The sequence below is a fragment of the Caballeronia sp. A2-2 genome (assembly GCF_057612605.2).
In genome coordinates this window covers 3,193,723-3,249,225 of sequence record NZ_CM172587.1, presented here as the reverse complement: position 1 = coordinate 3,249,225, position 55,503 = coordinate 3,193,723, and the positions used below count along the sequence as shown (strand labels likewise).

Annotated in this window: 55 protein-coding genes (2 of these 55 cut by a window edge); 31 read left to right on the top strand and 24 right to left on the bottom strand. The window is 62.0% G+C overall.

What is annotated here, in order from left to right; translation table 11 throughout:
* Positions 1 to 245: the beginning of a tRNA (adenosine(37)-N6)-threonylcarbamoyltransferase complex ATPase subunit type 1 TsaE gene (gene tsaE, locus ACZCWR_RS15380; RefSeq protein ID WP_487301582.1), read on the bottom strand. 331 nt of this gene lie to the left of the window's left edge; 245 of the gene's 576 nt are visible here — the first part of the coding sequence; the start codon lies at positions 243 to 245; its stop codon lies beyond the left edge, outside the window.
* Positions 246 to 263: 18 nt separating this feature from the next.
* On the opposite strand from tsaE, the gene queG reads away from it, so the two are divergent.
* The 4 genes from queG to plsY all read left to right on the top strand — a co-directional run bounded on the left by queG (position 264) and on the right by plsY (position 3,710).
* A complete protein-coding gene (gene queG / locus ACZCWR_RS15375; protein ID WP_487301581.1) occupies positions 264 to 1,499 on the top strand; it encodes a tRNA epoxyqueuosine(34) reductase QueG in 1,236 nt (411 codons plus the stop codon).
* Positions 1,500 to 1,553: 54 nt separating this feature from the next.
* Entirely contained in the window at positions 1,554 to 2,480 is a 927-nt protein-coding gene (gene xerD / locus ACZCWR_RS15370) for a site-specific tyrosine recombinase XerD (RefSeq protein ID WP_487303344.1), read from the top strand.
* Positions 2,481 to 2,549: 69 nt separating this feature from the next.
* Positions 2,550 to 3,041, top strand: coding sequence for a Cys-tRNA(Pro) deacylase (gene ybaK, locus ACZCWR_RS15365; RefSeq protein ID WP_487301580.1), 492 nt, complete (start codon positions 2,550 to 2,552; stop codon positions 3,039 to 3,041).
* A 39-nt stretch (positions 3,042 to 3,080) separates the two neighbouring features.
* A complete protein-coding gene (plsY, locus tag ACZCWR_RS15360; protein ID WP_487301579.1) occupies positions 3,081 to 3,710 on the top strand; it encodes a glycerol-3-phosphate 1-O-acyltransferase PlsY in 630 nt (209 codons plus the stop codon).
* 59 nt (positions 3,711 to 3,769) lie between these two features.
* Here plsY and ACZCWR_RS15355 read toward each other — a convergent pair whose 3' ends face one another.
* A complete protein-coding gene (locus tag ACZCWR_RS15355; RefSeq protein WP_487301578.1) occupies positions 3,770 to 4,255 on the bottom strand; it encodes a YajQ family cyclic di-GMP-binding protein in 486 nt (161 codons plus the stop codon).
* A gap of 127 nt (positions 4,256 to 4,382) precedes the next feature.
* Here ACZCWR_RS15355 and murB point away from each other — a divergent pair, with 127 nt between their 5' ends.
* Positions 4,383 to 5,405 carry a UDP-N-acetylmuramate dehydrogenase gene (gene murB, locus ACZCWR_RS15350; RefSeq protein WP_487301577.1) on the top strand — a complete coding sequence of 341 codons (1,023 nt, stop codon included), beginning with the start codon at positions 4,383 to 4,385 and terminating at the stop codon, positions 5,403 to 5,405.
* A 10-nt stretch (positions 5,406 to 5,415) separates the two neighbouring features.
* Here murB and argF read toward each other — a convergent pair whose 3' ends face one another.
* A complete protein-coding gene (gene argF / locus ACZCWR_RS15345) occupies positions 5,416 to 6,345 on the bottom strand; it encodes an ornithine carbamoyltransferase (protein WP_487301576.1) in 930 nt (309 codons plus the stop codon).
* Positions 6,346 to 6,746: 401 nt separating this feature from the next.
* On the opposite strand from argF, the gene ACZCWR_RS15340 reads away from it, so the two are divergent.
* Entirely contained in the window at positions 6,747 to 7,082 is a 336-nt protein-coding gene (locus ACZCWR_RS15340; RefSeq protein ID WP_487301575.1) for a DUF3579 domain-containing protein, read from the top strand.
* Positions 7,083 to 7,210: 128 nt separating this feature from the next.
* On the opposite strand, the gene rpsT is transcribed toward ACZCWR_RS15340, so the two are convergent.
* Complete coding sequence (rpsT, locus tag ACZCWR_RS15335; protein ID WP_487301574.1) at positions 7,211 to 7,489, bottom strand: 30S ribosomal protein S20; 279 nt, start codon at positions 7,487 to 7,489, stop codon at positions 7,211 to 7,213.
* A gap of 365 nt (positions 7,490 to 7,854) precedes the next feature.
* Here rpsT and murJ point away from each other — a divergent pair, with 365 nt between their 5' ends.
* Together murJ and ACZCWR_RS15325 are read left to right on the top strand one after the other, a co-directional pair.
* Positions 7,855 to 9,405 (top strand): murein biosynthesis integral membrane protein MurJ, encoded by a 1,551-nt coding sequence (gene murJ, locus ACZCWR_RS15330; RefSeq protein WP_487301573.1) that lies wholly within the window; start codon positions 7,855 to 7,857, stop codon positions 9,403 to 9,405.
* A gap of 5 nt (positions 9,406 to 9,410) precedes the next feature.
* Entirely contained in the window at positions 9,411 to 10,256 is an 846-nt protein-coding gene (locus ACZCWR_RS15325) for a SirB1 family protein (protein WP_487301572.1), read from the top strand.
* A gap of 10 nt (positions 10,257 to 10,266) precedes the next feature.
* Here ACZCWR_RS15325 and ACZCWR_RS15320 read toward each other — a convergent pair whose 3' ends face one another.
* The 5 genes from ACZCWR_RS15320 to lpxK all read right to left on the bottom strand — a co-directional run bounded on the left by ACZCWR_RS15320 (position 10,267) and on the right by lpxK (position 14,125).
* The gene (locus tag ACZCWR_RS15320) at positions 10,267 to 11,025 is read right to left on the bottom strand and encodes a 3-hydroxyacyl-CoA dehydrogenase (RefSeq protein WP_487301571.1); all 759 of its coding nucleotides are present in this window, start codon (positions 11,023 to 11,025) and stop codon (positions 10,267 to 10,269) included.
* Between the two features lie 135 nt (positions 11,026 to 11,160).
* Positions 11,161 to 11,823, bottom strand: coding sequence for an adenylate kinase (adk, locus tag ACZCWR_RS15315; protein ID WP_487301570.1), 663 nt, complete (start codon positions 11,821 to 11,823; stop codon positions 11,161 to 11,163).
* A 289-nt stretch (positions 11,824 to 12,112) separates the two neighbouring features.
* The gene (kdsB, locus tag ACZCWR_RS15310) at positions 12,113 to 12,904 is read right to left on the bottom strand and encodes a 3-deoxy-manno-octulosonate cytidylyltransferase (RefSeq protein WP_487301569.1); all 792 of its coding nucleotides are present in this window, start codon (positions 12,902 to 12,904) and stop codon (positions 12,113 to 12,115) included.
* A 14-nt stretch (positions 12,905 to 12,918) separates the two neighbouring features.
* Positions 12,919 to 13,128, bottom strand: coding sequence for a Trm112 family protein (locus tag ACZCWR_RS15305; protein ID WP_487301568.1), 210 nt, complete (start codon positions 13,126 to 13,128; stop codon positions 12,919 to 12,921).
* Positions 13,109 to 14,125, bottom strand: coding sequence for a tetraacyldisaccharide 4'-kinase (lpxK, locus tag ACZCWR_RS15300; RefSeq protein WP_487301567.1), 1,017 nt, complete (start codon positions 14,123 to 14,125; stop codon positions 13,109 to 13,111). The genes ACZCWR_RS15305 and lpxK overlap by 20 nt, the downstream gene beginning before the upstream one ends.
* A gap of 462 nt (positions 14,126 to 14,587) precedes the next feature.
* Between lpxK and xseA the strand changes: the two genes are divergently transcribed.
* From xseA to ACZCWR_RS15280, 4 genes are all read left to right on the top strand, one after another.
* The gene (gene xseA, locus ACZCWR_RS15295; RefSeq protein ID WP_487301566.1) at positions 14,588 to 15,955 is read left to right on the top strand and encodes an exodeoxyribonuclease VII large subunit; all 1,368 of its coding nucleotides are present in this window, start codon (positions 14,588 to 14,590) and stop codon (positions 15,953 to 15,955) included.
* A gap of 199 nt (positions 15,956 to 16,154) precedes the next feature.
* Complete coding sequence (gene sodB, locus ACZCWR_RS15290; protein WP_487301565.1) at positions 16,155 to 16,736, top strand: superoxide dismutase [Fe]; 582 nt, start codon at positions 16,155 to 16,157, stop codon at positions 16,734 to 16,736.
* Between the two features lie 187 nt (positions 16,737 to 16,923).
* Positions 16,924 to 17,505 (top strand): hypothetical protein, encoded by a 582-nt coding sequence (locus tag ACZCWR_RS15285; protein ID WP_487301564.1) that lies wholly within the window; start codon positions 16,924 to 16,926, stop codon positions 17,503 to 17,505.
* 295 nt (positions 17,506 to 17,800) lie between these two features.
* Complete coding sequence (locus ACZCWR_RS15280; RefSeq protein ID WP_487301563.1) at positions 17,801 to 17,956, top strand: hypothetical protein; 156 nt, start codon at positions 17,801 to 17,803, stop codon at positions 17,954 to 17,956.
* 10 nt (positions 17,957 to 17,966) lie between these two features.
* On the opposite strand, the gene ACZCWR_RS15275 is transcribed toward ACZCWR_RS15280, so the two are convergent.
* From ACZCWR_RS15275 to ACZCWR_RS15265, 3 genes are all read right to left on the bottom strand, one after another.
* Complete coding sequence (locus ACZCWR_RS15275; protein ID WP_487301562.1) at positions 17,967 to 19,238, bottom strand: EAL domain-containing protein; 1,272 nt, start codon at positions 19,236 to 19,238, stop codon at positions 17,967 to 17,969.
* A gap of 269 nt (positions 19,239 to 19,507) precedes the next feature.
* Positions 19,508 to 20,944 (bottom strand): multidrug transporter subunit MdtD, encoded by a 1,437-nt coding sequence (mdtD, locus tag ACZCWR_RS15270; RefSeq protein ID WP_487301561.1) that lies wholly within the window; start codon positions 20,942 to 20,944, stop codon positions 19,508 to 19,510.
* The gene (locus ACZCWR_RS15265) at positions 20,941 to 21,687 is read right to left on the bottom strand and encodes a GntR family transcriptional regulator (protein WP_487301560.1); all 747 of its coding nucleotides are present in this window, start codon (positions 21,685 to 21,687) and stop codon (positions 20,941 to 20,943) included. The genes mdtD and ACZCWR_RS15265 overlap by 4 nt, the downstream gene beginning before the upstream one ends.
* Positions 21,688 to 21,853: 166 nt before the next feature.
* On the opposite strand from ACZCWR_RS15265, the gene ACZCWR_RS15260 reads away from it, so the two are divergent.
* Complete coding sequence (locus ACZCWR_RS15260) at positions 21,854 to 22,153, top strand: type II toxin-antitoxin system RelE/ParE family toxin (protein ID WP_487303343.1); 300 nt, start codon at positions 21,854 to 21,856, stop codon at positions 22,151 to 22,153.
* Positions 22,154 to 22,156: 3 nt separating this feature from the next.
* On the top strand, positions 22,157 to 22,456 hold the full coding sequence (locus ACZCWR_RS15255) for an addiction module antidote protein (RefSeq protein WP_487301559.1): 300 nt from the start codon (positions 22,157 to 22,159) through the stop codon (positions 22,454 to 22,456).
* A gap of 837 nt (positions 22,457 to 23,293) precedes the next feature.
* Here ACZCWR_RS15255 and ACZCWR_RS15250 read toward each other — a convergent pair.
* Positions 23,294 to 24,514, bottom strand: coding sequence for an MFS transporter (locus tag ACZCWR_RS15250; protein WP_487301558.1), 1,221 nt, complete (start codon positions 24,512 to 24,514; stop codon positions 23,294 to 23,296).
* A gap of 340 nt (positions 24,515 to 24,854) precedes the next feature.
* On the opposite strand from ACZCWR_RS15250, the gene xdhA reads away from it, so the two are divergent.
* From xdhA to xdhC, 3 genes are read left to right on the top strand one after another with little or no spacing between them, the layout of a single operon-like run.
* Positions 24,855 to 26,375 carry a xanthine dehydrogenase small subunit gene (xdhA, locus tag ACZCWR_RS15245; RefSeq protein ID WP_487301557.1) on the top strand — a complete coding sequence of 507 codons (1,521 nt, stop codon included), beginning with the start codon at positions 24,855 to 24,857 and terminating at the stop codon, positions 26,373 to 26,375.
* A gap of 12 nt (positions 26,376 to 26,387) precedes the next feature.
* Positions 26,388 to 28,751 (top strand): xanthine dehydrogenase molybdopterin binding subunit, encoded by a 2,364-nt coding sequence (xdhB, locus tag ACZCWR_RS15240; RefSeq protein ID WP_487301556.1) that lies wholly within the window; start codon positions 26,388 to 26,390, stop codon positions 28,749 to 28,751.
* Positions 28,748 to 29,242: a xanthine dehydrogenase accessory protein XdhC gene (xdhC, locus tag ACZCWR_RS15235; protein ID WP_487301555.1), complete on the top strand. Its 495-nt coding sequence runs from the start codon at positions 28,748 to 28,750 to the stop codon at positions 29,240 to 29,242. The genes xdhB and xdhC overlap by 4 nt, the downstream gene beginning before the upstream one ends.
* Positions 29,243 to 30,127: 885 nt before the next feature.
* On the opposite strand, the gene ACZCWR_RS15230 is transcribed toward xdhC, so the two are convergent.
* From ACZCWR_RS15230 to ACZCWR_RS15215, 4 genes are all read right to left on the bottom strand, one after another.
* A complete protein-coding gene (locus tag ACZCWR_RS15230; RefSeq protein WP_487301554.1) occupies positions 30,128 to 31,048 on the bottom strand; it encodes an AraC family transcriptional regulator in 921 nt (306 codons plus the stop codon).
* Positions 31,049 to 31,124: 76 nt separating this feature from the next.
* The gene (locus ACZCWR_RS15225; RefSeq protein ID WP_487301553.1) at positions 31,125 to 32,102 is read right to left on the bottom strand and encodes a LysR family transcriptional regulator; all 978 of its coding nucleotides are present in this window, start codon (positions 32,100 to 32,102) and stop codon (positions 31,125 to 31,127) included.
* A gap of 206 nt (positions 32,103 to 32,308) precedes the next feature.
* A complete protein-coding gene (locus ACZCWR_RS15220; RefSeq protein WP_487301552.1) occupies positions 32,309 to 32,965 on the bottom strand; it encodes a 2-hydroxychromene-2-carboxylate isomerase in 657 nt (218 codons plus the stop codon).
* Positions 32,966 to 33,097: 132 nt separating this feature from the next.
* A complete protein-coding gene (locus tag ACZCWR_RS15215; RefSeq protein ID WP_487301551.1) occupies positions 33,098 to 34,567 on the bottom strand; it encodes a TAXI family TRAP transporter solute-binding subunit in 1,470 nt (489 codons plus the stop codon).
* Positions 34,568 to 35,185: 618 nt separating this feature from the next.
* Between ACZCWR_RS15215 and ACZCWR_RS15210 the strand changes: the two genes are divergently transcribed.
* Positions 35,186 to 35,554: a BON domain-containing protein gene (locus ACZCWR_RS15210; protein WP_487301550.1), complete on the top strand. Its 369-nt coding sequence runs from the start codon at positions 35,186 to 35,188 to the stop codon at positions 35,552 to 35,554.
* Between the two features lie 343 nt (positions 35,555 to 35,897).
* Positions 35,898 to 37,940, top strand: a complete 2,043-nt coding sequence (locus ACZCWR_RS15205; protein WP_487303342.1) for a D-(-)-3-hydroxybutyrate oligomer hydrolase — start codon at positions 35,898 to 35,900, stop codon at positions 37,938 to 37,940.
* Between the two features lie 10 nt (positions 37,941 to 37,950).
* On the opposite strand, the gene ACZCWR_RS15200 is transcribed toward ACZCWR_RS15205, so the two are convergent.
* Together ACZCWR_RS15200 and ACZCWR_RS15195 are read right to left on the bottom strand one after the other, a co-directional pair.
* Positions 37,951 to 38,697, bottom strand: a complete 747-nt coding sequence (locus tag ACZCWR_RS15200) for a DUF2242 domain-containing protein (protein ID WP_487301549.1) — start codon at positions 38,695 to 38,697, stop codon at positions 37,951 to 37,953.
* Between the two features lie 193 nt (positions 38,698 to 38,890).
* Complete coding sequence (locus ACZCWR_RS15195) at positions 38,891 to 39,235, bottom strand: DUF4148 domain-containing protein (RefSeq protein ID WP_487301548.1); 345 nt, start codon at positions 39,233 to 39,235, stop codon at positions 38,891 to 38,893.
* 204 nt (positions 39,236 to 39,439) lie between these two features.
* Here ACZCWR_RS15195 and ACZCWR_RS15190 point away from each other — a divergent pair, with 204 nt between their 5' ends.
* Positions 39,440 to 40,576 (top strand): FAD-dependent monooxygenase, encoded by a 1,137-nt coding sequence (locus ACZCWR_RS15190; protein WP_487301547.1) that lies wholly within the window; start codon positions 39,440 to 39,442, stop codon positions 40,574 to 40,576.
* 24 nt (positions 40,577 to 40,600) lie between these two features.
* On the opposite strand, the gene ACZCWR_RS15185 is transcribed toward ACZCWR_RS15190, so the two are convergent.
* A complete protein-coding gene (locus tag ACZCWR_RS15185; RefSeq protein WP_487301546.1) occupies positions 40,601 to 41,437 on the bottom strand; it encodes an alpha/beta fold hydrolase in 837 nt (278 codons plus the stop codon).
* 413 nt (positions 41,438 to 41,850) lie between these two features.
* On the opposite strand from ACZCWR_RS15185, the gene ACZCWR_RS15180 reads away from it, so the two are divergent.
* The 3 genes from ACZCWR_RS15180 (at position 41,851) to groL (ending at position 45,302) form a co-directional block, all read left to right on the top strand.
* On the top strand, positions 41,851 to 43,026 hold the full coding sequence (locus ACZCWR_RS15180; protein ID WP_487301545.1) for an ATP-binding protein: 1,176 nt from the start codon (positions 41,851 to 41,853) through the stop codon (positions 43,024 to 43,026).
* A 243-nt stretch (positions 43,027 to 43,269) separates the two neighbouring features.
* The gene (locus tag ACZCWR_RS15175) at positions 43,270 to 43,560 is read left to right on the top strand and encodes a co-chaperone GroES (RefSeq protein WP_061122614.1); all 291 of its coding nucleotides are present in this window, start codon (positions 43,270 to 43,272) and stop codon (positions 43,558 to 43,560) included.
* A 101-nt stretch (positions 43,561 to 43,661) separates the two neighbouring features.
* Positions 43,662 to 45,302, top strand: coding sequence for a chaperonin GroEL (gene groL / locus ACZCWR_RS15170; protein WP_487301544.1), 1,641 nt, complete (start codon positions 43,662 to 43,664; stop codon positions 45,300 to 45,302).
* Positions 45,303 to 45,398: 96 nt separating this feature from the next.
* Here groL and ACZCWR_RS15165 read toward each other — a convergent pair whose 3' ends face one another.
* From ACZCWR_RS15165 to thiD, 3 genes are read right to left on the bottom strand one after another with little or no spacing between them, the layout of a single operon-like run.
* A complete protein-coding gene (locus tag ACZCWR_RS15165) occupies positions 45,399 to 45,827 on the bottom strand; it encodes a hypothetical protein (RefSeq protein WP_487301543.1) in 429 nt (142 codons plus the stop codon).
* A gap of 25 nt (positions 45,828 to 45,852) precedes the next feature.
* Complete coding sequence (locus ACZCWR_RS15160) at positions 45,853 to 46,638, bottom strand: DUF72 domain-containing protein (RefSeq protein WP_487301542.1); 786 nt, start codon at positions 46,636 to 46,638, stop codon at positions 45,853 to 45,855.
* A 36-nt stretch (positions 46,639 to 46,674) separates the two neighbouring features.
* A complete protein-coding gene (gene thiD, locus ACZCWR_RS15155) occupies positions 46,675 to 47,550 on the bottom strand; it encodes a bifunctional hydroxymethylpyrimidine kinase/phosphomethylpyrimidine kinase (protein WP_487303341.1) in 876 nt (291 codons plus the stop codon).
* A 293-nt stretch (positions 47,551 to 47,843) separates the two neighbouring features.
* Between thiD and ACZCWR_RS15150 the strand changes: the two genes are divergently transcribed.
* Positions 47,844 to 48,014 carry a rubredoxin gene (locus tag ACZCWR_RS15150; RefSeq protein WP_025527884.1) on the top strand — a complete coding sequence of 57 codons (171 nt, stop codon included), beginning with the start codon at positions 47,844 to 47,846 and terminating at the stop codon, positions 48,012 to 48,014.
* 288 nt (positions 48,015 to 48,302) lie between these two features.
* On the top strand, positions 48,303 to 49,700 hold the full coding sequence (locus tag ACZCWR_RS15145; protein ID WP_487301541.1) for a hypothetical protein: 1,398 nt from the start codon (positions 48,303 to 48,305) through the stop codon (positions 49,698 to 49,700).
* Here ACZCWR_RS15145 and ACZCWR_RS15140 read toward each other — a convergent pair.
* Positions 49,690 to 51,207, bottom strand: a complete 1,518-nt coding sequence (locus ACZCWR_RS15140; protein WP_487301540.1) for a cryptochrome/photolyase family protein — start codon at positions 51,205 to 51,207, stop codon at positions 49,690 to 49,692. The genes ACZCWR_RS15145 and ACZCWR_RS15140 overlap by 11 nt on opposite strands.
* 30 nt (positions 51,208 to 51,237) lie before the next feature.
* Here ACZCWR_RS15140 and ACZCWR_RS15135 point away from each other — a divergent pair, with 30 nt between their 5' ends.
* The 6 genes in view from ACZCWR_RS15135 to ACZCWR_RS15110 are tightly spaced (at most 53 nt apart) and all read left to right on the top strand, a layout consistent with a single transcriptional unit that may run on beyond the window.
* Positions 51,238 to 51,816: a YqgE/AlgH family protein gene (locus tag ACZCWR_RS15135; RefSeq protein ID WP_487301539.1), complete on the top strand. Its 579-nt coding sequence runs from the start codon at positions 51,238 to 51,240 to the stop codon at positions 51,814 to 51,816.
* Positions 51,813 to 52,259 carry a Holliday junction resolvase RuvX gene (gene ruvX / locus ACZCWR_RS15130; protein WP_487301538.1) on the top strand — a complete coding sequence of 149 codons (447 nt, stop codon included), beginning with the start codon at positions 51,813 to 51,815 and terminating at the stop codon, positions 52,257 to 52,259. Before ACZCWR_RS15135 ends, ruvX begins: the two co-directional genes overlap by 4 nt.
* On the top strand, positions 52,246 to 52,764 hold the full coding sequence (pyrR, locus tag ACZCWR_RS15125; protein WP_487301537.1) for a bifunctional pyr operon transcriptional regulator/uracil phosphoribosyltransferase PyrR: 519 nt from the start codon (positions 52,246 to 52,248) through the stop codon (positions 52,762 to 52,764). Before ruvX ends, pyrR begins: the two co-directional genes overlap by 14 nt.
* 53 nt (positions 52,765 to 52,817) lie before the next feature.
* Positions 52,818 to 53,840, top strand: a complete 1,023-nt coding sequence (locus ACZCWR_RS15120) for an aspartate carbamoyltransferase catalytic subunit (protein WP_487301536.1) — start codon at positions 52,818 to 52,820, stop codon at positions 53,838 to 53,840.
* Between the two features lie 3 nt (positions 53,841 to 53,843).
* Entirely contained in the window at positions 53,844 to 55,121 is a 1,278-nt protein-coding gene (locus ACZCWR_RS15115) for a dihydroorotase (RefSeq protein ID WP_487301535.1), read from the top strand.
* A 2-nt stretch (positions 55,122 to 55,123) separates the two neighbouring features.
* Positions 55,124 to 55,503: the 5' portion of a lysophospholipid acyltransferase family protein gene (locus ACZCWR_RS15110; protein ID WP_487301534.1), read on the top strand. It continues 373 nt past the right edge of the window; 380 of the gene's 753 nt are visible here — the first part of the coding sequence; its start codon is at positions 55,124 to 55,126; its stop codon lies off the right edge, out of view.

The window sequence follows — 55,503 nt, the reverse complement described above, 5'->3', positions numbered from 1 at the left end:
AGCGCGCGCAAGGTCGCACGCACGAGCGTGGTCTTGCCTGCACCCAGGTCCCCGATCAACTGGACTTGCAAACCGCTGAAGCGTTCAATGACGGACGATGTTTTGATCTGCCCGATGGCGCGCGCGAAGCGTTCTCCGAAGGCGAGCGTGGCGGCTTCATCGCGCAGTTCGAAGCGACGTTCGAGCAGCGCTGGGGGAAGCGCATCGGGGAAGGTGGGCTGCGTTCGTTCGGGGCTTTCGGGCATTGCTCGTAAAATGTCGTGATGAACCGATTGCCGGAACATTCCGTTGAATTCACGACCGCGTCGGGCGCCGCCGATGCGTCCGCCGGAGAGTCGCGCGCCTTGCATCATGAAGATGAGGCAGCGCTGGCGGCGCTCGCGCAGCGCATCGGAGCATGGGGGCGCGAGCTGGGATTCGGCGCGGTCGGTATAAGCGATACCGACTTGTCGGCGGCCGAGGCTGGCCTGGCTCATTGGCTCGAAGCAGGCTATCACGGCGAAATGAATTATATGGCCAACCATGGGATGAAACGCGCAAGACCCGCCGAGCTTGTGGCAGGCACGCTACGCGTCATCACCGTGAGGATGGCTTACTTGCCCGCGAAAACGCTCGAAACGAAGGGCCGTGAAAGTATCGCGACAGCGGACGGTCAGAAGAACGACTGGCGCGCGGTCGAGTGGTCGAGGCTCGCGCAACCTTCGCAAGCGGCCGTGTCCATCTATGCGCGTGGCCGCGATTATCACAAGGTCATGCGCAACCGTCTTCAACAACTGGCCGAGCGCATAGAGCGCGAGATCGGGCCGTTCGGTTATCGCGCGTTCACGGATTCCGCGCCGGTGCTCGAAGTGGAACTCGCGCAGAAAGCGGCCAACGGATGGCGCGGCAAACACACCTTGCTGCTCGACCGCGATGCCGGTTCGCTGTTCTTTCTCGGCGAAATCTACGTCGATATTCCGCTTCCTGTCGATCCGATACCCGAGCAAGATGGCGCGCATTGCGGTCAGTGCACGCGCTGCATCGATGCATGTCCGACGGGGGCGATCGTCGCGCCGTATCGCGTGGATGCGCGGCGCTGCATCTCGTATCTCACCATCGAATTGCAAGGCAGCATTCCCGAGGACATGCGTCCGCTGATCGGTAACCGCGTGTATGGCTGCGACGATTGCCAGCTCGTGTGTCCGTGGAACAAGTTCGCGCAGGCCGCGCCCGTTGCCGATTTCGATGTGCGCCACGGGTTGGATCGCGCGACGCTCGTCGAACTCTTCGCGTGGAGCGCGGCGGACTTCGACACGCGCATGCAGGGCAGCGCGATTCGCCGAATCGGCCATGAGCGATGGCTGCGCAACATCGCGGTGGCGATGGGCAACGCGTTGCGTTCTCCCTCGCTCGCCGATGCCGAACGCGCGGCTATCACCCATGCGTTGCAAGCACGCGCCGACGATCCATCCGAACTCGTGCGCGAGCATGTTCTGTGGGCACTGACGCAACAGGCGTGATACCGTGCCACCAATGTTTTATCGCAACATGACATGGATCGCATGACGAGCCTGATGACGGACGAAACCGAAGAAGCGCCCACGCCGGAACAGATCGCGAGCCTGAACGCGATCGACCTCTTTTGCGACGCGTTGTGGCTCGAAAACGGCCTCGCGAAGAACTCGCTCGAAGCGTATCGGCGCGACCTGAAGCTGTTCGCGCATTGGCTGGGCAAGACGCGTGGCGCGTCCATCGACCATGCGACCGAAGTCGATCTCACGCGCTATTCGGCGGCGCGTCGTGCCGACAAGGCGACGTCCTCGAACCGGCGGCTGTCGGTGTTTCGTCGTTACTACGCGTGGGCATTGCGAGAGCATCGGACCGCGTCCGACCCGACGCTCAAGATGCGCTCGGCCAAGCAGCCGCCGCGTTTTCCATCGACGCTCAATGAAACGCAGGTCGAGGCGTTGCTGGATGCGCCGGACATCGAGACGCCGTTGGGATTGCGCGACCGCACCATGCTCGAACTCATGTACGCGAGCGGCCTGCGCGTGACCGAACTGGTGACGCTCAAGACCGTGGAAGTGGGCCTGAACGAAGGCGTGGTGCGCGTGATGGGCAAGGGCTCGAAGGAGCGGCTCGTGCCGTTCGGCGAATCGGCGCACGAATGGATTACGCGTTATCTGCGCGAATCTCGCCCGGCGCTGCTCGGACCGCGTGCGGCGGATGCGCTGTTCGTCACCGGGCGCGGCGAAGGCATGACGCGTCAGCAGTTCTGGAACATCATCAAGCGGCACGCGCTGAACGGCGGCGTGCATGCGCCGTTGTCGCCGCACACGCTGCGGCACGCGTTCGCCACGCATCTGCTCAATCACGGCGCGGATTTGCGCGTCGTGCAAATGCTGCTCGGACATTCCGATATCACGACGACGCAGATCTACACGCACGTCGCGCGGGAGCGGTTGCAGAAGCTGCATCGGGAGCATCATCCGCGCGGGTAAGTTCAGCGGACGCGGGCGAACGATCGTGCTCAGCGACGCGGACTCCACCTGCACCGCTACAATGCGGCCATGTCGAAAACCAAACATGTCTCCGAGACACCGGCCACGCAGTTTTTGCGTCGCCACAAGGTCGAATTTGGCGAGCATCCGTATGAATATGTCGAGCATGGCGGCACGGAGGAATCCGCGCGGCAGCTCGGCGTGGACGAGCATGCCGTCGTCAAGACGCTCGTGATGGAAGACGAGCACGCCAAGCCGCTCATCGTGCTGATGCACGGCGACCGCACCGTGTCCACCAAGAATCTCGCGCGGCAGACGGGCGCGAAACGCATCGAGCCGTGCAAGCCGGAAGTGGCGAACCGGCATTCGGGCTTCCTGGTGGGCGGCACGTCGCCGTTCGGCACGAAAAAGCCGATGCCCGTGTATGTCGAATCCAGCATCCTCGAACTCGACACCATCTATCTGAACGGCGGGCGGCGCGGTTATCTCGTCAGCATCCGGCCTTCGGTGCTGACCGAACTGTTGAAGGCCACGCCCGTGCAGTGCGCGAGCGTCGATTAAAATGCATCCCGCATTTGTCACGTACAAGAAAGAGACACCATGATTTTCGTTATCGCCGTCGTGTCCTATTTGATCGGCTCGATTTCCTTCGCCGTCGTCGTGAGCCGCGTGATGGGCCTGGCCGATCCGCGCTCGTATGGCTCGGGCAATCCCGGCGCGACCAATGTGCTGCGTACCGGCAACAAGAAGGCCGCGATCCTCACGCTCATCGGCGACGCGTTCAAGGGCTGGCTGCCGGTCTGGGTCGTCACGAACTACGGCGCATCGTTCGGGCTGGACGCGAGCCAGCTTTCGACGGCCATCGCGCTGTCGGCCATCGCCGTGTTTCTCGGGCATCTTTATCCGGTGTTCTTCCGCTTTCAGGGCGGCAAGGGCGTGGCGACCGCGGCGGGCGTGCTGCTCGCCATTCATCCCGTGCTCGGGTTGGCGACGCTGCTGACGTGGGTCATCATCGCGTTCTTCTTCCGGTATTCGTCGCTGGCGGCGCTCGTCGCGGCGGTCTTCGCGCCGTTCTTTCAGGTGTTTCTGTTCGGGCCGAGCCGTATCTCGCTCGCCGTGCTGGCGATGAGCGTGCTGCTCATCTGGCGGCATCGCGCGAATATTTCGAAGTTGCTGGCGGGGAAGGAGAGCCGCATCGGCGAGAAGAAGAAGGCCGAAGCGGCCGAATGAAAAAAAGCCGTTCCGCGTGGTTCTGAAGCGGAACGGCTTTTTACTGCGACACGCGAAAATCAGTCGCGGAAGTTGTTGAAGTCCAGCGGCGTGTCCGTCACATCCTTCTTCAAGAGCGCGATGGCGCTTTGCAGATCGTCGCGCTTGGTGCCTTGCACGCGCACGGCGTCGCCCTGAATGCTGGCCTGCACCTTGATCTTGCTGTCCTTCACGATCTTGACGATCTTCTTCGCCAGATCGCCCGACACGCCTTTCTTGACCGTGACGACCTGCTTGAGCTTGTCGCCGCCGATCTTTTCCTGCTTGCCGTAGTCGAGAAAGCGCACGTCCACGCCGCGCTTGGCGAGCTTGTTGAGCAGGACGTCCTTCACCTGGCCGAGCTTGAAATCGTCGTCGGCATAGAGCGTGAGTTCGCGCTCCTTTTGCTCGACGCGTGAATCCGAACCCTTGAAGTCGAAGCGCGTCGAGATTTCCTTGTTGGATTGCTCGATGGCGTTCTTCACTTCGATCATGTTTGCTTCGCTGACCACGTCAAACGATGGCATATCAGTTTCCCCCTCATTGATGCGCGCGGATGCGGCTCCCGCACTCGCTATAATCACGGACCTGCGTCATTCTACCGACGCGCCTCGAATTTCCCCAATTCCTGCTTAATCACGCGGTTTTTTCTCAATGTCCCACGCGCTTCAGCTTCTCGCGGACTACTCGCTGCGCTCCCACAACACCTTCGGTTTCGATGCACGCGCCCGTTTTGCGCTGCGCATCGACAGCGTGGAGGCGGCGGTGGCGCTCGCGGGTGAATCGCGCATCGCCGGAATGCCGGCATTCGTGCTCGGCGGCGGCAGCAATATCGTGCTGACGCGCGATTTCGATGGCGTCGCGCTGATCGTCGGCATCGCGGGCAAGCGCGTGATCGGCGAGGATGACGAGGCGTGGCTCGTCGAAGCGGGCGCGGGCGAGAACTGGCATGCGTTCGTTTCGTGGACGCTGGATCACGGCATGCCGGGGCTGGAGAATCTCGCGCTGATTCCCGGCACGGTGGGCGCGGCGCCGATTCAGAATATCGGCGCGTACGGGCTGGAAATGGGCGAGCGGTTCGAACGGCTGCATGCGGTGGAGCTTGCAACTGGTCGGCGTTTTGAGTTCGATCGTGCGACGTGCGCGTTCGGTTACCGCGACAGCTTTTTCAAGCGCGAAGGGCGCGGGCGCTTCATGATTACTTCGGTCGTGTTTCGTCTGCCCAAAGCGTGGACGCCGCGCGCCGATTACGCCGATGTGGCCCGCGCGCTGGACGCTTCATCGAATCGCGACGCGCGCGCCATTTTCGATGCCGTCATCGCCGTGCGACGCGCCAAGCTGCCGGACTGGACCGTGCTCGGCAACGCGGGCAGCTTCTTCAAGAATCCGGTCGTCAGCGCTGATGTCTTCGCCGCGCTGAGAGTGCGCGAGCCGAACATCGTGTCTTATCCACAAGCCGATGGAAGCGTGAAGCTCGCGGCGGGCTGGCTGATCGACCAATGCGGCTGGAAAGGGCGCGGCATCGGGGGCGCGGCGGTGCATGACCGGCAGGCGCTGGTGCTGGTGAATCGCGGCGGCGCAACGGGCGCGCAAGTGCTCGAACTCGCCGAAGCCATTCAGCGCGATGTGCGCGAACGCTTCGGCGTCGAGTTGGAGATGGAGCCGGTGCGTCTCTGAAGGCAATCTCTCAGTGATTAAGTTTGCCCAGCAGCAGATACTCCATCAACGCTTTCTGCACGTGCAGACGGTTTTCCGCTTCATCCCACACCACGCTTTGCGGGCCGTCGATCACGTCCGCGCTCACTTCTTCCCCGCGATGCGCCGGCAGGCAGTGCATGAATAGCGCGTCGGCATTGGCGCGCGCCATCATCTCGGCATCGACGCAAAAATCGGCGAACGCCTTCATGCGCGCTTCGTTTTCCGCTTCGTAACCCATGCTGGTCCACACATCCGTCGTGACGAGATCGGCGCCTGCGCAGGCTTCGTTCGGATCCTCGAACGCCTGAAAGAACGGCTTGCTGTCCTCGGACACGAGCGCCGGATCGAGCTGATAACCCGCGGGCGTGGACAGCCGCAGCTTGAAGCCGAGAATCTGCGCCGCCTCGATCCACGTGTAGAGCATGTTGTTCGCGTCGCCGACCCACGCGACGGTCTTGCCGGAAATCGGCCCACGATGCTCGTAGAACGTGAAGATATCCGCCAGCACCTGACACGGGTGATATTCGTTCGTCAGCCCGTTGATGACCGGCACGCGCGAGCTTTCCGCAAACCGCTCGATGATGTCCTGACCGAACGTGCGGATCATGATGATGTCCACCATCCGCGAAATAACCTGCGCCGAATCCTCGATGGGCTCGCCGCGTCCGAGTTGCGTGTCGCGCGTGTTCATGAAAACCGCGTGGCCGCCGAGCTGGAAGATGCCCGCTTCGAAGGACAGACGCGTGCGCGTCGAATTCTTTTCGAAGATCATCGCCAGCGTGCGATCGTGCAGCGGATGGTACGTCTCGTAGTTCTTGAACTTGCGCTTCAGAATGCGCGCGCGTTCGAGCACGTACTCGTAATCGTCGAGGGAGAAATCCTTGAACTGAAGATAGTGGCGAATTTTTTTGGCGGTCATGAAGCGCAGGCGGCGGTCTCAGGACGGCCGCGTGGACCGGATTGGTCGCATGAATCGAGGCCGGACGGCGCCGCCGTCGGTAGTGGAATCGTTTTCGAGCATAAAGGATTTCGCGATGTTTGACGAGGCTGGCGGCCATTGCGCGAGGTCGCTGAAAGCCTTGTGGAAGGCCGTGGGACGGGCGCTCCGCGCTTGTGTGCGCTGCGGAATAAAGGCCGCTGCGGTATAATGCTGATCGCTTGTTTCAACAACTCTGCAACATTCAGCACTGTGTCGTGCGCATGTCCTGCGAAGGTTTTTCGAGTGTTCGTCAGGAATGTCGTCGCGCGCTGTTCAAAGCGAGTTTCAAAGCAGTTTTCAAACGGATTGGCCCGCGCACCGGCCGTCAAAAGGTATTGCTAATGGCTGATTCATCCCCGACCGAGTACTTCATCCAGGGCATCACGTCGAACGGAAGAAAGTTTCGACCTAGCGACTGGTCGGAGCGCCTGTGCGGTGTGATGTCGGGATTCGGGCCGAAGGCAAGAGGTCCGAACGCGCGCCTCCAGTACTCCATCTATGTACGTCCGACGATGATCGGCGACATCAAGGTCGTGATCCTCGACTCGCGCCTGCGCGACATCGAACCGATGGCGTTCGACTTCGTGCTGAACTTCGCGAAGGACAACGACTTGCTTGTGACCGAGGCGTGCGAGTTGCCGCTGCATCACGGCACGCAGACTTCGAACAAAGTCTGAAGCGCTAAAGTACAGACGCAAAAAAGCCCGCGAAAGCGGGCTTTTTCGTTACTGCGCAGCGGAAACAGGAAGCTGCTCCGACGAGCGCGTGTTCCGTTGCCGGACACGCCCGCCGAAGCGAGCCGGAATTACTGGGCGGCCGGAGCCTGCAGACCCTTGATGGCTGCAGCCAGGCGGCTCTTGTGACGAGCGGCCTTGTTCTTGTGGACGATCTTCTTGTCCGCGATGATGTCCATCGTCTTGACGGACGAACGGTACACTTCGGCGGCCTTGGCCTGGTCGCCGGCGTCGATCGCCTTGCGAACTGCCTTGATGGCCGTGCGGAACTTCGAGCGCAGCGCCGAATTGTGCGAGTTGGCTTTGGCGGCCTGACGGGCGCGCTTGCGAGCTTGTGCGGAATTTGCCATGACGGTTTCCTTGTCCTGTTTCTGCTGGTACTTGTCTGGAGCGCGTTGCCGGCCCGGTGGCGAGAAAGACGCCGGGGCACATGAACGAGCGCGCTGCCTTTGATCGGAAATCCCGGGAGCGATGGCCCGAGAGCCTTGAAACTTGCCGGTTCAGACCGGAATTGACGCGAAACTCCCGCTCAAAACTACGAAACTGTAATAAGCGGAGCGTCGAAACCCGCGATTATAGCAACCTAATATGAGATGTGACAAGCGAGAATTCCGTGGCGCGCGCGGGCGGTCGTCGTGCAAAACATCGGTCAAAGCAACGTTCTCGACCGCCAGCAGCGGGAGCGCCGCCGCGCGTTCCGTATAATGGGCGCCCCATGAATCTATTCAAAGCCCTCCTGACGGTCAGCGGTTTCACGTTGCTTTCGCGCGTGACCGGCCTGATCCGCGAAACGCTCATTGCCCGGGCGTTTGGCGCCAGTATTTATACCGACGCGTTCTATGTCGCGTTCCGGATTCCCAACCTGCTTCGGCGTCTGTCTGCGGAAGGCGCGTTCGCGCAGGCCTTCGTGCCGATTCTCGCCGAGTTCAAGAACAGCAAGGGTCACGATCCCACCAAGGCGCTCGTCGATGCCATGTCCACCGTGCTGACGTGGGGACTCGTCGTGCTGTCGCTGGCCGGCATGGCGGGCGCGAGCTACGTGGTGTTCGCGGTCGCATCCGGATTGCGGCACGACGGCGGCGCGTATCCGCTCGCCGTCGAGATGACGCGGATCATGTTCCCGTACATCGTCTTCATCTCGATGACCACGCTGGCGTCCGGCGTGCTCAACACGTACAAGCAGTTCTCGCTGCCGGCCTTCGCGCCGGTGCTGCTGAATGTCGCGTTCATCTTCGCGGCGGTGTTCGTCGCGCCGCATCTGAAGGTGCCGGTGTATGCGCTGGCGTATGCGGTGATCGCGGGCGGCATCCTTCAGTTGCTGGTGCAGATACCGGGGCTGAAGAAGATCGACATGGTGCCGAAGATCGGGTTGAACTTCAGGCGTGCGCTGGCGCATCCCGGAGTCAAGCGCGTGTTGCTGAAGATGGTGCCCGCCACGTTCGCGGTGTCGGTCGGGCAGTTGAGCCTCATCATCAACACGAACATTGCGTCGAATATCGGGCCGGGCGCGGTATCGTGGATCAACTATGCCGACCGGCTGATGGAATTCCCCACGGCGCTGCTGGGCGCGGCGCTGGGCACCATCCTGCTGCCGAGCCTCTCCAAAGCGCACGTCGATGCCGATAACGTTGAATACTCCGCGCTGCTCGACTGGGGCTTGCGCATCACCTTCCTGCTGGCCGCGCCAAGCGCCGTCGCGTTGTTCTTCTTCGCCGAGCCGCTCACCGCCACGCTGTTTCACTACGGCAAGTTCGACAGCCATTCCGTGATCATGGTGGGTCACGCGCTGGCGGCGTACGGCATCGGACTGGTCGGGCTGATCCTGATCAAGATTCTCGCGCCGGGCTTCTACGCGAAGCAGGACATCAAGACGCCGGTGAAGATCGCCGTGTTCGTGCTCGTCATGACGCAGGTGAGCAATTACTTCTTCGTGCCGATCTTTTCGCATGCGGGTCTCACGCTGTCGATCGGTCTGGGCGCGCTTGCCAATGCGCTGCTATTGTTCACGGGCTTGCGCCGCCGCAAGATCTACGTGCCGTCGCCAGGCTGGCTGCGCTTTTTCGTGCAACTGCTTGGGGCGTGCCTGGTTCTTGCTGGCGTGATGCATTGGGTAGCGCTCAATTTCGACTGGATCGGATTGCGCGCGGCACCGGTTCAACGCATCGCGCTGCTGGGTGCGAGCCTCATCGTGTTTGGCGCGCTGTATTTCGGTATGCTTTCCGCGATGGGCTTCAAATACGCCTACTTCAAGAGACGCACGCTCTGACATTGATGACGACCACGCGCATCCTCGATTACTTCACTTCGCTGATGGCGGACGACGAAAGTCTTCCGCTGACTGAAGCCGCTTTGTCGATCGCGCAGGATGCGTATCCCGATCTCGACATGCAGGCCGCGCTTGCGGAGATCGATGAACTCGTGGTGCGCGCGCGCCGTCGTATTCCCGATCAGGCCGATCTCAAGCACAAGGTCGAAGCGCTCAATCGCTACTTCTTTCGCGAGCTGGGTTTTTCCAGCAACCGCAACGATTACTACGACCCGGACAACAGCCATCTGAATGTGGTGTTGCGGCGTCGTCGCGGCATTCCGATTTCGCTTGCTGTGATCTATCTGGAAATGGCCGATCAGCTTGGCTTGCCTGTGCGCGGTGTGTCGTTCCCCGGTCATTTCCTGTTGCGCGTGGCTGCGCCCGAACACGATCTCATGCTCGATCCGACCACCGGACAAACCTTGTCCGAAGCGCAGATGGTCGAAATGCTGGAGCCGTATGTGCAGCGCGTGGGCGAATCGATCGGCAGCGCGTTGCGCGTGCTGTTGCAGCCCGCCACGCGGCGCGAGATCGTCGCGCGCATGTTGCGCAATCTCAAGGGCATCTACTTGCAGACGGAGCGCTGGCAGCGTCTGCTTGCCGTTCAGCAAAGGCTCGTGATCGTGTTGCCGGGAAGCATCGAGGAAGTGCGCGATCGCGGCTTCGCTTATGCGCGGCTCGATTATCTGCGTCCGGCGCTCGAAGATCTCGAACGCTATCTGGAAGACCGTCCCGACGCCGAAGATGCCACCGTCGTCGAAACGGAACTTCACGAGTTGCGTCAACGCACGCAACTCAACGGCGACTGACTCAGTTCAGCTACTTCGGCTGCATGCGGATCGCGCCATCGAGGCGGATCACTTCACCGTTCAACATCGTATTGGCGAAGATATGCGCGACGAGCATCGCGTATTCGTCCGGCTTGCCCAGACGCGGCGGGAAGGGGACCATCGCGCCGAGCGCATCCTGCACGTCTTGCGGCATGCCGAGCAGCATCGGCGTTTCGAACAGGCCCGGTGCAATCGTCATCACGCGGATGCCGCTCCTGCTCAGATCGCGCGCGATCGGCAAGGTCATGCCCGCCACGCCGCTTTTCGATGCCGCATACGCGGCTTGACCCATCTGTCCATCGAACGCGGCCACTGAAGCGGTATTCACGATCACGCCACGCTCGCCTGCCTCGTTCGGCGTGTTCTTCGACATGACGTTGGCCGCGAGCCGGATCATGTTGAACGTGCCGATGAGGTTCACCGCGATCACTTTCGAAAACAGATCGAGCGGATGCGGCCCGTCGCGCCCGACCGTTTTCGATGCCGGCGCGATGCCCGCGCAGTTCACCAGACCGCCTAATGTGCCGAGCTTCGTCGCCGTATCGATGGCGTGTTGTGCATCGGCTTCCTGACTCACATCGCACTTCACGAATGCGCCGTTCAGTTCGCGTGCGAGCGCGATGCCCGCCGCTTCGTTCATGTCCGCGAGCACGACCTTGCCGCCTTGCTGCGCAATCAAACGCGCGGTCGCCGCGCCGAGTCCGGACGCCCCGCCGGTGATCAGAACCACATTGCCTTGCATCTCCATGTTTTGTCTCCTTGATATCGAGATTCGATCGATTGTCGTTCTTGTGGAACGCGTCGATTGTATGCTTGCCGTCTCAGAACACGCGCGCATAAAAAAACCCGCTCGAGAGCGGGTTTTTCGTTGAGACGAGAACGCTTACTTCAACGCATCGAACACGCGCGCGCGGATTTCGTCCACCTTGCCAAGACCCGAGATCTTCCGATACTCCGGCGCCTTCAGCCCATTCGACTCACCGCTTTTCGCCCAGTCGTTGTAGTACGCGATCAACGGCTTGGTTTGCGATTCATACACGTCGAGCCGCTTCTTCACGGTCTCTTCCTTGTCGTCGTCGCGCTGGATGAGCGGCTCGCCGGTGACATCGTCCTGGCCTTCGACCTTCGGCGGATTGAACTTGATGTGATACGTCCGGCCCGATGCCGCGTGCACGCGACGACCGCTCATGCGCGTGATGATCTCGTCGAACGGCACGTCGATCTCGAGCACATAGTCGATGACCACGCCCGCGTTCTTCATGGCTTCGGCCTGCGGAATGGTGCGCGGGAAACCGTCGAACAGATAGCCGCTCTTGCAGTCGTCCGCCTGCAAACGCTCTTTCACCAGATTGATGATGAGCGAATCCGGCACCAGTTCGCCGGCATCCATGTAGCCCTTGGCCTCGACGCCCAAAGGCGAACCCGCCTTGACCGCCGCGCGAAGCATGTCGCCGGTGGAAATTTGCGGAATGCCGAACTTCTCTTTGATGAAGTTTGCCTGGGTGCCCTTGCCCGCGCCGGGCGCGCCCAACAGGATCAAACGCATGATGAACTCTCCGAATCGTCTAGAAACTGCCGTGCCGCGAGGCTGATTTAAGTTCCGGCTCAGGGCTGGTTCGTGCGACGTCACAAGGGAAGCGCGCGGCCGATTCGAAGGCGGCGCGGCACCCGGACAGCGGCGCGAACTCAATCGTGGCGCTGACCGGAAGGCTCGCGCAATGGCTCGATTATGCCACGGCGTTTGACGATTCCGGCCGTAATAACGCGGATAGAAAATGCCAGAAAACCCCGTCGAATAAGCCTTTGACGGGGTTAACCTGAGTTGCGCGGCGCGTTCAGTTCGGATTGGCGAACAACTGGCGCACGCGTTCGAGATCGGCGGGCGTATCCACGCCGGGCGGCGGCGTGTCGTGCGTGACGCGCACCGCGATGCGCTCGCCATGCCACAGCGCGCGCAATTGTTCGAGCGCCTCGGCGGCTTCGATCGGCGCGATTGGCAGCGTGGGGAACGCGCGCAGAAACTTGGCGCGATACGCGTATAGGCCAATATGCCGCAGCACGTTATCCGGCACGGCGGGCAGATTCGACAGCGCGGCGACATCGGGCCAGTGCGGTTGCCAGACATCGCGCGTCCAGGGAATCGGCGCGCGCGAGAAGTACAGCGCGATGCTCTTCGCATCCAGCACGGCCTTCACGACGTTCGGATTGAACACGTCCGCGGGATCGTGAATGGGATGCGCGGCCGTGGCAATCGCACACGTGGGATTCGCTGCCAGATGCGCGGCGACATCGCGCACGAGTTGCGGATCGATGAGCGGCTCGTCGCCCTGCACGTTCACGACGATGGCATCGTCCGGCAGCGCCAGACGCGTGGCCACTTCCGCCAGACGATCCGTGCCGGTCGAATGATCCGAACGCGTGAGCATGACTTCGATGCCGTGATCGCGCGCGGCATCCACCACGAGCGAGGAATCCGTCGCGATGAGCACCTGCGCCGCGCCCGATTCGCGCGCGCGTTCGGCGACGCGCACGACCATCGGCTTGCCGCCGATATCGGCGAGCGGCTTGTTCGGCAGACGCGTGGACGCGAGGCGCGCGGGAATGACGGCGATGAACGGAACGGACATGGCTTGATCGACGATCAGTTGTCTTCGCCAGCGGGTTTCAGCGGCTCGACGGGCGTGCCTTCGACGGTTTGACGCGCTTCGTCGACGAGCATCACCGGAATGCCGTCGCGGATCGGATAGGCGAGCTTGTCCGCGTTGCAGACGAGTTCCTGCGCCGCGCGGTCGTAGTTGAGCGGACCCTTGCAGATCGGGCAGACGAGGATTTCAAGCAGACGTGCGTCCACGGAGTTTCTCCACAACCAGAGCGATGAGGCGGGGGCGCAGCACGGCTTGCACGGGTACGACCCAGATGCGTGCGTCGCGCCAGGCACCGAATTTTACTGCATCCTTTTCCGTCACCAGAATGGCGTCGGCCTTCACGGATTCAAAGGGGTTGTCGCTGTATGCGTAGTGATCGGGAAACGCGCGTGTCGATGGCGCGATGCCCGCCGCGCGCAGCGTCGCGAAAAAGCGTTCCGGCGAGCCGATGCCCGCCGCCGCGACCACTTTTTCACCCGCGAACTGCGCGAGCGGACGACGCACGGAAGGGTCGTCGAGCAGCCAGGCATCGCCGGTTTCGAGTTCGAGCGGGAACGTGTTCGGCCACGGCGGCAGCGTGCGATCGTACGGACTGTTGATGAGCGTGGCATCGCGGTGACGGGACATCGGCTCGCGCAAGGGACCGGCGGGCAGCAGGAAGCCGTTGCCGCCGAGACGGTCATCGAACACGACGAGTTCGAAGGCGCGCGCCAGGCGATAGTGTTGCAGGCCATCGTCGGACACGATGACATCCACGTTCGGATGCGCCTGCAACAACGCCTGCGCCGCCGCCACGCGATTCGGGCAGACGAATACCGGCGCATGCGTGCGGCGCGCGATCAGCAGCGGCTCGTCGCCGACTTGCGCGGCGGCGCTCGTCGGCAGGACGCTGGTGGGCTTTTTCACCTTCGCGCCATAGCCGCGTGAAACGACGCCCGGCTGAAAGCCCGCCGCGCGCAACGCCTCGACCAGCGCGATCACGGTCGGGGTCTTGCCGGTCCCGCCGACAGTCATGTTGCCCACGATCACCACCGGCACGCCCACGTCGATGCGCTTGAACCAGCCAAGCTCGAAGAACGAGCGCCGCGTGGCAGCGATTGCGCCGAAAATGCAGGCAAACGGCGTCAGCGCCCACGCGATCGGGCCACGATGACGCCATTCGCGGGCAAGGAAATTTTCGATGGGCGGCTTGAGATCAGACATGGGCCGCCTTTGCGTTGAGGGAACGCGAGGCAAAGCGCAACGGCAACTCCTTCGGGTTCGGGTGAGCTTGGACGATGTGCATATCGCAGCTTTACGCACTAGTATTCCGCTGTCGCGGTTCCGCTGCCATGCCGGAACCCGGCACTCTAGCGCGCGGGCCGCGCATCCGCCAGTCAAACGTAATCGACCGCCGTTTCTGTGGATAACTCTGTGAAGAACTTGGCGCTTAAAAAGCCGGAAGCCGCACGAGGAAAGCGTTACTCCGGCAAACGCAGCCATCAGACAAATTTAATGTCGTCAAATCAACGACTTGCCACGATGCCATTGGGCTCGCAAGCTGTTTCGCCCAGCTTTCGGTAAGTCTTTCTGTGTGGACACTTGCTACACTTGCGTACCTCGTCCGGCGCGTTTTGTCCATCCGGCCAATCGGCTCTTTCGCCTGAATTATTTTTCCTCCTACCGATGACTTCCGATCCCTTGCCGACCCAAAACGGCGATGCCGTCATCCCCGTTTCCGTGCTCAACCGCGCGATCAACACGATGCTCGAACGCTCGTTCCCGCTCGTGTGGGTGTCGGGCGAAGTGTCGAATTTCACGCGCGCGGCAAGCGGCCACTGGTACTTTTCGATCAAGGATGCCGGTGCGCAAATGCGCTGCGTGATGTTCCGCGGCCGCGCGCAGTACGCCGAATTCACGCCGCGCGAAGGCGACAAGATCGAAGTGCGCGCGCTCGTCACCATGTACGAACCGCGTGGCGAATTGCAGTTGAATGTCGAGGCGGTGAGACGCACGGGGCAGGGCAGGCTGTACGAAGCGTTTCTGCGATTGAAGGCGCAGCTCGAAAGCGAAGGGCTGTTCGCGGCTGAGCGCAAGCGCGCGTTGCCGACGCATCCGCGAGGCATTGGCATCGTCACTTCGTTGCAGGCCGCCGCGCTCCGCGATGTGCTCACCACGCTCGCGCGACGTGCGCCGCATGTGCCGGTCGTCGTGTATCCGGCGCCGGTGCAGGGCGCGGGCGTGAGCACGAAACTCGCGGCGATGGTCGAAGCCGCCAACGCGCGCCGCGAAGTCGATGTGCTGATCGTGTGCCGGGGCGGCGGTTCCATCGAAGACTTGTGGGCGTTCAACGAGGAAGTGCTCGCGCGTGCGATTGCAGAGAGCGCGTTGCCGGTGGTGAGCGGCGTCGGGCACGAGACGGATTTCACCATCGCCGATTTCGCCGCCGATGTGCGCGCGCCGACGCCGACTGCCGCGGCGGAACTCGTCAGCCCGCAACGCGTGTTGCTGCTGCGCGAACTCGATCAACGCCACGCGTCCCTCGCACGTGCATTCGGCCGCATGATGGAGCGGCGCGCACAGCAGATCGACTGGCTGGCGCGTCGGCTGGTCAGTCCGGCCGAGCGGCTCGAACGTCAGCGGGTGCATCTGCGGCAACTGGCGAGCCGGTTGGCGACAGCAGGTGCGCGCCCCGTGCGCGATGCGCGCGCGCACTTCGCGCTCGTGCAGTTTCGCTGGCAACGCAGGCGTCCGGATGTGGGCGCGCAACGCGAACATGTGCTGCGTCTCGCGCAGCGCGTGAAGTCCGCGAGCGAGCGCCGCAGCGAGCGCGACATGGCACGCGTTTCGGAACTGTCGGCGCGCTTGCAGGTGCTCAGTCCGCAGCGCACACTCGAACGTGGTTATGCCGCGCTCATCGATACGCAAACCGGCCGCGCACTACGCACGCCGCAAGCGCTTAAGCCCAAGCGCCCGCTCACGGTCCATCTTGCCGAAGGCTCCGCCGATGTCCTGCTCGCCGATGTCCAGCCGCGTCTGTCCGATGAATTCTAATGCGACATCACGCGTATTTTTGACGTACAGGGGGCGAACGTCCCGAGCACTTCTTACGCCGTTCTCCGCGATTCGAAAGCAATCTTCCTCATAAAAGGCACGCGGTTTGCGGGGTTATCCCAAGTCACCTACAATCCATTGCTCCACTGCCTCACCGCTCACAGTCCCCCACAAACCACATACAAAGGAAGCTCGCATCATGGAACATACGCTCCCGCCGTTGCCGTTCGCCAAGAACGCGCTCGCTCCGAACATGTCGGAAGAAACGCTCGAGTATCACTATGGCAAGCATCACCAGACCTATGTGACGAACCTGAACAAGCTGATTCCGGGCACTGAATTCGAGAGTCTGCCGCTCGAAGAAATCGTCAAGAAGTCTTCCGGTGGCGTGTTCAATAACGCCGCGCAGGTTTGGAATCACACGTTCTTCTGGAACAGCCTGTCGCCGAACGGCGGCGGTGCGCCGACCGGTGCGCTGGCTGATGCCATCAACGCCAAGTACGGTTCCTTTGACAAGTTCAAGGAAGAATTTGCCAAGGTCGCGACCGGCACGTTCGGTTCGGGCTGGACGTGGCTCGTGAAGAAGACGGATGGCACGGTCGATATCGTCTCGACCAGCAATGCCGCCACGCCGCTGACCACGGATTCGAAAGCGCTCCTGACGATCGACGTTTGGGAGCATGCGTATTACATCGACTATCGTAATGCGCGTCCGAAGTTCATCGAGGCTTATTGGAATATCGCGAACTGGGATTTTGCTTCGAAGAATTTCGGGGCTTGAGGTGATGGGATCCAAGCCTCGGGTCGTTTGAGGCTTGGTTCGAGATCGAAGAAACGCGCCGGATGTCGGCGCGTTTTTTTTTCATCCTTGAAAACGATGTCGCATATTAGGACGAAAGCGCTTATCTGAACGAGATGGACGTCGATAGAATCAACGCGCCCTTCAAAAAACACGGCGGTCGCGGTCGATGCAAGTAACAACTCTCGAAGTTCAGCCTGTACTTCCTCCTAAATCCTTTGGATCACTAACCTACCGAGGAGAACTCTGGAATCTCGACCATCTCGATTCCTTCGCATTTCTCTATGAACTCGAACCTGAGTTCATGGTGACGGTCGTCGTGGTTTTTTCGTGTCATTGCTTTACGCGCGGCATTGCCGACGACGCGAACTCACGATCCTCCATTCTCGATGCAGATATCTTCGACGATGGACGCGAACGGCGCATCCTGTGTCCCGACCGGTACGCGTGGTCTCAGCAGTATTTGCGCGACATCATCTTGTCGTTGCCGAACCGGCGAATCACGGTGGCCGACGAAGGCCGATCCAACTTCGTCACGGTGGAGACATTGGATGATGCCGGCACGCCGATGCTCTACGCGATTTTCTTCGAGGTTTTGAAAGTGCCCGCGCGGAAACGTCGTCTCTTGTTGAGAGTGCAGTCGGCTTATAAGCGTGACCGAATTTTCTCGAAGCGTCGGCGTGCGGCGGGAAGGGTGACATTGCGCAGCATATTGCTCGCAACGTTGGAGGGAAGAAAAATTCGAGCGTAGTCCACAAAGACCAACGGCTGCCCAAGGGCAGCCGTCGAAAGCGAGTCTCTCTATCCGCGTATTCGCGAAACTCCCACTCCAGGTGGGACCCAGTTTCCCGGGCGGCGCTACGTTTTTCCACTCGCTCTACGTAGTTTTTCTGTTTCCCTCAAGCATCATGGCTTGCGGAAAACACGTGAAGTATACGAAAGCATTGCGCCTCGCGTCAATCTCACAATCCAACCAAACCGCCACTTCAGCAAGCAATCGACCAAAAATTTAAAATACGCCATCCAAAACCCGCAGTCCCAACATCATGAAACGCTTTGCAGCACTTTGCTTTGCGGCCTGGTCAGCCGCTGCATTGCTGTATTTCGGCCGGCACTCGACTGCACTCATTGTTCTGTCAGGTGTTTTGATGCTCGCAGGCTTTGACCTCATCCGGCCAGACATCAAAAATCGCGCAAGATGAAGCAGCGCGCTTAACGCCGCTTCGCCGAATCCCAGTTGATATCCACGCACAACACCTGTAACCCATAAGGCGTCTGCGCAGCGATCGAAGCCGTCACACAAAGATGCGCCTCGTTGATCGACAAATAAGGCGCCGTCAGATGCACGCGCCCCGGCGCACGCAGCGCCTCGATGAAATACGGCCGACGCTCCCAGCTCGCGCCCTCCGAATGCAGCAGCGGACTAAACCGCTTAGCACGCTGCGATGTCCGCACGATCGCCACCACGTTGTCGCCGATCTGCCGTCCCGCCTGATCCAGCAGAAAACAGCGCGCGGTATCGGCGAGTTGCAGCAATTCGCTGGTCGCAGCCACGAGCGTTTCGCCTTCCATCAGCTTGACCGACGCACGTTCGAGCCCGCTCACATACGGCTCCAACCGCGTCGATTGCGCACGCTCACGCGCCGCGATCCGCTCGCGCGATGCCGCCGACAACGCATCCATCGCACCCGCCGCGACTTGCGGATGCACCGCCTCCACGCCCGGCTGCGCGAAATACGCGCCCTGCACGAAATCGACGTTGCATTCGAGCGCGATCAGCGCTTCGCGTTCGGTGGACAATCCGCCCATCAGCACGAGCTGACCGGACTCATGCAGCAGCGACACGAGACGCGGCAACACCCGCTCGATATGCGAATGCTCCGTCGCCTGCTGAAGAATGCAGCGATCCAGCGACACGATATCCGGCCGCAACTGCCACACGCGATCGATATTCGAATGCTTCACGCCGAAGCCATCCAGTGCGATCAGAAAGCCCGACTTGCGCAGCGTATCGACGATCTCGGTAAAGCGCGTCGTCTCGCCGCCGGCTTGCTCGGGCACTTCCAGCACCACACGCTGGGGCGGCAGCCCGATTTCCTTCAACGCGGAGACGAGCGCATCGCCGTAACTCGTATCCATCAGCGCGGCGGGATGCAGGCTCAGAAAGAGCCATTCGTCGTGACTGTCGAACGCATTGAAGTTGCCCAGATGCAGCGATTCCGCGAGCCGTCCCAGTTCGAGCAGATCGCCACGGCGCGCGGCCTGCGTGAACACTTCATGCGATGGCACATGCCGATGCGAATCGTCACGCGCACGCAACGATGCGTGATAACCGATGGCGCGCCGGTGCGACACCGAGAACACCGGCTGAAACACGCTAAACACGGTGTACTCGCCGTACAGCACCGTGCGACGCGAGCCGTCGTCGCCGGCGATCGGACGCGGCGGCTGAAAGCGGGGAGGGTCGAGGTCAACCATGCTCATGGTGTCGGTGCGCAAAAGCGAGTGATCTTTTCGAGATAGTTTACCGGAACATGCAGGTGCCGCTCCACGGACATTGAGCAAAAAGCGTGCAAATTCAATCGCGAAGCGGCTGGGCGAGGTGTTATCGAGCGAAAACGCCGTGGATTTGTACGCTGAATGCCGGAGCGCGTGATGACGGCTCTCATTCGATGCAAACTTCGCGTCGCGCGGCGGTGCTGGTGGCACCGTTACGGTGCGTCGCGCACGCGCGGATGGCGTCAGGTGAACGTTTAGTTCGATTCCGCCGGATCGGGCTTTCGCTTCGTCGCGCGAACTTCCGGCGCGAGCTGCGCGAAAATCCACGCGGTCGCTGCCGTGATGACGCCTACGCATAGAAACGTCGCGTGGAACGCGGGCAGCGTGTTGGTCTCCGTCACGCGCGGCAGGATGCCGGTGAACGTCGCGAGGATCGCGCCCGCGACGGTCACGCCCAGGCTCATCGACAACATCTGCACGAGCGAGAACAGGCTGTTGCCGCTGCTCGCGCCGCCGGTGCCGAGATCCTTGAGCGTGAGCGTGTTCATCGCGGTGAACTGCATGGAATTGACGCCGCCGAAGATCGCCAGTTGCACGAGCCGCAGCCACAACGGTTGGTGCGCGGTCGTCAGCGAGAAGCTCGCCATCATCAGGCCGACGAGCACGGTGTTGACCACCAGCACGCGCCGGTAGCCGCGCCGCTCGATCAGACGCGTGACGAGGCGTTTGCACAGCATGCCCGCGCCCGCGACCGGGAGCATCATCATGCCGGCCTGGAAGGCGGTGTAGCCCAGACTCACTTGCAGCAAGAGCGGGATGAGGTAAGGCATCGCGCCACTGCCGATGCGCGCGAACAGATTGCCGAGCAGCCCGACGCTGAACGTATGAATCTTGAACAGATCGAGCGAGAAGATCGGTTGCGGGGCGCGCGTCGCATGCAGGCCGTACGCAACGAAGCAGCCGAAACTCAGCACCAGCAACACGATCACGATCGCATGCTGAAGCCCGAGATCGGCGAGACCGTCGAGCGAGATCGTCAGCGACACCATGCCGATGGCAAGCAGCAGATAACCCGCGAGATCGAATGGCGCGGTGGCGGGATTGCGGCTATCCGGCATGTACATATTCGTCGCGATCACGCCGACGATGCCCACCGGCACGTTGATCAGAAAGATCCAGTGCCACGATGCAATCTGCACCAGCCAGCCGCCGAGCGTCGGTCCGATGAGCGGGCCGATCAGCCCCGGAATCGCGACGAAGGCAAGCGCCGACAGATAGCGCTCGGCGGGAAACACGCGCAGCACCGCGAGCCGGCCGACCGGCAACAGCATTGCGCCGCCGACGCCCTGCACCACGCGATACGACACCAGCGCAGTGAGCGATTGCGCGTTCGCGCACAGCAGCGAGCCGATCGTGAACACCATGATCGCGCTGAAGAACACGCGCTTGGTGCCGAGTTTGTCCGCGAGCCAGCCGGACACGGGGATCATCATCGCCATCGTGAGCGAGTAGGCGATCACGACGCCTTGCATGCGCAAGGGCGCTTCGCCGAGACTGCGCGCCATCGCGGGGAGCGCGGTGTTGACGATCGTCGAATCGAGCGTCTGCATGAAGAAGCCCGTCGCCACGATCCACAGCATGATCGAAAGCGACCGGTCGGAGGGAGTGGCGGCGCTGGCGTCGGACGTCATTTGCGGAGTTCGGCGACGAAGTCGTAGTAGTCGTTGCGGCAGTAGGTATCGGTCAGTTCGATCGCGCGCTGGTCCGCCGTATAGCCGACGCGTGTGATGAGCAGCAGCGCGTCGTGCGGCGCGATGCTCATTTGCTCGGCGATTTCATCGCTCGCATTGACCGCGCGGAAATGCTGCAGCGCGCGCACGATCGAGAGGCCGCGTGTGTCGAGATAGCTGTAGAGCGAATCGCCGATGGTTTGCGGATCGGGGATACAGGACGCGGGGAAGGTGGAGTTCTCGACGGCCATCACAATGTCATCGGCCAGACGAAGGCGCTTCAGACGCGTGACGGTCGCCGCGGGCGAGAGGCCGAGTTGGATGACTTCATCGCGATTGGCGGGTTCGATGGTGCGCGAAAGCCATTTCGAACTGGGCGTGAAGCCACGTCGGCGCAGCATCTCGCTGAAGCTCGACAGCCGCGAGAGCGGATCTTCATAGCGCGGCGTGATGAAACTGCCCGCGCCTTGCTCGCGGCGAATCAGCCCTTGTTCGACCAGCAGCGCGATGGCCTTGCGCGATGTGATCCGCGATACGCCGAGCGCATCGGACAGCACGCGTTCCGAAGGCAGCGCTTCGCCCGGATTCCAGCGATTGTCGTGGATGGCGTTGGCGAGCTTGCGGGCGAGCTGGAGGTAGAGCGGAGTGTCGCTGTCCGGGTCCGGGCGCAAGTCGCGCCAGCGGTCTTCCGAGGTCGAGTTCATTATGCGGACGCTGGTGGGCCAAGCGGGGATTTTAAGACAAACGGTGACGACAAAGGGCGGGGGCTTTCTTTATCTTCCTGAGGTTTGCGCGATTCAACGCGCTTATGCCCGCTTTCTGCTGTGTGAACCATGGTTTACATGGCGTGAACCATGGATTACTATCCCGATGTTGAATGTTCGTACCACCGAGGTTTTCGACGCGTGGTTTTCGTCGCTTCGAGACAGGATTGCCAAGCGCCGGATTCAGGCGCGGATCGACCGTCTCTCCGTTGGAAACCCGGGCGATATCAATTCGGCTGGCTCGCCGGTCGTCGAACTTCGTATCGATCACGGACCGGGGTATCGCGTGTATTACGTTAAACGTGGCGATGTTCTTGTGATCCTGCTGTGCGGCGGCGATAAGTCGACTCAGGCGCGAGACATCAAGGCCGCGCATGCGATGGTTCCTTATCTCGATTTGGAGTAACCGATGACAGCGACCAAGATCAAGACGCGACCGTGGGATTCGGTCGAACATCTGCACACCGAGGACGATATCGCCGAATACTTCGATGCGTGTTTGCAGGAGGGCGCGGACGATCCGGCGTTCATCGCGCATGCGTTGGGGGTGATTGCGCGCGCGCGGGGGATGGCGCAGGTGGCGCGGGATAGCGGGATCAGCCGGGAAGGGCTTTATAAGGCTTTATCGCGGGACGGGAATCCTAGTTTTGGGACGATTTTGAAGGTGGTTAGGGCGTTGGGGTTGAGGTTGCATGGGGGGAGGGTTTGAGGGGTTTTGTCGTGGAAGGGGCTGCTGTTGGTTGGGCTTTTATTGCAGTAGCCGCCTCCCCGGCGGGGGGGTAACTTTCTTTGCTGCTGCAAAGAAAGTCACCAAAGAAAGCAGCTTTTACCCCCAAGCACGCTGGCTGGAGAGGGTGGTCTGGATTAACGATACAGTGGCCGCAATAGGATGTTCAACGCATAGCGAGCAGCTTAGGCAACCTCGCGATTGCGCGCTCGAAAACTCAATCGCCAGTGGACCGCATTCATTCTTTCGGCCATGCGCTACGCGCGCCGAGAACGTAAGAACGGAACCCCGCAGCCTATAAGCGTCCAGCCACCTCATATCTCCCCGCAAGATTGCTATTCGGCCCAACCTTGGTTAGCGCTTCCGCGCAATGCGCGTTGACCGCGCGAGGTCAAAATCACAACCCGCACATCGGCAGGTGGTGTTAGCTGGTGTTTGAATTTTAGTTGGAGAACTAACGAACGTAGGGCCGAATAGCAAAAAAGCGGGGAGGTCTGAGGAGGCTGGGCACGGATATGCTGCGGGGTTCCGTTCTAAAGTTCTCGGCGCGCGTAGCGCATGGCCGAAGGAATGAATGCGGACCACTAAGCCAAGAATATTCGAGCACGAAATCGCAAGGTTGCCCATGCGCTTGACCAACCGAGGGACTTCCTAATGCGGCCACTGCATCAGTTAATCCAGACCAACACTTTCCAGCCAGCGTGCATGGGGTAAAAAGCTGCTTTCTTTGGTGACTTTCTTTGCAGCAGCAAAGAAAGTTACCCCCCCGCCGGGGAGGCGGCTACTGAATAAGAAGCCCCTTGCACGACAAACAACGCCTCAAGCCGTAGCGGGCCCACCCACCCCTCGCCCCGTCCGAACATAAAGCGCAACCGACAAACAAACCGCACCAGCAGCCGCGAGCGCAGCGAAAAGAAACACCGACCCATACCCAAACTCACCCGCGATAAACCCCGCAAGCGGCCCGGTCAACCCAAGCGACAAATCAAGAAACACCGAATAAGCCGACAACGCAGCCCCACGAGAGGCGGGAGGAACCAACGCCACAGCCTCCACCCCCAACGCCGGAAACACCAACGCAAACCCGAACCCCGTCAACGCCGCTCCCGCAAGCGCAAACGTAGGCTCCGCAGAAAGCCAAAGCATCAACAAGCCAGCGCATTCAAAGGAAAACGACACGATCGCCACCCGAAACCCGCCATACATCTTGATCGTATTGGCGAACAGCAGGCGCGCCCCGACAAACATCGTTCCGAACACGGTCAAGGACAAAGCCGCATTCGGCCAGTTATGCGCGGCATAGAACAGCGTGATGAACGTAGCGATCGACCCGAACCCCGCCGACCCGAGCGCCAACCCGAACCCATGCGGCAGCACCCGAAAGAACACACTGCGATACGACATCCGCTCGCCATGCACGACGGGCACACTCGCCATCCGCGTAGCGAGCCAGTACCCAAGCGCACCCAGCGCAATCACAATGACGCCAAGCGACGCAAACCCGAGCGAATGCTCGATCGCCACACCCAACGGCGCCCCGATCGCCAACGCTCCATAAGTCGCGATTCCGTTCCAGGAAATCACCTTCGCGTTATGCGACACCCCGACTCGCCCGATGCCCCACGTGATCGACCCCGTCCCGACCCAACTCTCGCCAAACCCGAGCACGAGCCGCGCGATCACCAGCAGCACGAGACTCACCGCATGCCACTGCGTCGCCAGTGCGGAAAAGAGCAGCAACACGCCGCTCACCGCGCACGCCGCCAGCCCGTACAAAACCGTCTTCTTGGGACCGAGCGTATCCGCCGTGCGCCCCGCAAGCGGACGCGACATCAAAGTCGCGAAATACTGCACGCTGATCGCCGCGCCCGCCATCACCGAGCCATAGCCCAGATCCGTATGCACGAAGCCCGGCAGCACCGCGAGCGGAATCCCGATGGTCAGATAGCAGAGGAAGGTATAAACGACGACCGACACGATCTTGAGCGTGACGGCGAGATCGCCTTGCGGCTGGACGGCTTTGCGAGGCTCGGAGGACATAGGGAAATTGCGGGGTTGTTTTCGGCGCGAAGGCGTGATTGTCCCATAGGAAGTGTCCGATCGTCGCGCTACTTTTGTAACCGGATGGGACAAATTGCCTGTTCGAACGGTCGTTTCTTCGTTCGCCGAGCCTTGCTGCTCAAGCGTTTCACGACATATCGGACGAAGAATATGTCGTTCATGCAATGTCACCTATGGGTTGTGGTTTTTGGCGGTGATAGCTTTCCAATCATCGAGGCGACAGGACTATTCCTAAAATCGCCCAGAAGGACAAAGCCACCGGCTGCGCACCCCGCGTAACCAGCACAAGAAGCATCGAACGCCCCCGAGACAGATTTCCATGAGCCAGCCGATCCGCTTTTATCACCGCAATGCCGTTCAGGAGGTGAGCAACGCCTCCACGACGCGCACGGTCCTGCAATATCTGCGCGAAGACGCGCGCTGCACCGGCACCAAGGAAGGATGCGCGGAAGGCGACTGCGGCGCGTGCACGGTCGTCATCGGCGAGCCGGACGGGGCGGGCGGCGTCGCGTTCAAGGCGGTCAATTCGTGCGTGCAATTCCTGCCGACGCTCGATGGCCGCGCACTGTTCACCGTCGAAGATCTGCGCCAGCCGGACGGCACGCTGCATCCCGTGCAACAGGCGCTGGTCGATTGCCACGGCTCGCAGTGCGGTTTCTGCACGCCGGGCTTCGCCATGTCGATGTTCTCGCTCTACGAACGCCATGGCCACGCGACGGTTTGCGAACATCCGTGCGAAAAGACCAAGCCCTCGCGCCAGGAAATCAGCGATGCGCTGACGGGCAACCTGTGCCGCTGCACCGGCTACCGCCCGATCATCGAAGCGGCCGAACGTATGTTCGATCACGCGCCGCTCGCGCCGCTCAACGTGCCGGCACTCGCGCGCACGCTCGACAGCATCAAGCGCGATGACACCTTCCACTACGAACACGCCGGCCGCCGTTTCGACGCCCCGCGCACCGCGGAAGCCCTCGCGCAAATCAAGGCCGACAAGCCGGGCGTGCGCATTCTCGCGGGCAGCACGGACGTCGGTCTCTGGGTGACCAAGCAACTGCGCGATCTGGGCGATATCGTCTACGTCGGGCAGATCGAGTCGTTCAAGCAGGTGGAAACCACGGACGACTGGATCGAGATCGGCGCGGGCGTGTCGGTGGATCGGGCCTATGATGAAATCGTGAAGGCGTATCCGGAACTCGAAGAAACGCGTCTGCGCTTCGCGTCGCTGCCGATCCGCAATGCGGGCACGCTCGGCGGCAACGTCGCGAACGGCTCGCCCATCGGCGATTCCATGCCGGGCCTGATCGCGCTGAATGCGCGCGTCGTGCTGCAAAGCGTGGATGGGCGGCGCGAGATGGCGCTCGAAGATTTGTACATCGCGTATCAGAAGAAGGACATGGCGGAGAACGAATTCGTCGCGTCGATCCGCGTGCCGACGCGCAAAGGCCCGCGCGCGAAGCTGCAATTTCGCGCGTACAAGCTGTCCAAGCGCTTCGACTCCGACATTTCCGCCGTGTACGCCGCGTTCTCGTTCATCGCGGATGGCGAGTCGATCCGCGAACCGCGTCTGGTCTACGGCGGCATGGCCGCGACGCCCAAGCGCGCGTCGCACGCCGAAGCCGTTCTGGCCGATGCTCACTGGCACGAAGCCACCGCGCAAGCCGCGATGCTCGCGCTCGGCAAGGATTACGCGCCGCTCACCGACATGCGCGCCAGCAGCGACTATCGCCTCGACACCGCGAAAAGCCTGCTGTATCGCTTCTGGCTGGAAACGCGTCCGCACGATCCGCTGTCGAAATCGAAGCTGGATGTCCGCGCCATCGAACTGGTCGAAGCGAAGTAAGGAGAGAAGAACATGAATCAGCAAGCCGAAGCCTTTCTCGCCGAAGCACAATCGCTCGCCAACGATGTCGAGGACTTCAAACAGGTCCACGTCTCGCGTCCGCATGAATCCGCGCATTTGCACGTGAGCGGGCGCGCGAGCTATACCGACGACATTCCGATCGTCGCGGGCACGCTGCACGCCGCGCTCGGGACCAGCCCGAAGGCGCACGCCAAGATCGTGTCGATGAACTTCGATGCCGTGCGCGCGACGCCCGGCGTGGTCGCCGTCTTCACCGCCGACGACATTCCCGGCGTGAACGATTGCGGTCCGATCATCCACGACGATCCGGTGCTGGCGCAGGGCATCGTGCAGTTCGTCGGCCAGCCGATGTTCATCGTCGTGGCCACTTCGCATGACACCGCGCGTCTGGCGGCGCGGCGCGCGACCATCGAGTTCGAAGATCTGGTGCCGGTCCTCACGCCCGAGGATGCGCGCAAGGCCGAATCCTACGTGCTCAATCCGCTCAAGCTCTCGCGCGGCGATGCCGAAGGCCGCATGTCGAAGGCCGCGCATCACGAACGCGGCGCGATGAAGCTCGGCGGTCAGGAACAGTTCTATCTCGAAGGCCAGATCGCCTATGCCGTGCCGAAGGACGACGACGGCATGCACGTGTATTGTTCGACGCAGCATCCGACCGAAATGCAGCATCTGGTCGCGCACGTGCTCGGCGTGCATTCGCATAACGTGCTGGTCGAATGCCGGCGCATGGGCGGCGGTTTCGGCGGCAAGGAATCGCAGTCGGGCATTTTCGCGTGCTGCGCGTCGCTGGCAGCGTGGAAGCTCTTGTGTCCGGTCAAGCTGCGCCCCGACCGCGACGACGACATGATGATCACCGGCAAGCGCCACGACTTCATCTATGACTTCGAAGTGGGCTTCGACGATCAGGGCGTGATCGATGGCGTATCCGTCGACATGACGTCGCGCTGCGGTTTCTCCGCCGATTTGTCCGGCCCGGTGATGACGCGCGCCGTCTGCCACTTCGACAACGCGTACTGGCTCGCGGACGTGAAGATCGAAGGCTATTGCGGCAAGACCAACACGCAATCGAACACGGCGTTCCGTGGCTTCGGCGGGCCGCAGGGCGCGTTCGCCATCGAATACATCATGGATAACGTGGCGCGTTCGGTCGGCCGCGATTCCATCGACGTGCGCCGCGCGAATCTTTACGGCAAGACGGAGAACAACAAGACGCCTTATGGCCAGACGGTCGAGGATAACGTCATCCACGAACTGATCGCGGAACTGGAAACGACGAGCGAATATCGTCGCCGTCGTGAGGCGATCAACGAATTCAACGCGAACAACGAGGTGTTGAAGAAAGGTCTTGCGTTGACGCCGGTCAAGTTCGGCATCGCGTTCAATGTGACGCACTTCAATCAGGCAGGCGCGCTGGTTCACATCTATACCGATGGTTCGATGCTCGTCAATCACGGCGGCACCGAAATGGGTCAGGGCTTGAACACGAAGGTCGCGCAGGTCGTCGCGCACGAACTCGGCGTGAATTTCGAGCGCGTGCGCGTGACCGCGACGGATACGAGCAAGGTCGCGAATACCTCGGCGACGGCGGCATCGACCGGAACCGATCTGAACGGCAAGGCCGCGCAGGATGCCGCGCGCCAGTTGCGCGAACGGCTCGCGAAGTTCGCGGCGGACAAGTTCGGTGGCGGCACGGTGACGGCGGAGCAGGTGAAGTTCGCGAACGATCGCGTGATCGTCGGCAACGATGCCATTCCGTTCGGCGAGATCGTGCAGAAGGCGTATCTCGCGCGCGTGCAGTTGTGGTCCGATGGCTTCTACGCGACGCCCAAGCTGTATTGGGATCAATCGACGATGCAGGGCCGCCCGTTCTTCTACTACTCGTATGGCGCGGCGGTGGCGGAAGTCGTCATCGATACCTTGACGGGCGAAATGCGCGTGCTGCGCGCGGATGCGTTGCATGACGTGGGCGCGTCGCTGAATCCGGCGCTCGACATCGGGCAGGTGGAAGGTGCGTTCGTGCAGGGCATGGGCTGGCTCACGACGGAAGAGCTTTGGTGGAATCAAAACGGCAAGTTGATGACGCACGCGCCGTCCACCTACAAGATTCCGACGACCAACGACATGCCCGCCGATTTCCGCGTGCAGTTGTTCAAGAACCGGAATGCGGAGGACAGTATTCATCGCTCGAAGGCGGTGGGCGAGCCGCCGTTGCTGCTGCCGTTCTCTGTGTTCTTCGCTATTCGGGATGCCGTGTCGGCGGTCGGCGATCACAAGGTGAATCCGCCGTTGAATGCGCCCGCGACGGCTGAAGAGATTCTCAAGGCGGTCAATGCCGTGAGGAGCGCACGGTCATGATGCACGTCGTGGTGTTCGGCGCGGGGCATGTGGGGCACGCGCTCATCAAGGTGCTGGGGACGCTGCCGTGCGTCGTGCAATGGGTCGATGCGCGTGATGAACTCTTTCCCGATGAAGTGCCCGCCAACGTGCAGATCGAGGCGACCGATTTGCCGGATGCCATCGTCGATGAAGCGCCGGCGGGCGCGTATTTCATCGTGATGACGCATGATCATTCGCTGGATTTTTCGCTGACTCAGCGGATTATGTTGCGGGAGGATTTTGCGTACTTCGGGTTGATCGGCTCCAAGACCAAGCGCGTGAAGTTCGAGCGCCGGTTGATGGAGCGCGGGGTTTCGGCGGATCGCTTGCCGGAGATTACTTGTCCGATTGGGGTTGAGGGCATCGTCGATAAAGCGCCGTGGTCGATTGCGATGGCGGTGGCGGCGCAACTGCTGCGCGTGCGGGAGATGAGTGCGCGGTTGAAGCGCGTGCGCGCGATGGTTTTTTGAAGGGTGGTTCGTTGTGGGGTGGGGTACGTGGCGCTGGTTTGTCGTGCAAAGGGCTGCTCTTGTTTGTGTCTTTATTTCATTAGCCGCCTCCCCGGCGGGGGGGTAACTTTCTTTGCTGCTGCAAAGAAAGTCACCAAAGAAAGCAGCTTTTTACCCCATGCTCGCTGGCTGGAGAGTGTTGGTCTGGATTAACTGATGCAGTGGCCGCAATAGGGCTTGCCACGCATAACGAGTCGCTTAGGCAACCTCGCGATTGCGCGCTCGAATTCTTTTGCCTTAGTGGATCGCGCTCATTCATTCGGCCATGCGCTGCGCGCGCCGAGAACGTAAGAACGGAATCCCGCAGCGTATCAGCGCCCAGCCACATCGCGCTTCCCCGTTAGATTGCTATTTGGCCCTACCTTGGTTAGTGCTCCGACTAAAAGGTGACTTGCGTGAGTGCGCGTGCTTTGCCCAGAAGCGCTCGCCAAGGTAGGGCCCAATGGGAGAGGTGCGATACGGTGTGATGTGACTGGGCATTCATACGCTGCGGGATTCCGTACTAAAGCTCTCGGCGCGCGAAGCGCATGGCCGAAGGAATGAATGCGGTCCACTAAGACCGAAGTATTCGAGCGCGAAATCGCCAGGTTGCCCACACGCTTAACGAACCGTGAGACATCCTAACGCGACCACTGTATCGTTAATTCAGACCACCCTTTCCAGCCAGCGTGCGGAGGGTTAAAAGCTGCTTTCTTTGGTAACTTTCTTTGCAGCAGCAAAGAAAGTTACCCCCCCGCCGGGGAGGCGGCTACTGCAATAAAAATCCCAAAAACCAGCAGCCCTTTCCACGAAAGAACAACAAAACCAACCACAATCTGTCAGCTTGAGCGCGCTGCTGTCCACAAATCACCCCGCCCCCTGCGCCGCCCGAAACCTCCCCGGCGCAACCCCATAAGCCTCCTTAAACCGCTTCGAAAACGCCGCCTCCGACTGATACCCAACCTCAGCCGCCACATCCGCGATACTTTTCTTCGTACGCGTGAGCATCGTACTGGCAAGCTGCATCCGCACATGACTCAAAAGCGCGAGCGGTGAGCTTTCCGAATGCGCCGAGAACGCACGCATGAACGTGGCCCGCGACATCGCCGCTTCCTTGGCGAGCATTTCGAGCGTCCACGGTTCGGCGGGCCGCTCCAGCATCGCGATCACCGATGCACCCAGCCGCCTGTTCGCCAGCAACCCGAGCACGCCCGCCACCGATGGCCGGTCGGCGAGCCACGCGCGCAGGATCATCGTGAACAACGCAGTCGATAACGCAGTCACGATGGATGGCGCGCCGATCTGCGCTTCCTCGGCTTCGCGCCGCATCGCCGCGACGAGCGCTTCGAGATACGGCGCGGTCTCGCCCGAAAACGACACATGCACGGTATCCGGCAACACATCGATCAGCAACGCGCGCGGGGCGTAATGAAAACGTCCGCACAAGAGATCAAGACCGGGCGGATGACCATCGGCGTTACTGCGCACGGTAACCGCGCCGTTCTCGCGCACGGACATGGCAGGCGGCTTCGGGTTTGGCTGCGTCGAATCGATATGCACCACGTGAGCATCGCCGCGCGGCAGGACGAAGATATCGCCCGCGTTCAGTTCGAGCGTCGGCTGTCCCTTGCGCACGATCGCGCAGGAACCGGACAGGACGATGTGATAGATGGCTTCGCCCACCGGCGCGGGCGCATGCGGCAGGTCGAGCGGACCGTTGAGCAGGCAGCGCAGATCGAGCGCGCCGGAAAGACCTGCAAGCTGGATCAGGCGGTCGAGGGCGTCCATGAGCGCGATGGCCGGTGTCGCTTCGTTGAAGGAAAACTACGGTGTTCGAACGATACTACCCGACGCACGCGCGCGGTCAACCCGTGACGGTATCGTCCAGCACCGGCGCATGAACGACCGACGAAGCCTTTCTCCCCGTCAGCGAATCCGAAACCTGCGCCATGAGTTCGCGCAGCCATACGACATCGGTCGGTTGATCGGGCTGCGGCAACGAAAGCGCATAACACTTGATGCGCGGAAACGGCACCGGCGCATCCAGTACGGCGAGCGGCAGCATCGCGGCGTAATGCAGCGCGAAACGGCGCGGCGCGGTGAAAATCAGGTCCGACTGCAACAACACCTGCGGCACGAGTCCAAAGTACGGAATCGTCGTCACGATACGGCGCTTCACGCCCGCGCGCGCCAACCCGACATCGATCGGATGCCGCCGTCCGCCGCTATAAGGCGTCGGCGCGAGATGCGCAGCGCGCGCGTAACGCTCAACGGTAAGCGGCTCGCGCGCCAGCGGATGGTTCGCGCGCATCAGGCAGACGAAAACATCGGAGAACAAATCCTGCCGCTCGAAGCGCGGCTCCGGCTTGGTCCAGTTCGCGACCATCAGATCGATCTCGCCTTCATCGAGCATGCGCTCGTGATCGCGCGTCGGATTCAGCGATTCGATCTCCAGCCGCGCGTTCGGCGCGGCATCGCGGAAAGCGGCGACCAGTGTCGGCATGAAGAAATCGTTCAGGTAATCGGGCGCGGCGATTCGGAACGTACGGCGGGAACTCGCGGCATCGAAATCGCCGTGCGGCGTGGCGACGAATTCCACCTCACGCAAGGCACGCTGCGCCGCGCCCAGCAGCGATTCGCCGAACTCGGTCGGCACCATGCCCTGCTTGCCGCGCACGAGAATGGGGTCGCCCAGAATCTCGCGCAGACGGCGCAGCGCGGTGCTGATCGCGGGCTGAGTCTGGTTCAGCCGTTGCGCGGTCTGCGTGACGCTGCGCTCCTGCAACAAGGTGCGCAGCACGCGAATGAGCCAGATATCGAGGGAATCGGCGGGGTCGTTCATATCATCTGCCCGGAAACGGAGCGACGCGCGGCGCTCGCACGGTTTTCTCCGATCGGCGCGCGGCCGGACGCCACGCGAGCCTTTTCTCACGCCATCGTCCGTCACCAAAATTTCACGCAGCCTGATGCGAGGTTAAACGCTTTGCGGTTTTTGACGCCATAGCACGCGCGCTATTCACGGCATAGGCGCGGGCGGCAATCGTTCTGTCAGGTGAAATCGGCGTCGCGCGGAGCCATCGGCAAATTGCTAATGCGCTTGACTTCGGCGGCATCCAGCCAGTTCGGCGAACGCGCGACGTACAGCACCATCGGCAAAGTGTCCTCGCCCCAGAAAATCTGATCGTTGACGACGAAGGTCGGCACGCCGAACACGCCCATCTCCACGGCGCGGTCGTTGTTGGCGATCAGCTTGCCGCGAATATCTTCTTCCTCGATGCGCGCCACCGCGTCCGGCATGCCGACGCGTTCGCACAGCGCACGGAACCCTTCCTCGGTGCCCGGATCGCGGCCTTCGCGCCAGATGAAGCGAAAGATATCGCGCACGATGGTGATCTCGGCATCGGCCAACACGGCCAGACGCAACGCCTTGACCGGATCGAACGGATGCGCGGGCGGCATCTTGAACGGTATGCCGAGTTGTTCGGCGCGGAACAGCGCGTGCCGGTACGTGAAGACGCGCTTGGACGGAATGGTTGCCGCGTGCGGCTGACCCCAGCGATCGAGCAGCTTCATGAGTTGCACCGGCACCAGTTCGAACGGCATGTCGGGCCATTTCTCGTGCTGTTCCAGCAGCAGATACGAGAACGGCGAGATGAAGTCGAAAAAGAAATACGGCTGACCGAGGCGGGCCGGATAGGGGTTCATGTTCGTTTCTCCCTTGCTTAGGGCCGCGCGGGCCTCATCGTGTACGCGTTCGTTGTTCGCCGAACTTTCGTTCGGGCGCGGGCTCGCATCGACATCGGCCGCTCGTTTGTTTGATCTTACGTGTTGCCGAATTTATGTGCTGCGTTCTTCTGCGTGCGGTTGTCGAGAAGGCTCCGGCGCGGGATCGGCGGGTGCGTCCGCATCCACGACGGGCGCGTGCGCCAGCCGTTCGCGCACGAAGCCGATATGCTCGCGCAGCACGTAGAACTGATCCGCGAACGCGAGCGGCATCTTCATGCGATTCACCGACGATTCGATCGCGTCGATGCGTTCCAGCAAGGCATCGCGCTGCGACGTATCCGGGCCGCTGATCGCTTCACGTTCGATTGCAATCAGCGCGCCATACCAACGATAGATGCGCGATTTCACCCGCCAGCGATACAGCCCCGGCACCAGCCGCAAGCCCGGAATCAACACCACGATCAGCGGCACCAGCACGACCAGCACGCGATCCGCGAGACTCGCGAGCCAGAACGGCAGCGTGCGGTACAGGAAACTCTTGCCCGACTTGTAATAACGCTCGGCGTTGTCGCTGATGCGGAATTCATGGACGAGCGGCGCGGGAAATTCGTTCGCGTGCTGAAGCAGGTTCGGACGGCTGTGCACTTCGCGCGCCGCTTCGATCAGCAGATCCGACAGCGCGGGATGCAGACTGTCGCGCGCGACAAGCTCGGCAGTCGGCGCGACCGTGTGAACCGGATGCGGCGGCAAGTTGCGCGCGAAGTCGAACGCGCCCATCGGAAAGGTGATGGTCGTGAGAAACGGAAAGCGGCGCGAGTAGGCATCGGCCTGAGCGAAATCGAGAAAGCGGATGCCCGATGTGCGCAACAGCTTCGCCATGGTCGGCGGCTGCGCGGAATCGCCGGTGAGGAACACGGCGTCGATCTTGCCGTCTTCGAGCGCCTGCGCGGCTTCGTTGCCTGCGAGCGGCAAAAGGTCCGTGTCGCCGCCCGGTTCTATCCCGTTCGCCTTCAGCAGTTGCAAGGCGAGCGCGCGCGTGCCGCTGCCTTCCGCGCCGATGGCGAGCCGCTCGCCCTTGAATTCCGACAGCCGCGTGACGAGCGCGCCGCGATAGAACACCGCGAGCGGTACATAAGCCACGCTGCCGAGGGATTCGAGATTCGGGAATTGATCCGGCGATGAACCGGGTTTCGTCATGCCGCCCTGCACGAAACCGACATCCACGTTCGCGTGCGGATCTTGCAGGCGCGTGAGGTTATCGAGCGAGCCTTGCGTTTCCAGCACGTTGAGCTTCACGCGATTGCGCGCGAGGATGGTCTTGTATTGCTGCGCGCTGTTCCAAAAGGTGCTGCCCTTGGGACCGGCGGCGATGGTCAGCGTATCCGGCGGCGCGGGCTGCACCAGCCGCACGGCGAGATAGAGCGCGGCCAGACAGATGAGCAGGATCGGGCCGAAGGTCAGCGCCAGATCGCGCCACGACACCGCGACGAAACGCGCCACGATTTTCTGCGAGCCGCGCCGGGTAGTGGGCCGCTCATGGCCGGGGCGCGGGTCCGGATCGCTTCCTGATGGCTGGGTCATCTCGGCTGTCGTCGTGAATTTCTGGGACCGTGAGCTTACCCGAACGCGGCCGCCGCTCGATGCGCTTCGATCCGGTCGATGGTACATGAGTTCAGCAGGCCGAATCACGCGTCGAGGACACCATCGGCGAGTGTGACAGAGGTATGTTGCAACGGTGCGGGTTGTTGCATGCAGGCATGGCGCGGGCCGTCATGTCGCTAAATGTTTTGCGCTTATGGCTTTGCTGGGCTACATTGACGTTCGCCGCCGCACGACGGACAAAGTCTGGAGACATCGCGCATCGCAGCCCGGCATTTGGGTTCGGGCGCATGCACAGCAGACCTTTCGCGCGGCAGGACGATTAAAAAATCATCGATGAGCCGTCGGGCCAAGCGCCCGAATCAAGACGGCCGAAGTTTGTTCTTCCTCAAGCCTCTCGCAGTGCCGCATTGCAGCAGCAGACCGCCATCGCCGGTCTGTGAGCCTCCATGACCCGAAGCCCGGGCATGTGCTCGCGCGCTGCCGGGCGCTGGCACTTCGCCTCCGTTCGGCCGCCGCGAGCATGCGGTCAGTTTTGAAGTGCAAAAGCGAGCGAAGTAGCGAAGTGCGAAGTCAACAAACGCAACAAAAGGAGAAATCATGAAAGCAGTCGATCTGTTGAAAGCGCTGGGCGTGGTGCTCAGCATCGCGGTGGCATCGAGCGCGTTTGCTCAGTCGAGCGATACCGCCGCCACCGATTCCGGCGCGATGACCAAGTCGGCGAAATCGTCGAACAAGAAGGAAGACCGCAAGCTCGGCTACTCGGTACGCCGTGCCCTGTCGAAGGCGCAAGGCTTCGATGTCTCCAACGTGTTCGTGCGCGCACGCGGCGGCGCGGTGACGCTGACCGGCACGGTGCCGGAAGGCGGCCAGATCCAGCAGGCCGGCGAGATCGCGAAGGGCGTCGCGGGCGTGACGTCGGTATCGAACAAGATCACGCTGGGCACGCAGGGCGGCGGCGGGAACTGATCCCGGCTGCGGCTCGCGCCTGACGAACGGCGGGCGTCGATGCCGCGCCGCCGGTTCGTTGCGGCCGGTGCGCTCGACTAAACAGGCTTCGGCGTCAATGCCGAAGCCTGTTTTCGTTTGTGCTGCGCGTGACGCGCGGCGCGCTTACGCCCAAGGAGAACTAAGGACTGCCCTGAGCGACAGCCAAACGTAAAAGCGCAATACTGGCGACGGCCGTTCACGCGTCGCGTGCCCCGGACGTGCGTGCAACGGTGAAACCCGAAGCATTCATGGCGGAGACACGATGAAAATAAACACGCGCACCGAACTCTTCCCACGCGGCGCCTGCGCCGTTCTCCTGACGATGTTGCTCGCAGCCTGCCACGGCGACGATCACAACGGCCCGCCGAACAACGCGCTGCCGAACTTCGTCTCCGGTTCGGTCAAAACGCAAACCTACGACGGCAACACCGACGATCTGCTCACCGCAGGTCTCGGCAAGTCCGGTCTCGCCTCGGCGACCGCGCCTTCGTTTGGCAACCCGCTCGCGCCCACGGCGGCGGAACTGCGCAGGCTCGCGATCTACCAGAACTACCGCGCGCTCGTCGATATGTCGGCGAATGGCGGCTACGGGCGCTTCTGGGGGCCGAATATCGACGTGAACGGCAACGACACGCTCGGCGAAGGAAAAATCGCGGGCAAGGAATATCTCGCTTTCGCCGATGACGGCAGCGGCACGCAGAACGTCAGCCTGCTCGTGCAGATTCCCGCGAGCTTCAACGCGGATCAACCGTGCATCGTCACGGCGACGTCATCGGGATCGCGCGGCGTGTATGGCGCGATTTCGGCGGCGGGCGAATGGGCGCTCAAACGCGGATGCGCCGTCGCCTACACCGACAAGGGCAGCGGCAACGGCGCGCACGAACTCGCGACCAACACCGTCACGCTGATCGACGGCACGCTGGCGAACGCGGACAGCGCGGGCAAGTCGGCCATCTTCAAGGCGAACGTGAGTGCATCGACGCTGGCGGCCTTCAACGCGAGCTTTCCGAACCGTTACGCCTACAAGCACGCGCATTCGCAACAGAACCCGGAGAAGGACTGGGGCAAGAACACCTTGCAGGCGGTGCAATTCGCGTACTGGGCGCTCAACGATACCTACGGCGCGCTGAACGGCTCGACGCGCACGGTCAAGTACGAGCGAGGCAGCATCATGACGATCGCGGCATCGGTGAGCAATGGCGGCGGGGCGTCGCTGGCGGCAGCGGAGCAGGATACCGATGGCTGGATCACGGCGGTCGTCGTCGGCGAGCCGCAGATCAACATCAACTTGCCCGCGCAGGTCGCGGTGCGGCAGGGCGGCGCGGCGGTCGGCTCGTTCGGACGGCCGCTCGCGGATTACATGACGCAGGCGAATCTGCTGCAACCGTGCGCGGCGCTCGCTCCGGCGGCGGCGGGCGCGCCGTATCTCACCGCGTTGCCGCTCGCGACGACGACAGCCATTCGCACGGCGCGTTGTGCATCGCTGGCGGCGAATGGGGTGATTTCAGGCAGCAATACGCTGACGCAGGCCGCTAACGCGCTGGCATTGCTGCATCAATGGGGCTATGAAACGGACTCCGATGCACTTCAGGCCCCGATGTGGGATTCGCAAGCCGTGCCCGCAGTCGCCGTGACTTACGCCGATGCCTACATGAAAGCCAACGTCACCGATAACCTGTGCAACTTCAGCTTCGGCACGACGAGCGCGGCGGGTGCGGCAGGCGTGACGCCCGCTGCATCGGTGATGCTCACGATTTTCGGCAACGGCAATGGCGTGCCGCCGACCAACGGCATCAACCTCGTGAACAACGCGGGCACGAACGGCGCGGCGGATCATCGGCTGGCGACGGCGGATGCGAGTTACGCGGGCGCGGCGTGTTTGCGTGCGCTCTGGGCGAACGGCGATCCGACCATGGCCGCAAGCGTCGGCGCGATCCGCGTCAACGCCAATCTGCACGGCAAGCCCGCGATCATCGTGCAGGGCCGTTCGGATGCGCTCGTGCCGATCAACCATGCGTCACGCCCGTATCTCGGCGCGAATCAGGTGGCGGAAGGCGGCAGGAGCCAGCTTTCGCTGTACGAGATCCTGAACGGTCAGCACTTCGATGCTTTCCTGAGCGTGGCGGGCTTCGATACGCGGTTCATCCCCGTGCATTACTACAACTTGCAGGCGCTGAACCTGATGTGGAATCACCTGAAGAACAACGCGCCGCTGCCGCCTTCGCAAGTGGTGCGGACGGTCGCGCGTGGCGGCACGCCGGGCGCCGCGCCCGCGTTGACGACGGCGAATCTGCCGGCCATCGCGCAGAATCCGGGCGGCAATGCGATCTCGGTGGATGGCGGCGTGGTGAACGTGCCGAACTGAGCGTGGGTGTTTAACGCGCCGCCGGTTGCTCCGACGCGGAAGTCGCCACGGCTTGCGCTTCGCGCTTCGTCTGCGCTTCGGCGTCCGATGCCTGAATCGCGGTCGCGGCGGAAGGCGTTTGCACGACGATCGGCGTCGGCGTCAGTTCGGGCGATGCCACGACGATCGACGGCGCAAGCGCGTGGCTTTTGATGTCATCGGATGCAACCGGCGCGCTGCGTGGAACGGTATCGAGGTAATGGCCCATCAGGCCGAAGAAGCGGTCGTAGAACTTGCCTGCGGGCACGGTTTCGCTGGAGATCTTGACCATCGCGTCGCTGTTCGAGCGGATCGGCAGCGACAGCGAACCGAGCACGCTCAGGCCGACGCTCGCCGAGGTATCGCTTTTCTTGAGCGCGTAGCCGTCCTGCACGGCGTTCACATACGCGATGCTCGTGTTCGTCGTGTTCTCGCCCGGCGTGCAGACGACGTGGAACGAGACCACGACATGCGTTTCGGCGGACGGCTGGAAGTTTTTCGTCGCGTCGATGGTGTCGGTTTGCGCCATCGTCGTGAGGAAGCCTTGGGAGAGCAGCGCGCGGCGGGCGGCTTCGCAGGTTTCCTTCACGGTGGCGTCGAAGTTGTGGGCGAACGGGCTCGGTCCCGTGCTGAACAACTCTTGCTGATAGCTGGGCGTATTGGCGGTTCGGCCACCGCACGCGGCGAGCGCGAACAGGGCGAGTGAAGCCAAGGCGAAACGGAACGACGGCATGGACATGTGCGGCAACTTGATCGAAATTTGTGTCAGTCAGACACGAATTGTAGTGCCGTCGGGGTGGGCGGTGAAAAATCAAAAATTTAAAAACATCGAAAAATCCGTGGCTTACAGTTTGAAGCCGCCAATTTCGGTGATGTAAAGACGAAAAACCCGGCGCGCGGGCCGGGTCTTTCGAGCGTGATGACACCCGCGCTTACGGACGATTGAAGTCGACCGGGTTCGCGTCGGCTGCCGGACGCACGATGCGGCTCAGAAACGTCGAACGATGCGCCTGACCCGATGCCGAAGCGCCATCGCTCACGCCGCCGTACGACGACACCGCCGCGCCTTGTTGCGCATTCACGCGTGCTTCGGCCGCCTGAATATTGGCGGGGTACGTGGTTTGATCGCTGGAAGGGTTGTAGCCCGCGCGTTCGAGTTGCACGAGTTGCGCCTTCACTTCGGCGCGGGTGACGGGGCCGTTGTCGGCCGCTTGCGCCAATGCAGGCACGGAAAGGGTGGAAGCGATGACAAGCGCGGGAACGAGAGACTTGAACATGATGAAACCTCCTGGACTGTTGATTGAGGCGTCGCTGGTGGTGAGTTGTTTCGCCATCGCTTCGTCGTTGAAATGCAGTCTAGGCTTCCCGGTACTTAGTAGAAACCCTGATGCTGCCAAATCACTCTTCCTGGATCGACATTAATCGCGATGCTTCGGTGGGCGAAGCATCGGTTTTTATCAAGATTAACGACGAGGTGACGCATGAAAGGAAACGTACTGATCTCGGGCGCGGGCGTGACGGGTCTTGCGCTCGCTTACTGGCTGGATCGCGCGGGCTTCGGCGTGACGCTGATTGAGCGTTCGCCTGAGTTTCGTCGCGGCGGGCAGGCCGTGGATATTCGCGGCGTCGCGCTCGATGTCGTGAAGGCAATGGGCCTGCTCGACGACGCTCGCAATCTCCGCACGCGCCTCAAAGGCATGTCCATGCTCGATGCCGATGGCCGCGAGATCGACCGCACGGAGGAACGCACATACAGCGCGGGGCGTCTGGACAGCGACGACATCGAAATCTTTCGCGACGATCTGTGCGAACTGCTGATGCGCGCATCGAGCGAGCGCGTCGAATTCATCTACGACGACAGCGTGCGCACCATCGACGATACGGGCGATGCGGTCACCGTCGAACTCGCGGGCGGCGCGCGCCGGACCTGCGATCTGCTGATCGGCGCGGACGGCGTGTATTCGAACATCCGCAAACTGCATTTCGACGATGAAGCCGCGTTCGTCTTTCCGCTCGGCGTGGTGCTCGCGTTGTTCTCGACGCCCAATCTCATCGACCTCGGCGACTGGCAGATGGGCTATCGCGTGGCGAACGTCGGCTATGTGATCTACCCGAGTCTCGACAAGCGCGAATTGCGGATCGGCGTGGGCTTCGAGGCTTCCGAAACACCCGTCGCGCGCAGCGATGTGGACGCGCAGAAGCGCCTCGTCGCCGAACACTGCGCGAATCTGAAGGGCGATTTCCCCAAGTTCATCGAGGCGATGTGGACGACCGACCAGTTCTATTTCAACGAACTCGCGCAGATTCGCATGCCGTCGTGGTCGAAGGGTCGCGTCGTGCTGGCGGGCGATGCGGCGTATTGCGCGTCGCCGTTTTCGGGGCAGGGCACGAGTCTCGGGTTGGTCGGCGCGTTCGTGCTGGCGCATGAACTCGCGCACGAACCGCGCGATCTCGCGCGCGCATTCGGGGCGTATGACGATCGCATGCGGCCGTATGTGGTGCGTAATCAGGCGCTGGTCGATCTCGAACGCGAAGGCCCGATGCCCGACGCGCTCATGGATGAAGCGAAGAACGGCATCGAACTGAAGGACATGCTGGACGCGAGCGCGCGAACCTGAGCCGTTCGCGCGCGTCACTTCAAACTACAACTGGATGAACGCGAGCAGATCGGCGTTGATCATTTCCGCGTCGGTCGTCAGCATGCCGTGCGGCAAGCCGGGATACGTCTTCAGCGTGCCGTTCTTCAGCAACTTGATGGATTTGAGCGCGGCATCGCCGATCGGCACGATCTGGTCGTCCTCCCCGTGCAGCACGAGCGTCGGCACGGAGATCGACTTGAGGTCTTCGCTCTGGTCCGTTTCCGAGAATGCCTTGATGCCGTCGTAATGCGCCTTCGCGCTGCCTTCCATGCCCTGACGCCACCAGTTGCGGATCACGCCCTGCTGCACCTTCGCGCCTTCGCGATTGAAGCCGTAGAACGGGCCGGTGGGGACATCGAGGAAAAATTGCGCGCGATTGGCCGCGAGCGCCTGACGAAAGCCATCGAACACGTCGATGGGCAAACCTTCGGGATTCGCTTCGGTCTTGAGCATCAAGGGCGGCACGGCGCTCACGAGCACCGCTTTCGCGACGCGGCCCGCCGGTTCGCCGTGCTTCGCCACATAGCGGGCGACTTCGCCGCCGCCGGTCGAATGGCCGATATGCACTGCGTTCTTCAGGTCGAGCGCCTCGACGACCGCGAAGGCATCGGCGGCGTAATGGTCCATGTCGTGGCCGTCGGAGACTTGCGTCGAACGTCCGTGACCGCGCCGGTCGTGCGCGACCACGCGAAAGCCTTTCTGGACGAAGAACAGCATCTGCGCATCCCAATCGTCGGCGGAGAGCGGCCAGCCATGGTGAAACATGATCGGCTGCGCGTCTTTCGGTCCCCAGTCCTTATAGAAAATTTCGACGTGATCCTTGGTCGTGACGAACGGCATGGTGATCCTCACTGGATTCGAAGGTTGAGAGCGTGAAGCCGGACCGTTCGGCCCGGCTGCCGGGGTTCTTGCGGGTGAAGCAGTATGGTTCTGGCGATGCAGGCAGGAGCGACGTGAGCGAGCCATCGATGAGGCTGAGTCATGTTTTCGTCGCCCGGTAGAAAGATACACGGTGTCGTTTTATCTTGCTGCGAAGTGGATCGGATGGTTTGTGGGCGAGCCTATCAAATCGCTTCGCGTGGGTGCGAACGCTGCCTTGCGCCACGTGTTTCCAACGCCAGCAATGGCAGATCGGCTATTGTCGACCCTTGCAGACCGTAGGCCTACGTCTAACGCGGTTCTGTACTGAAATCTAGCTAAATATATGAAGAGAAAGCTATACTTAGCTATAGATTTGTATATAAGGGTACATCTTGGATCCAGTCAGAAATCCCTTTGCGCCGGGTGCAGGCAGTAAGCCGCCTGAACTCGCTGGCCGCGAGGCAATCATCGAGGACGCTCGCATCGCAATTGAGCGCGCATTGCTGTGCAAGCCCAGTCGCTCACAAATGTTCCTTGGATTGCGCGGCGTAGGCAAAACCGTACTGCTCAATGCGGTCGAAGCGCTTGCGATGGAGCGTGGGCACGTGACTTCAATGATCGAGGCCCCCGAGAACAAGTCCTTGGGCGAGCAATTGTTGCCCCGCATGCATCAAGCGCTCCGAAAGCTGTCTGCGACAGCCAATGCCAAGGCAAAAGCATATGACGCAATGCGAGCCCTCCGGTCTTTTGCTTCCACATTCAAACTTGAATACGGCGATCTTTCTATCGCAGTGGATGCCGAAGAAGGGGTAGCAGACAGCGGAGATCTTGAAAACGATCTTCCTGAATTGTTCGTGCGGATCGGCGAGGCTGCCAAGGCTGGAGGCAAAGCCTGGACGCTGCTAATCGACGAAGTTCAATACCTCGGCGAACGAGACTTGGCGGCTTTGATCGTAGCGTTGCATAAGGTCAACCAAAAAGGCTTGCCTGTGGTGTTTTTCGGTGCCGGCTTGCCTCAAGTCGCTGCTTTGTCAGGAGAGGCGAAATCGTACGCCGAGAGATTGTTCCACTACCCGGAAGTGGGGGCGCTGCCAGAGGAAGACGCGAAAGCAGCGATCCGTCAGCCGGTGACTGATGAAGGCGCGTTCGTGGATGACGCGGCCTTGAGCGAGATCTTTGCGAAAACCAAGGGGTACCCTTACTTTCTTCAGGAGTGGGGCCATCAATGTTGGAATCTTGCAGCGGGCGACACGATATCCGTCATAGATGCGCAGCTAGCCGAGACGACAACGCTCAAGCGTCTGGACGAGGGTTTTTTCAAGGTGCGCTTTGATCGGCTCACGCCTAAAGAGCGTGAGTACGTCATCGCGATGGCGAAACTGGGCAATGGCCCCTACCGCTCCTCTGATGTTGCCGACGCACTTAACGAGACTCTACAGAGCCTCGGTCCCCGCCGTGCCCAGATCATCAGCAAAGGTATGATCTACAGCCCATCGCATGGAGACATAGCCTTTACTGTGCCGATGTTCAACGACTACCTGATTCGCAATTTCACGCGGCTGGCTTAGGCATCTCGGGAAGGTCTTGGGCGGGCGCGATCTGGCCTGCCTCCGCGTTCTCCCGAATCACGACACGACCAATATTCGCGCTTCTGGCCTCACCCCTCCTTGAAATTGTCAAATCCCGTCCATATAATTGGCACTCACCGCACGAGAGTGCTAACAAGATTGCCGTCGGGCGGGTGAGAGCACAATCGAACTCAAAAGACGGGTTTTCCCGAGTATTCAGTCTCAATCAAGACAGGAGTGTGTATGAACCTTCGTCCTTTGCACGATCGCGTCATCGTCAAACGTCTGGACCAGGAAACCAAGACCGCATCGGGAATCGTGATTCCGGAAGCCGCGGCAGAAAAGCCGGATCAAGGCGAAGTCCTGGCCATCGGCCCGGGCAAGCGCGATGACAAGGGCACGCAAAACGCCCTCGACGTGAAGGTGGGCGACCGCGTGCTGTTCGGCAAGTACGCCGGCCAGACCGTCAAGGTCGACGGGCAGGAACTGCTCGTCATGCGCGAAGAAGACATCATGGCCGTTCTGGTCAAGTAAGCATCCTTCCTGCACGTTCGGCTTCGCTTTCATAAGCCGCAGCCTTCCAACGGGCGCGAGAAGCGAAGCCTGCAAATCGAATCGAATCAAGGAGTCTGGATATGGCAGCTAAAGAAGTCACTTTTGGCGATTCCGCACGCGCCAAGATGGTCGAAGGCGTGAACATCCTGGCCAACGCGGTCAAGGTCACGCTGGGTCCGAAGGGCCGCAATGTCGTGCTCGAGCGTTCTTTCGGCGGCCCGACGGTCACCAAGGACGGCGTTTCGGTCGCCAAGGAAATCGAACTGAAGGACAAGCTTCAGAACATGGGCGCGCAAATGGTCAAGGAAGTCGCTTCCAAGACCAGCGACAACGCAGGTGACGGCACCACGACCGCTACCGTGCTCGCGCAATCCATCGTTCGCGAAGGCATGAAGTACGTCGCATCGGGCATGAACCCGATGGACCTGAAGCGCGGCATCGACAAGGCGGTTTCGGCTGCCATCGAAGAACTGCGCAAGATCAGCAAGCCCTGCACGACGAACAAGGAAATCGCTCAGGTCGGCTCGATCTCGGCGAACAGCGACACGTCCATCGGTGACCGTATCGCCGAAGCCATGGACAAGGTCGGCAAGGAAGGCGTCATCACCGTCGAAGACGGCAAGTCGCTGGAAGACGAGCTGGACGTCGTGGAAGGCATGCAGTTCGATCGCGGCTACCTGTCGCCGTACTTCATCAACAATCCGGACAAGCAAGTTGCCGTGCTCGAGAACCCGTTCGTGCTGCTGCACGACAAGAAGGTGTCGAACATTCGCGACCTTCTCCCGGTGCTCGAACAAGTCGCCAAGGCTGGCCGTCCGCTGCTGATCATCGCTGAAGACGTCGAAGGCGAAGCGCTGGCTACGCTGGTTGTGAACAACATCCGCGGCATTCTCAAGACCGTTGCTGTGAAGGCTCCGGGCTTTGGCGACCGTCGCAAGGCCATGCTGGAAGACATCGCGATCCTGACCGGCGGTCAAGTTGTCGCGGAAGAAACCGGCCTCACGCTCGAAAAGGCAACGCTGGCCGAACTGGGTCAGGCGAAGCGTATCGAAGTGGGCAAGGAAAACACGACGATCATCGATGGCGCTGGCGAAGCCGTGAACATCGAAGCGCGCGTGAAGCAAGTGCGCAAGCAGATCGAAGAAGCGACGTCGGACTACGACCGTGAAAAGCTGCAAGAGCGCGTGGCCAAGCTGGCCGGCGGCGTTGCAGTGATCAAGGTCGGCGCTGCGACCGAAGTCGAAATGAAGGAAAAGAAGGCACGTGTCGAAGACGCACTGCACGCCACGCGCGCGGCTGTGGAAGAAGGCATCGTGGCGGGCGGCGGTGTTGCGCTGATCCGTGCGCGTCGTGCGATCGACGGCCTGAAGGGTGCAAACCCGGATCAGGACGCCGGCATCAAGATCGTTCTGCGTGCAATGGAAGAACCGCTGCGCCAGATCGTCACGAACGGCGGCGAAGAAGCCTCGGTGGTCGTGGCGGCTGTGGCTCAGGGCACGGGCAACTACGGCTACAACGCAGCCACCGGCGAGTACGGTGATCTGGTCGAAGCCGGCGTCGTGGACCCGACGAAGGTCACGCGCACTGCGCTGCAAAACGCGGCATCGGTGGCAGGCCTGCTGCTGACGACCGACGCAGCCGTTGCCGAACTGCCGAAGGACGACGCTCCGATGGCGGGCGGCATGCCCGGCGGCATGGGCGGCATGGGCATGGACATGTAATAAGGCTTCGCCCTCGTTACCGGTTTCATCCCGGCAGTACGAAAAAGCCCGCAGCGATGCGGGCTTTTTTTCGTCTATACGTTTCGCGCGAAGGCGCTATTTGTTCATCTCATCCCGCAACTTCTGGGCGGCCGCTTTGTAGTCGTAGGTCGGATAAAACTCCGTCCGATACCCGCCCCATGCCGTCGTTTCTATCGCGCGATTCACCTCGCGCAGACGGTCAGCGGGCACGCGCAACGTCACCACCTGACCGATGCCCATCATCACATACCACGACACTACCTCAACGCCCGGCGGCGGAAACTGCTTGAAGTAGCCTTGTTCCTTCAGTTGCTGATTGATCTGCGGCAGCGTCTTCGACTCGTCGTGCTTGAGGAAGATGGTGAGCAGGAACGTACCATCGCCGACCGGCTTGGATTCTGGCGGCGGCGATTGTTGAGCGTGAGCGGGCAAGGCGAAATGGAACAGGGAAACGAGCAAAGAAACTTGTACGAGACGTGCGATTCGTCTTGCCGACCTATGCATCGAGCATGCTCCCGAAGTAAAGAGGCTATTTATGCGGCTTGTGATGAGTCCGCAGCCGTTCCAGCAAATGCAACGCGTTGGGCTGCGCGTGTCCTTCGGCGGTGTTATCGAACACGCACCAGACCTCGGGCGTTTTCTTCGCGCGTGCATGCAGCGTGCGCGCGAGATCGTCGAGATAGGTGTAGTTGTACGAAGACTTGTACAGCTCGGGCGAGCCGTGCAGCCGCACATAGACCAGCGACGTATCCGCGCGATGCTTGATCTCGCAGTCGTCGGGGATCGGATCGGCGTCCACGTACGCGATGTGATGCGCCTTCAGCAGCGCCGCCGCTTGCGTGGTGAACCACGTCGGATGCCGCGCCTCGCACGCGACCGGCAGCTTGGTGCGTTCGCGCAGCGCCTTGAAAAACGCTTCGGCCGCGTCGTGTTCGAACGGCAAACTCGGCGGCAATTGCGTGAGCCAGCAACCGAGTTTGTCGCCCAACTGACCGGCCGACGCCAGGAATTCATCGATCAGCGCTTCGGTATTCGCGAGCCGCGCATCGTGCGTGATCGACTTCGGCAGCTTCACCGAAAAGCGGAACGATTCCGGCACGCTCTCCGCCCAATGCGCATAAGTCTGTTCGCGATGCGGCTTGTAGAAGCTCGAATTGATCTCGACGCACGTCAGCACATGCGCGAAGCGTTCCAGATGCGAGCCTTCGGCGGGAAAGCTCGACGACACGGCGCTCGACAGTCCCCAACCCGCGCAGCCGATGCGGATCGCGCCCTGCGGGCCGGGTTTGTGCAGATGGGGCAGACGGTACGGCATGCGCTCGCGAAGCCTCCCTCGGTTATGGTCTGACGTCTAGTGCCGCGCTTCTCCGGGCAAGCCCGGCGGATCGTCGGGGAGCGCAGGGGATTCGCCGTCTTCATCCACATCGTTCGCGCGCGCCCAGAAAAACCGGTCCGGGAGATACGCGCCCATGCCCGGACGGAACGCCGCGCGCGCCGCCTGAAACACGTACTCCTGCGCTTCCCGCGCGGCTTCCGCAGGTTCCTGTCCGTTGGCAAGCAAAGCGGCAACAGCAGACCCGAGTGTATCCGTCAGACCCGTCACGCGATTCACGCCGCGCTCCCACATATCCTGCCGAACCTGTCCTTCCTCGCTGTACAACGTGTTGACGTGACTGTGCGAGCCAATTTCCATCGCCAGCACATACTCGCAGCCTTGCGCGAGGATATGCGAGATCGCGCTGTCGAGCGTCGGCGCTTCGGCGTCGCTGTCCGGCTGCGCGAGTTGCAGCAGCGTCGCGTGATCGGCGATCAGCATGGTCGTCTGCGGCACCAGCAAATCAGCCAGCGACTCGCGCAACTCGTCGGCGGACAGCACGTGTTCGTCGTCGAGCGTGAAATCCGGCGCGAGGATCAGCGGGACGTCGTCGTAGTCGGACACGACTTCGGCGATCGCGGAAACCACTTCTGCACGCGTCGCCGCGCCGACCTTGAACGCCATCACCGGCATGTCCTCCAGCAACATGCGCGCCTGCGCGGCCACGGTGTCGGGGTCGAGCCCGTTCACTTCGTCGCAGGTGGCGGAATCCCGCACGGCGTAGCCGGTCAGCACGGTCACGCCGTGACAGCCCATGCTCGCGAGCGTCAGCAGGTCGGCCTGCAGGCCGGAACCGCCGGTCGGGTCCGAGAGGCCGAAAGTCATTACGATCGGGGGAGAGTCGCCGGTCATGGCAAATACGGACATTGTGATATTGGTGTGCTCGTGTAGAACGGTCTGACATCGAGCGAGCCTTGAGACGCACCCGCGCAGCACGCTCGATCATCTTTGGATTATGGTTCGATTATGCGGCCTAATGCCTCCAGTCTGCTGTCTTTGCGCACTTTTTTCGGGCGCGCGGGATTGTTTCGTGCGTCCCGTCATGCTTGTGCGCACGAGCCGGGCGGGCAGCTTGCTAGGCATCGTAACCGCAACACGGTACCATCATGTCCTAATTTCAATCGATCAATCGACGCGGCATAAGTATGGAATACAGAAGCTGGATGTGCCTGATCTGCGGCTGGATCTACGACGAGGAAGCGGGCCTGCCCGAAGAGGGCATCGCGCCCGGCACGCGTTGGGAGGACGTTCCGATCAACTGGACCTGCCCGGAATGCGGAGCCCGCAAGGAAGATTTCGAAATGGTCCAGATCTGATCCGCATGGTTCACCGCGCCGCATGATTCGCGTCATGCGGCGCGCATCGTTTTGCGGGCCGCGTTCTTGCTCGGTGCAGAAGCGCGCTGGTTTCGTTTTGCTCGTGGAGCATCGGGACCGTTTCGCCGCGAGCGTTATCGATTTCCCGTCCCGGCGGTTTAATGCATACGCCTGGGAGCCGGGAAGGCTTCGCTTTCCCCCAGCAGACTTGCCGGGAAAGCGGAGCAACCGAATGCGCGCCGGTTCGTCCCGCGTAACTGCGTATCCGCATCCGCCTGTGAGCGCCCTATGACCTCTCGCCCTGATCTCACCATTGCGCCCGACGTGCTGCCTAATCCGCGCGGCGGATCGGTGCGGCTCGCCGAGATGGCGCTCGCCGATGCGCTCCACGCGTTGCAGCGTCAGGGCGAAACTGCGCCGGCGCTCAAGCGCGCGATTTCCGCGCTGCATTCGGCGGGATGGCTGCCTGCGCAGCGTTTCGCGGAAGCGCTGGCGCTCGTCGCGCCGCTCGGCGATGAATCGGAAGCCACGCGCGGACGCATCCTCGATGCGCTTTCGGCCTTCGGCGCGGCGGTGGAGCGTCACAATCTGCGCGAACTGTCGTGCTCGACGACACTGTTCGAACACTATCGCGGCTTGCATGCGCTGCTTGCCACGCATACGCGCATCGCGCCAGTTTCCTACGACGATCTGGCGCTCGCAGGCCGCGCCATCGCGCCCGCAACGCTCGCGGAGATCGCGCCCGACCGGCTTGCCCGCATCCGCGCGCGTTACGAGGAAGCGTTGCTCAAGCTGCTGCGCGCACCCGCCGGTCCGACCGACGAACTGTTCGCGCCGCTCGACGAATGTCTCGGCGAACTCGGCGGCCCCGATCCCTACGACTTCTGGCGGCTCGCGCTCAACACCGTGTGGGCGCTACGCGAGCGCGTCGAGCGTCGCTATGGCGCGGAATCGGCGGATCACGCGGACGCGCGGCGTCTCTATGCGCGTTTCAATCTCGTGCTCGCGGATCAGGCCAACGCGCTCATGTACGCGCCGCGTTCGCTGGTGCGCGCGACGCTCGCACTCTTATGGCGTGATTTCGCCTTGCATGGCGCGACGTCCGCCGACACCGAACGCGTGGACGTATTGCGCGATTACGGCCTGACGGTCGCATGGCACGTCGTCGCGACGCCCGATTCCGAAGCCGTCTGGGAGCAGGCCACGGAAGACGGCGCGCGCAACGCGGCCACGCGCGATCTCGGCGTGCTGCGCGTGAACGCGGCCGCGTACGAGGACTTCTTGCAGAGCGCGGAGGCATCGATAGAAGGGTTGGTCGAGCGCGGCGCGCAGGCCAGTGAAACCGGCACCGTGGATGCATCGGCGGCACTGAGTGCGGCCAATGCATCGCACCGGCTGGGCGCGGCGGCGTGCGCGCTCGGGCTGGGCCACGTCGCGCAGCTTGCCGATACGCTGGGTCTCGCGTGGCGTCGCGTCGCGCATCATGGTGAGACGCAGCCAGCGGCCATCGATGGCACGAACTCCACCGATACACGCGGCCTCGACGCCGCCGTGCCCGAACGCGCCGCCCAAATGCTGCGCTCGATGCTGCATCAGGCCGCCGCGGGCATCGCGCCATCGGAAGGGCGGGCGTCGATCGTCGCGCTCACCACGATGATCGAACGCCCGATCGAGCTCAGGCGCTGACGTCTTCGTCCCGTTCATCGCGGGCGTCCTGCTTGCCCGTCGCGCGTTTGCCCGGCCCGCGCACCACGCCATAACGCGCAAGCGTGCGTTTTCTCGCGGCATCGTGATCGATGATCGGCTGCGGATACTCCGCGCCGAGCGAAATTTTCGCGGCCTTCAGCGCATCCGGTTTGGCGAGCCACGGCGCGTGAATATCGCGCTCCGACAAGCCTGCGATCTCCGGCACGTAATGACGAATGAACGTGCCTGCCGAATCGAACTTCTGTGACTGCGTGACCGGATTGAAGATGCGGAAGTACGGCTGCGCATCGCATCCGCTCGATGACGCCCACTGCCAGCCGCCGTTATTGTTCGACAACTCGAAATCGTTGAGCAGTGCCTCGAAATACGCCTCGCCGCGCCGCCAGTCGATACCCAGATCCTTCGTCAGAAAGCTCGCCACCACCATCCGCAGACGGTTGTGCATGTAGCCCGATTCGTTGATCTGGCGCATGGCGGCATCCACGAGCGGATAGCCCGTTTGCCCCGCGCACCAAGCCGCGAAATTCGCCTCGGCGGCATCGCCCGTTTCCCATTCGATTCGATCGTATTCCGGCCGGAACGCGCGATGATCCCCCGGCACGCCGATATGCGGAAAATGGTGCAGCACGGAGAAGTAGAACTCCCGCCAGATCAGTTCGCCGAGCCACGTTTGCGCGCCCTTACTGCCGTGACGTTGCGCATCGTGCGCCACGCGGGCGAGCGCGCGAATCGAGATCGTGCCGTGACGCAGATGCACGCCGAGATAACTCGGACCCTTGCGCGCCGGAAATTCGCGCGCGTGATCGTAGTCGGCCATGCGGTCGCGAAAGTCATCGAAGAGTTCGTATGCGCCGCTCGTGCCAGCGGGGAACGCGGGCGCGTGGGCATCCGCGAAACCGAGTTGCGCGAGCGTCGGCATGGCGTGCTTCACGTTCGAGGGCGGCTTCGTCAGCGCGTTCAGATGATCTTCCGATGCATACGGCTTCAACGCATCCGGCGTGAGCGTGTCGAGCCACTTACGCTTGTACGGCGTGAAGACCGTGTAAGGCTTGTCCGCGCCCGTCATCACCGTGTCATGATCGAAAACGGCCTGATCCTTGAAGCTGAAGAACGCAATGTCCGCGCTTGCCAACTTTTTGGCCACCGCATCGTCGCGTTCTTTCGCGGATAGTTCGTAGTCGCGATTGGTGAACACGGCATCGACACCACATTCGCGCGCGAGCGCCGGAATCTCGTGCAACGGATGCCCGTGCCGCACGATCAACCCGCCGCCCGCCTCGCGCAAGGTGCGATCGAGTTCGACCGCGCTCGCATGAATAAACGCCACGCGGCGGTCCTTTTTATCGAGCGGCGCGAGGATATCGCGGTCGAAAACGAACGCACACAGCACGCGGCGGCAGCGAGTTAGCGCATGATAGAGTGCAGCATTGTCTGCTGCGCGCAGGTCCCGCCGAAACCAGATCAAACCCAGCTCGAAGTCGGCCATCTTGCAGCGCCTTTGGTAAAATTGCGAATTATGTCCAAGACTTCCGATCGCATCAATTTGACGAATCAGTTCCTGATTGCCATGCCGTCCATGGCCGATCCGACGTTTTCAGGAACCGTGGTCTACCTCTGCGATCACACCGAGAAAGGTGCGCTTGGCCTCGTCATCAACCGGCCGACCGACATCGATCTCCAGTCGCTTTTTCAACGTATCGATCTCAAGCTGGAGATCGAACCGCTCGTCCATCTTCCCGTGTATTTTGGCGGTCCTGTCCAAACGGAGCGCGGCTTCGTGCTGCACGAGGAAGGCGAGGGCGAACCGTATAGCTCATCCATGAGCGTGCCCGGCGGCCTTGCCATGACCACTTCGAAAGACGTGCTCGAAGCAGTCGCCAGCGGCAAGGGCCCCGACCGTTTCCTGCTCACGCTCGGCCATGCCGGTTGGGGCGCGGGCCAGCTCGAAGAGGAAATCTCCCGCAACGGATGGCTCACGGTGGAAGCAGACCCGCGCGTCATTTTCGATGTTCCCGCCGAAGAACGCCTCGAAGCCGCGCTTTCGCTGCTCGGCGTGTCGCGCTCCACGTTGTCGGGCGAAGCAGGGCACGCATGAGCCGCGAAGCCACGCTGCTGGCATTCGATTACGGCGAGAAACGCATCGGGGTGGCGGTCGGCAACACGCTGACTCGCAATGCGCGTGCCCTGGTCGTGGTGGAGAACCGCAATCGCGAATATCGCTTCGATGCCGTGGGCAAGCTGCTCGACGAATGGAAGCCGAATGCCGTGGTCGTCGGCATGCCGATGCATCCCGATGGCACGCCGCACGAAATGAGCGCGATGGCCAGGCGCTTCGGCAATCAACTGAACGGGCGCTTTAACGTGCCGGTGCAATGGGTGGACGAACGCTATTCGTCCGTCGATGCCAAGGCCGATCTTCGCGCGCGCGGCGTGCGCACCAACGCGCGCGGCCGCTATGACGACATCGATGCCGAAGCCGCCCGCGTCATCCTTCAACAATACCTCGACGGACTTCCCGACGACCATGAGTTCCATTGACGCCGAAGCGCTCTATAGCGTGCTCGTCGGACAGATTCGCGCGGCGCACGGTGCATCGCTCGCCGCGCAGGATGGCGCGGTGCTCGCGGGCATCTACAGCGGCGGCGTGTGGCTGGTCGAACGGCTCGCGAAGGACCTTGGCGCGAACGCGTTCGGCGTGGTGAACGTGGCGCTGCATCGCGACGATTACGCGAAGAAGGGCTTGCACACCCAGGCGCGCCCTACCGAGTTGCCCTTCGATGTGAACGGCCGCCACATCATCCTGATCGATGACGTGCTGTCCACCGGACGCACCGTGCGCGCGGCCATCAACGAGTTGTACGACTATGGGCGACCGGCGTCGATCGAGCTTGCCGTGCTCGCCGATCGCGGCGGACGCGAAATGCCGATCGGCGCGCGCTTCGTCGGCGGGAATGTCGACGTGCCCGCGAACGAAAACCTCGTGCTCGCGCTGAACGACGACGGCACCTTCGCCTTCACGACGGAAGCACGCGCGAGCCAATAAGCGAAGTCTGTATCGGCTATTACTCAGCAATTCAGGAAAGATCCGGGATCATCATGCAAACGGCCACTCAGGGCGCGGCGGAATCCGACCAGCGCGCCGACACGTTCAGATACGGCTTTCTCAAAGGCAATCCGCAACTCACGAAGAACGGCGAGCTGAAGCATCTGCTCAGTATCGAAGGTTTGCCGCGCTCCATCGTCACACACATTCTCGATACCGCCGAGCAGTTCGTGAGCGTGACCGACCGCGAAGTCAAGAAAGTGCCGCTGCTGCGCGGCAAGTCGGTGTTCAATCTCTTCTTCGAGAACTCCACGCGCACGCGCACCACGTTCGAGATTGCGGCCAAGCGCCTGTCGGCGGACGTGCTGAATTTGAACATCAATGCATCGTCGACGAGCAAGGGTGAATCGCTGCTCGACACGATCAACAACCTCTCCGCGATGCACGCCGATATGTTCGTCGTGCGTCATGCATCGAGCGGTGCGCCGTATCTGATCGCGGAACATTGCGCGCCGCATGTTCATGTGATCAACGCGGGCGACGGCCGTCACGCGCATCCGACGCAGGGCTTGCTCGACATGTACACCATCCGCCATTACAAGCGCGACTTCACGAAGCTGCGCGTGGCAATTGTCGGGGACATTCTGCATTCGCGCGTGGCGCGTTCGGACATTCACGCGCTGACCACGCTCGGCGTGCCGGAAGTGCGCGCCATCGGGCCGCGCACGCTGCTGCCCGGCAATCTCGATCAAATGGGCGTGCACGTGTATCACAACCTCGACGAAGGCTTGAAGGGCGTCGATGTCATCATCATGCTGCGCTTGCAGAACGAGCGGATGAGCGGCGCGTTGCTGCCGTCGGCGCAGGAATATTTCAAGAGTTGGGGACTCACGCCCGAGCGTCTCGCGCTCGCCGCGCCCGATGCCATCGTCATGCATCCGGGGCCGATGAATCGTGGCGTCGAAATCGATTCGCAGGTGGCGGACGGTCCGCAATCCGTCATCCTGAATCAGGTGACTTTCGGTATCGCCGTGCGCATGGCGGTGATGGGTATCGTGGCCGGTAACAGCGACTAAGACATGAAGATCCAGATTCAGGGCGGCACGATCATCGACCCGGCAGCGGGCACGGAAGCACGCAAGGATGTGTTCATCGCGGCGGGGCGGATCGTCGGCATCGGCGAAGCGCCCGCCGATTTTCATGCGGCGAAGGTCATCGATGCGAACGGGCTGTATGTCGCGCCCGGCTTCGTCGATCTCGCCGCGCGGTTGCGCGAACCCGGCTTCGAACACAAGGCGACGCTCGAATCCGAAATGGCCGCCGCGATGGCCGGTGGCGTGACGAGTCTCGTCTGTCCGCCCGACACCGATCCCGTGCTCGACGAACCGGGCCTCGTCGAAATGCTCAAGTTCCGCGCGCAGAAGCTGCATCTGGCGCACGTGTATCCGCTGGGCGCGCTCACGGTTGGGCTCAAGGGCGAGGCCATCACCGAAATGGTGGAGTTGACCGAGGCGGGGTGCATCGGTTTTTCGCAGGCGGATAACCCGATCGTCGATACGCGCACGCTGCTGCGCGCGCTGCAATACGCGACCACGTACGGCTATACCGTGTGGCTGCGTCCGCAAGACGCGTACATGGCGCGCGGCGGCGTGGCGGCGAGCGGCGCGGTGGCCTCGCGGCTCGGGTTGTCGGGCGTGCCGGTGTCGGCGGAAACCATCGAGCTGCATACCATTTTCGAATTGATGCGCGTGACCGGCGCGCGGGTGCATCTGTCGCATCTGTCGTCGGCGGCGGGCGTGGCGCTGGTGCGTGCGGCCAAGGCCGAAAAGCTTGCCGTGACGTGCGATGTCACCGTCAACCACGTGCATCTGACGGATGTGGACATTGGCTACTTCGACTCGCAATTTCGTCTCGATCCGCCGCTGCGTCAGCAACGCGACCGGGATGGCATCCGCGAAGGGTTGGCGGATGGCACCATCGACGCGATCTGTTCCGATCACACGCCGCTCGACGACGACGAAAAGCTGCTGCCGTTCGGCGAAGCCACGCCCGGCACGACCGGTCTCGAACTGCTGCTCTCGCTCACGCTGAAGTGGGCGCGCGAAGCCCGCGTACCGCTGACGAAGGCGCTGGCGTGCATCACTTGCGCGCCTGCCGATGTGTTGAAGTTACCGGCCGGCCGCATCACGACCGGCGCGCTCGCGGACCTCTGCGTGTTCGATGCCAACGCCGAATGGCGTGTCGATCCGCGCAAGCTCAGAAGCCAGGGGCGCAACACGCCGTTCTTAGGCTACGAATTGCCGGCTCGCGTGCGCGCGACGATCGTCGGCGGCCATCTCGCGTACGAGTCGCGCTGAGCATGCTGCTGGCTTTGCGCAAGCTTCGGCTCGTCGTGCATTTGCTGCACGGCACGTGGACGGTGGCGCGGCATTTCCCGCGCGCGACACCCGCCGAGCGCATGACGATGAACCGCGCGTGGTCCATTCGCATGCTCGCGCTGTCGGGCATGAAGCTCGTCGTCCATAACGATCAAGCGCGGCTCGATGCGGGCGTGCTCGTCGTCGGCAATCATATTTCGTGGATCGATATCTACGTCATCAACGCGTGGCGGCCGACGCCGTTCGTCTCGAAAGCGGAGATTCGCAAGTGGCCGGTCGTCGGCTGGCTGGCGGAACAACTGGATACCGTGTTCGTGCAGCGCGAGAAGCGCAGCGACGCGAAGCGCATCATGCACGAGCT

Coding starts and splice junctions, on each gene's coding strand:
- queG (WP_487301581.1), top strand. CDS start 264: ATGAACCGATTGCCGGAACATTCCGTTGAATTCACGACCGCGTCGGGC.
- xerD (WP_487303344.1), top strand. CDS start 1,554: ATGACGGACGAAACCGAAGAAGCGCCCACGCCGGAACAGATCGCGAGC.
- ybaK (WP_487301580.1), top strand. CDS start 2,550: ATGTCGAAAACCAAACATGTCTCCGAGACACCGGCCACGCAGTTTTTG.
- plsY (WP_487301579.1), top strand. CDS start 3,081: ATGATTTTCGTTATCGCCGTCGTGTCCTATTTGATCGGCTCGATTTCC.
- ACZCWR_RS15355 (WP_487301578.1), bottom strand. CDS start 4,255: ATGCCATCGTTTGACGTGGTCAGCGAAGCAAACATGATCGAAGTGAAG.
- murB (WP_487301577.1), top strand. CDS start 4,383: ATGTCCCACGCGCTTCAGCTTCTCGCGGACTACTCGCTGCGCTCCCAC.
- argF (WP_487301576.1), bottom strand. CDS start 6,345: ATGACCGCCAAAAAAATTCGCCACTATCTTCAGTTCAAGGATTTCTCC.
- ACZCWR_RS15340 (WP_487301575.1), top strand. CDS start 6,747: ATGGCTGATTCATCCCCGACCGAGTACTTCATCCAGGGCATCACGTCG.
- rpsT (WP_487301574.1), bottom strand. CDS start 7,489: ATGGCAAATTCCGCACAAGCTCGCAAGCGCGCCCGTCAGGCCGCCAAA.
- murJ (WP_487301573.1), top strand. CDS start 7,855: ATGAATCTATTCAAAGCCCTCCTGACGGTCAGCGGTTTCACGTTGCTT.
- ACZCWR_RS15325 (WP_487301572.1), top strand. CDS start 9,411: ATGACGACCACGCGCATCCTCGATTACTTCACTTCGCTGATGGCGGAC.
- ACZCWR_RS15320 (WP_487301571.1), bottom strand. CDS start 11,025: ATGGAGATGCAAGGCAATGTGGTTCTGATCACCGGCGGGGCGTCCGGA.
- adk (WP_487301570.1), bottom strand. CDS start 11,823: ATGCGTTTGATCCTGTTGGGCGCGCCCGGCGCGGGCAAGGGCACCCAG.
- kdsB (WP_487301569.1), bottom strand. CDS start 12,904: ATGTCCGTTCCGTTCATCGCCGTCATTCCCGCGCGCCTCGCGTCCACG.
- lpxK (WP_487301567.1), bottom strand. CDS start 14,125: ATGTCTGATCTCAAGCCGCCCATCGAAAATTTCCTTGCCCGCGAATGG.
- xseA (WP_487301566.1), top strand. CDS start 14,588: ATGACTTCCGATCCCTTGCCGACCCAAAACGGCGATGCCGTCATCCCC.
- sodB (WP_487301565.1), top strand. CDS start 16,155: ATGGAACATACGCTCCCGCCGTTGCCGTTCGCCAAGAACGCGCTCGCT.
- ACZCWR_RS15285 (WP_487301564.1), top strand. CDS start 16,924: ATGCAAGTAACAACTCTCGAAGTTCAGCCTGTACTTCCTCCTAAATCC.
- ACZCWR_RS15280 (WP_487301563.1), top strand. CDS start 17,801: ATGAAACGCTTTGCAGCACTTTGCTTTGCGGCCTGGTCAGCCGCTGCA.
- ACZCWR_RS15275 (WP_487301562.1), bottom strand. CDS start 19,238: ATGAGCATGGTTGACCTCGACCCTCCCCGCTTTCAGCCGCCGCGTCCG.
- mdtD (WP_487301561.1), bottom strand. CDS start 20,944: ATGACGTCCGACGCCAGCGCCGCCACTCCCTCCGACCGGTCGCTTTCG.
- ACZCWR_RS15265 (WP_487301560.1), bottom strand. CDS start 21,687: ATGAACTCGACCTCGGAAGACCGCTGGCGCGACTTGCGCCCGGACCCG.
- ACZCWR_RS15260 (WP_487303343.1), top strand. CDS start 21,854: ATGTTGAATGTTCGTACCACCGAGGTTTTCGACGCGTGGTTTTCGTCG.
- ACZCWR_RS15255 (WP_487301559.1), top strand. CDS start 22,157: ATGACAGCGACCAAGATCAAGACGCGACCGTGGGATTCGGTCGAACAT.
- ACZCWR_RS15250 (WP_487301558.1), bottom strand. CDS start 24,514: ATGTCCTCCGAGCCTCGCAAAGCCGTCCAGCCGCAAGGCGATCTCGCC.
- xdhA (WP_487301557.1), top strand. CDS start 24,855: ATGAGCCAGCCGATCCGCTTTTATCACCGCAATGCCGTTCAGGAGGTG.
- xdhB (WP_487301556.1), top strand. CDS start 26,388: ATGAATCAGCAAGCCGAAGCCTTTCTCGCCGAAGCACAATCGCTCGCC.
- xdhC (WP_487301555.1), top strand. CDS start 28,748: ATGATGCACGTCGTGGTGTTCGGCGCGGGGCATGTGGGGCACGCGCTC.
- ACZCWR_RS15230 (WP_487301554.1), bottom strand. CDS start 31,048: ATGGACGCCCTCGACCGCCTGATCCAGCTTGCAGGTCTTTCCGGCGCG.
- ACZCWR_RS15225 (WP_487301553.1), bottom strand. CDS start 32,102: ATGAACGACCCCGCCGATTCCCTCGATATCTGGCTCATTCGCGTGCTG.
- ACZCWR_RS15220 (WP_487301552.1), bottom strand. CDS start 32,965: ATGAACCCCTATCCGGCCCGCCTCGGTCAGCCGTATTTCTTTTTCGAC.
- ACZCWR_RS15215 (WP_487301551.1), bottom strand. CDS start 34,567: ATGACCCAGCCATCAGGAAGCGATCCGGACCCGCGCCCCGGCCATGAG.
- ACZCWR_RS15210 (WP_487301550.1), top strand. CDS start 35,186: ATGAAAGCAGTCGATCTGTTGAAAGCGCTGGGCGTGGTGCTCAGCATC.
- ACZCWR_RS15205 (WP_487303342.1), top strand. CDS start 35,898: ATGTTGCTCGCAGCCTGCCACGGCGACGATCACAACGGCCCGCCGAAC.
- ACZCWR_RS15200 (WP_487301549.1), bottom strand. CDS start 38,697: ATGTCCATGCCGTCGTTCCGTTTCGCCTTGGCTTCACTCGCCCTGTTC.
- ACZCWR_RS15195 (WP_487301548.1), bottom strand. CDS start 39,235: ATGTTCAAGTCTCTCGTTCCCGCGCTTGTCATCGCTTCCACCCTTTCC.
- ACZCWR_RS15190 (WP_487301547.1), top strand. CDS start 39,440: ATGAAAGGAAACGTACTGATCTCGGGCGCGGGCGTGACGGGTCTTGCG.
- ACZCWR_RS15185 (WP_487301546.1), bottom strand. CDS start 41,437: ATGCCGTTCGTCACGACCAAGGATCACGTCGAAATTTTCTATAAGGAC.
- ACZCWR_RS15175 (WP_061122614.1), top strand. CDS start 43,270: ATGAACCTTCGTCCTTTGCACGATCGCGTCATCGTCAAACGTCTGGAC.
- groL (WP_487301544.1), top strand. CDS start 43,662: ATGGCAGCTAAAGAAGTCACTTTTGGCGATTCCGCACGCGCCAAGATG.
- ACZCWR_RS15165 (WP_487301543.1), bottom strand. CDS start 45,827: ATGCATAGGTCGGCAAGACGAATCGCACGTCTCGTACAAGTTTCTTTG.
- ACZCWR_RS15160 (WP_487301542.1), bottom strand. CDS start 46,638: ATGCCGTACCGTCTGCCCCATCTGCACAAACCCGGCCCGCAGGGCGCG.
- thiD (WP_487303341.1), bottom strand. CDS start 47,550: ATGACCGGCGACTCTCCCCCGATCGTAATGACTTTCGGCCTCTCGGAC.
- ACZCWR_RS15150 (WP_025527884.1), top strand. CDS start 47,844: ATGGAATACAGAAGCTGGATGTGCCTGATCTGCGGCTGGATCTACGAC.
- ACZCWR_RS15145 (WP_487301541.1), top strand. CDS start 48,303: ATGACCTCTCGCCCTGATCTCACCATTGCGCCCGACGTGCTGCCTAAT.
- ACZCWR_RS15140 (WP_487301540.1), bottom strand. CDS start 51,207: ATGGCCGACTTCGAGCTGGGTTTGATCTGGTTTCGGCGGGACCTGCGC.
- ACZCWR_RS15135 (WP_487301539.1), top strand. CDS start 51,238: ATGTCCAAGACTTCCGATCGCATCAATTTGACGAATCAGTTCCTGATT.
- ruvX (WP_487301538.1), top strand. CDS start 51,813: ATGAGCCGCGAAGCCACGCTGCTGGCATTCGATTACGGCGAGAAACGC.
- pyrR (WP_487301537.1), top strand. CDS start 52,246: ATGAGTTCCATTGACGCCGAAGCGCTCTATAGCGTGCTCGTCGGACAG.
- ACZCWR_RS15120 (WP_487301536.1), top strand. CDS start 52,818: ATGCAAACGGCCACTCAGGGCGCGGCGGAATCCGACCAGCGCGCCGAC.
- ACZCWR_RS15115 (WP_487301535.1), top strand. CDS start 53,844: ATGAAGATCCAGATTCAGGGCGGCACGATCATCGACCCGGCAGCGGGC.